Annotated in this window: 41 protein-coding genes and 1 pseudogene; 27 read left to right on the plus strand and 15 right to left on the minus strand. The window is 51.6% G+C overall.

The window, feature by feature from the left end; all coding sequences use genetic code 11:
- Together DUE52_RS33190 and DUE52_RS33165 are read left to right on the plus strand one after the other, a co-directional pair.
- Positions 1-115: pseudogene (locus tag DUE52_RS33190) on the plus strand (IS701 family transposase); the annotation flags it as partial.
- Between the two features lie 140 nt (positions 116-255).
- Positions 256-720, plus strand: coding sequence for a CPBP family glutamic-type intramembrane protease (locus tag DUE52_RS33165; RefSeq protein ID WP_165841069.1), 465 nt, complete (start codon positions 256-258; stop codon positions 718-720).
- Positions 721-728: 8 nt separating this feature from the next.
- On the opposite strand, the gene DUE52_RS32990 is transcribed toward DUE52_RS33165, so the two are convergent.
- Positions 729-860: a hypothetical protein gene (locus DUE52_RS32990; protein ID WP_262511017.1), complete on the minus strand. Its 132-nt coding sequence runs from the start codon at positions 858-860 to the stop codon at positions 729-731.
- A 320-nt stretch (positions 861-1180) separates the two neighbouring features.
- On the opposite strand from DUE52_RS32990, the gene DUE52_RS30890 reads away from it, so the two are divergent.
- The 6 genes from DUE52_RS30890 to DUE52_RS30905 all read left to right on the plus strand — a co-directional run bounded on the left by DUE52_RS30890 (position 1181) and on the right by DUE52_RS30905 (position 6706).
- Positions 1181-1363: a hypothetical protein gene (locus DUE52_RS30890; RefSeq protein ID WP_114410006.1), complete on the plus strand. Its 183-nt coding sequence runs from the start codon at positions 1181-1183 to the stop codon at positions 1361-1363.
- Between the two features lie 55 nt (positions 1364-1418).
- Positions 1419-2735, plus strand: a complete 1317-nt coding sequence (locus DUE52_RS32265) for a hypothetical protein (RefSeq protein ID WP_133299991.1) — start codon at positions 1419-1421, stop codon at positions 2733-2735.
- A 10-nt stretch (positions 2736-2745) separates the two neighbouring features.
- Positions 2746-3198 (plus strand): DUF2846 domain-containing protein, encoded by a 453-nt coding sequence (locus DUE52_RS30895; RefSeq protein ID WP_133299992.1) that lies wholly within the window; start codon positions 2746-2748, stop codon positions 3196-3198.
- Positions 3199-3379: 181 nt separating this feature from the next.
- Entirely contained in the window at positions 3380-4171 is a 792-nt protein-coding gene (locus DUE52_RS30900; RefSeq protein WP_229312364.1) for an HlyD family secretion protein, read from the plus strand.
- Positions 4123-4524, plus strand: coding sequence for a beta-barrel domain-containing protein (locus tag DUE52_RS32910; protein ID WP_229312365.1), 402 nt, complete (start codon positions 4123-4125; stop codon positions 4522-4524). Before DUE52_RS30900 ends, DUE52_RS32910 begins: the two co-directional genes overlap by 49 nt.
- A 25-nt stretch (positions 4525-4549) precedes the next feature.
- Positions 4550-6706, plus strand: a complete 2157-nt coding sequence (locus DUE52_RS30905) for a peptidase domain-containing ABC transporter (RefSeq protein WP_114410008.1) — start codon at positions 4550-4552, stop codon at positions 6704-6706.
- A 5-nt stretch (positions 6707-6711) separates the two neighbouring features.
- Here the strand turns inward: DUE52_RS30905 and DUE52_RS30910 are convergent, their stop codons facing one another.
- Complete coding sequence (locus DUE52_RS30910) at positions 6712-7761, minus strand: sialidase family protein (protein WP_229312366.1); 1050 nt, start codon at positions 7759-7761, stop codon at positions 6712-6714.
- Between the two features lie 288 nt (positions 7762-8049).
- Between DUE52_RS30910 and DUE52_RS30915 the strand changes: the two genes are divergently transcribed.
- Positions 8050-10521, plus strand: coding sequence for a carboxypeptidase regulatory-like domain-containing protein (locus DUE52_RS30915; protein ID WP_114410009.1), 2472 nt, complete (start codon positions 8050-8052; stop codon positions 10519-10521).
- A 101-nt stretch (positions 10522-10622) separates the two neighbouring features.
- Here the strand turns inward: DUE52_RS30915 and DUE52_RS30920 are convergent, their stop codons facing one another.
- Positions 10623-17486 (minus strand): putative Ig domain-containing protein, encoded by a 6864-nt coding sequence (locus tag DUE52_RS30920; RefSeq protein ID WP_114410010.1) that lies wholly within the window; start codon positions 17484-17486, stop codon positions 10623-10625.
- Positions 17487-17802: 316 nt separating this feature from the next.
- Here DUE52_RS30920 and ispE point away from each other — a divergent pair, with 316 nt between their 5' ends.
- Complete coding sequence (gene ispE, locus DUE52_RS30925; RefSeq protein ID WP_114410011.1) at positions 17803-18609, plus strand: 4-(cytidine 5'-diphospho)-2-C-methyl-D-erythritol kinase; 807 nt, start codon at positions 17803-17805, stop codon at positions 18607-18609.
- Positions 18610-18697: 88 nt separating this feature from the next.
- Here the strand turns inward: ispE and DUE52_RS30930 are convergent, their stop codons facing one another.
- Complete coding sequence (locus tag DUE52_RS30930; RefSeq protein WP_165841070.1) at positions 18698-24706, minus strand: putative Ig domain-containing protein; 6009 nt, start codon at positions 24704-24706, stop codon at positions 18698-18700.
- 438 nt (positions 24707-25144) lie between these two features.
- Here DUE52_RS30930 and DUE52_RS30935 point away from each other — a divergent pair, with 438 nt between their 5' ends.
- The 3 genes from DUE52_RS30935 to DUE52_RS30945 all read left to right on the plus strand — a co-directional run bounded on the left by DUE52_RS30935 (position 25145) and on the right by DUE52_RS30945 (position 27497).
- Positions 25145-25750 (plus strand): cytochrome c oxidase subunit 3, encoded by a 606-nt coding sequence (locus DUE52_RS30935; protein WP_229312367.1) that lies wholly within the window; start codon positions 25145-25147, stop codon positions 25748-25750.
- Between the two features lie 15 nt (positions 25751-25765).
- Entirely contained in the window at positions 25766-26584 is an 819-nt protein-coding gene (locus DUE52_RS30940; RefSeq protein ID WP_114410013.1) for a helix-turn-helix domain-containing protein, read from the plus strand.
- Between the two features lie 67 nt (positions 26585-26651).
- On the plus strand, positions 26652-27497 hold the full coding sequence (locus DUE52_RS30945; RefSeq protein WP_229312368.1) for an NAD(P)H-binding protein: 846 nt from the start codon (positions 26652-26654) through the stop codon (positions 27495-27497).
- A gap of 320 nt (positions 27498-27817) precedes the next feature.
- Here DUE52_RS30945 and DUE52_RS30950 read toward each other — a convergent pair whose 3' ends face one another.
- The 7 genes from DUE52_RS30950 to DUE52_RS30980 all read right to left on the minus strand — a co-directional run bounded on the left by DUE52_RS30950 (position 27818) and on the right by DUE52_RS30980 (position 34194).
- Complete coding sequence (locus DUE52_RS30950; RefSeq protein ID WP_114410014.1) at positions 27818-28405, minus strand: YceI family protein; 588 nt, start codon at positions 28403-28405, stop codon at positions 27818-27820.
- A gap of 29 nt (positions 28406-28434) precedes the next feature.
- On the minus strand, positions 28435-29124 hold the full coding sequence (locus DUE52_RS30955) for a hypothetical protein (protein WP_114410015.1): 690 nt from the start codon (positions 29122-29124) through the stop codon (positions 28435-28437).
- A 3-nt stretch (positions 29125-29127) separates the two neighbouring features.
- The gene (locus DUE52_RS30960; RefSeq protein WP_114410016.1) at positions 29128-29601 is read right to left on the minus strand and encodes a QcrA and Rieske domain-containing protein; all 474 of its coding nucleotides are present in this window, start codon (positions 29599-29601) and stop codon (positions 29128-29130) included.
- Positions 29602-29678: 77 nt separating this feature from the next.
- Complete coding sequence (locus DUE52_RS30965; protein ID WP_114410017.1) at positions 29679-31226, minus strand: porin family protein; 1548 nt, start codon at positions 31224-31226, stop codon at positions 29679-29681.
- A complete protein-coding gene (locus tag DUE52_RS30970; RefSeq protein WP_114410018.1) occupies positions 31198-31767 on the minus strand; it encodes an RNA polymerase sigma factor in 570 nt (189 codons plus the stop codon). The genes DUE52_RS30965 and DUE52_RS30970 overlap by 29 nt, the downstream gene beginning before the upstream one ends.
- Positions 31768-31934: 167 nt before the next feature.
- Positions 31935-32792: a hypothetical protein gene (locus DUE52_RS30975; protein ID WP_114410019.1), complete on the minus strand. Its 858-nt coding sequence runs from the start codon at positions 32790-32792 to the stop codon at positions 31935-31937.
- A 154-nt stretch (positions 32793-32946) separates the two neighbouring features.
- Positions 32947-34194: a bifunctional 3,4-dihydroxy-2-butanone-4-phosphate synthase/GTP cyclohydrolase II gene (locus DUE52_RS30980; RefSeq protein ID WP_114410020.1), complete on the minus strand. Its 1248-nt coding sequence runs from the start codon at positions 34192-34194 to the stop codon at positions 32947-32949.
- A gap of 254 nt (positions 34195-34448) precedes the next feature.
- Between DUE52_RS30980 and DUE52_RS30985 the strand changes: the two genes are divergently transcribed.
- The 3 genes from DUE52_RS30985 (at position 34449) to DUE52_RS30995 (ending at position 37900) form a co-directional block, all read left to right on the plus strand.
- Entirely contained in the window at positions 34449-36392 is a 1944-nt protein-coding gene (locus DUE52_RS30985) for a T9SS type B sorting domain-containing protein (protein WP_114410021.1), read from the plus strand.
- Positions 36393-36529: 137 nt separating this feature from the next.
- Entirely contained in the window at positions 36530-36865 is a 336-nt protein-coding gene (locus tag DUE52_RS30990) for a YbaB/EbfC family nucleoid-associated protein (RefSeq protein WP_114410022.1), read from the plus strand.
- A gap of 3 nt (positions 36866-36868) precedes the next feature.
- On the plus strand, positions 36869-37900 hold the full coding sequence (locus tag DUE52_RS30995; RefSeq protein ID WP_114410023.1) for a glycosyltransferase family 2 protein: 1032 nt from the start codon (positions 36869-36871) through the stop codon (positions 37898-37900).
- A 63-nt stretch (positions 37901-37963) separates the two neighbouring features.
- On the opposite strand, the gene DUE52_RS31000 is transcribed toward DUE52_RS30995, so the two are convergent.
- Positions 37964-38185 (minus strand): PspC domain-containing protein, encoded by a 222-nt coding sequence (locus DUE52_RS31000; RefSeq protein WP_114410024.1) that lies wholly within the window; start codon positions 38183-38185, stop codon positions 37964-37966.
- A 422-nt stretch (positions 38186-38607) separates the two neighbouring features.
- Here DUE52_RS31000 and DUE52_RS31005 point away from each other — a divergent pair, with 422 nt between their 5' ends.
- On the plus strand, positions 38608-38814 hold the full coding sequence (locus DUE52_RS31005; protein ID WP_114410025.1) for a cold-shock protein: 207 nt from the start codon (positions 38608-38610) through the stop codon (positions 38812-38814).
- Positions 38815-38973: 159 nt separating this feature from the next.
- On the opposite strand, the gene DUE52_RS31010 is transcribed toward DUE52_RS31005, so the two are convergent.
- On the minus strand, positions 38974-39435 hold the full coding sequence (locus DUE52_RS31010) for a 3-oxoacyl-ACP synthase (RefSeq protein WP_114410026.1): 462 nt from the start codon (positions 39433-39435) through the stop codon (positions 38974-38976).
- A 13-nt stretch (positions 39436-39448) separates the two neighbouring features.
- A complete protein-coding gene (gene lysS, locus DUE52_RS31015; RefSeq protein ID WP_114410027.1) occupies positions 39449-41179 on the minus strand; it encodes a lysine--tRNA ligase in 1731 nt (576 codons plus the stop codon).
- 193 nt (positions 41180-41372) lie between these two features.
- Between lysS and DUE52_RS31020 the strand changes: the two genes are divergently transcribed.
- Entirely contained in the window at positions 41373-42224 is an 852-nt protein-coding gene (locus DUE52_RS31020; protein ID WP_114410028.1) for an SPFH domain-containing protein, read from the plus strand.
- A 100-nt stretch (positions 42225-42324) separates the two neighbouring features.
- The gene (locus DUE52_RS31025) at positions 42325-42516 is read left to right on the plus strand and encodes a type II toxin-antitoxin system antitoxin (RefSeq protein WP_114410029.1); all 192 of its coding nucleotides are present in this window, start codon (positions 42325-42327) and stop codon (positions 42514-42516) included.
- On the opposite strand, the gene DUE52_RS31030 is transcribed toward DUE52_RS31025, so the two are convergent.
- Entirely contained in the window at positions 42513-43331 is an 819-nt protein-coding gene (locus DUE52_RS31030; RefSeq protein WP_114410030.1) for a type III pantothenate kinase, read from the minus strand. The genes DUE52_RS31025 and DUE52_RS31030 overlap by 4 nt on opposite strands.
- A gap of 141 nt (positions 43332-43472) precedes the next feature.
- Between DUE52_RS31030 and DUE52_RS31035 the strand changes: the two genes are divergently transcribed.
- The 8 genes from DUE52_RS31035 (at position 43473) to DUE52_RS31070 (ending at position 50341) form a co-directional block, all read left to right on the plus strand.
- Positions 43473-44690, plus strand: coding sequence for a serine hydrolase domain-containing protein (locus DUE52_RS31035; RefSeq protein ID WP_229312369.1), 1218 nt, complete (start codon positions 43473-43475; stop codon positions 44688-44690).
- A gap of 130 nt (positions 44691-44820) precedes the next feature.
- Positions 44821-45297, plus strand: a complete 477-nt coding sequence (locus DUE52_RS31040) for a Panacea domain-containing protein (protein WP_114410032.1) — start codon at positions 44821-44823, stop codon at positions 45295-45297.
- The gene (locus DUE52_RS31045) at positions 45284-45646 is read left to right on the plus strand and encodes a hypothetical protein (RefSeq protein ID WP_114410033.1); all 363 of its coding nucleotides are present in this window, start codon (positions 45284-45286) and stop codon (positions 45644-45646) included. Before DUE52_RS31040 ends, DUE52_RS31045 begins: the two co-directional genes overlap by 14 nt.
- A 569-nt stretch (positions 45647-46215) precedes the next feature.
- Positions 46216-47184 carry a DUF4886 domain-containing protein gene (locus tag DUE52_RS31050; protein WP_114410034.1) on the plus strand — a complete coding sequence of 323 codons (969 nt, stop codon included), beginning with the start codon at positions 46216-46218 and terminating at the stop codon, positions 47182-47184.
- 198 nt (positions 47185-47382) lie between these two features.
- The gene (locus DUE52_RS31055; protein WP_114410035.1) at positions 47383-47601 is read left to right on the plus strand and encodes a hypothetical protein; all 219 of its coding nucleotides are present in this window, start codon (positions 47383-47385) and stop codon (positions 47599-47601) included.
- Positions 47582-48427, plus strand: a complete 846-nt coding sequence (locus tag DUE52_RS31060) for a prohibitin family protein (protein WP_114410036.1) — start codon at positions 47582-47584, stop codon at positions 48425-48427. Before DUE52_RS31055 ends, DUE52_RS31060 begins: the two co-directional genes overlap by 20 nt.
- A 156-nt stretch (positions 48428-48583) precedes the next feature.
- Positions 48584-49252, plus strand: a complete 669-nt coding sequence (locus DUE52_RS31065; protein WP_114410037.1) for a YdcF family protein — start codon at positions 48584-48586, stop codon at positions 49250-49252.
- Between the two features lie 330 nt (positions 49253-49582).
- Positions 49583-50341 (plus strand): carbonic anhydrase, encoded by a 759-nt coding sequence (locus DUE52_RS31070; RefSeq protein WP_114410038.1) that lies wholly within the window; start codon positions 49583-49585, stop codon positions 50339-50341.
- The last annotated feature ends 178 nt before the right edge of the window (positions 50342-50519 follow it).

The raw sequence follows: 50519 nt of genomic DNA on the forward strand, positions 1-50519 counted from the left end.
ACAAGTGAAAGCCAAACAAGTCGGCCAAACGATCTATCAGTTGCGAACTAGTTTATTTGCTGACTATCTCCGACACGAGTTAGCCTACCCCAGAGTTCGAGCAATTTCACTCTAAGCGAAAGTCCTACTTTATTATCCATCATTTTTATTTTAATCATTGATAAGGAAATTCTTCCCTGGATCGGTGAGCCTTCGATTTATGCTACGCATTATAAGATTGATGACCTTCTTGAAGAGATAGGGCTATTTTATGGCGTGTTTCTGGTTACGATTCTGATTCCAATTTTTGAAGAATTAGCTTTCAGGCTATTTTTGAAACCTTCGGGTTTTACAATCGCTATTTCAGTAGCTTTATTACTTTTTTTCTTTACAGGCGACGTTTACTACATTGATAGTTTTTCTTACTACCTCAGAATCCTGGTTTGCCTAATTGTTTTTTTTGTAATACGTCGCTTTGACAAGAAAGTTTTAGAAGTTTATTCATCTGTAAGCCCTTCAAGCTGGATAATTGTTTCCTCTGCTATTTTCAGCCTGGCTCACATTACCAATTTTGATCCGATCCATTACTCGGTATGGTATCTATATCCCATTTACGTCCTACCCCAATTTTTCATGGGCTTGATTGCCAGCACCATTCGAATTAACAACGGATTCATCTGGTCCGTTTTGCTCCATATGTTGATTAACGGTTTCGGAGCCTGGCCTAAACTGATTACCTAGGATTAATCCTACAACCCCACCGTCCCCGTCATCACCTTCCCATCCAACTCCCAGACGCAGATGGCGGTTTTGCCCGCAACGGCCACACTGGGCATCTGGCCCTTTCCGACCGAAACCGCAGGCTTGGTCCCGGATTTCACCCAAACCGTACCGGCATCGTCCTAGGCCAGGAGGCATCCTCGGCCAGCTACTAACGAAGATCTATCAAATTATGCAAGTATAGTCGGCTACCTATTTGCATAACACAATCAATAAGACGTCAAACCTACAAGACTTACTATGGTTGTATGAAATATTACTGTTTTATTATTATTGTATATACAAAAAATATTGGAATTTGTTTGGGTTTATTGTTTTTTTTTTTAGCAGTTTTGGAACGCAAATAATTGTTTTTTATCCGGATAATGTTACTATTTATTTGTAAAAGTTAAATTATTGTTCCATTTAAAATTACATTACTATGAAGTTCGAATTAGACGAATACGGCGTCCAAGAGATGAGCCATATGGACATGAAAAAGACCGATGGTGGAGCCTGGTGGAAAATAGTTTTAGGATTTGTTTTATTTGCTACAGCCCCAGTGACTTTTGGAGTAGGAGCCGTAGCAGGAGCTGCACTTGCTGTTTCAGATAATTGGGATTAACATCATTCAGGATAGATACCATTAGGTATCTATCCTGTTCTTAAATTATTGTAAAATGAATAATATATTTTCTTATAATACATTACTTTTTGCTTTGTTTTTTGTGAGTAATTCTTTGAATGCTCTAGGGAATAATAATTCTTTCCAAATAGTTTCTACTTTAGATACTGTAAGTATTGAAAAAAATAAATATAAAGAGAATAAGATTGGATTTTATAGTTTTACGATGATAGATTATTCAGATAATTTATTTACGATGAGACAATTTAACCAAGGTTATTTATCGTTATATCGGCTTTCGTCTCAGCTTTCTTACAAACACACATCTAAAAAATACCAATTTCTTATTTTACCTATTCAAGCTATTTTTTCTCTATACTTTACGCCTTTGACTCATGAAGAAGGTCATAGATCTGTATTAACTAATCTTACTATTGGATCTGTATCAGCCCCATTATTTAAAAAAAATGTTGCAAAAGTAACAGGTGTAACAGACGAAACCCTAAAAAAACTACGTGATAATCAACTCCCTTATTATATCCGACTCCATACTGCTGGTATCGAGTCTGACTATATGCTTTGTCAAAAAGAAGAAGAACTTGTTTTTTTTAATCAAGAAAAGCTTAGAAATGTTGCTGGAGATTATTATATGAGGAAAGTCGGGATTGTGTTATATTATACTTTTAGTGCATTTTCTCGAAAAAACTCGATTGAGAAAGAAGAAATAAATGAATTAGATCGTGATATTGTAGGAGATGACGTGCGCGGAGCAGTTCGACATTTATATAGACCTAATATGCCATTTTATCGTTATACAAGTAATAAAGACTTAACTAGTCAAGAACGAAAGTTTATTCATAAAGCAGGATATTTATCACTATTAAATTTATTAAGCCCTTTAATGATTAGCAAAACTCGAATAAAATTAAATAATAACTTAAATGCTGGTTTTGGTCTAGGCTACATTATGGCTCCGTTCGGTGGCATGATAGAGGAAAATTTATGGTTGAACTATGCTCAAAAATATAATATGCACGCTTTCATTAGGCAGTTTGAAAATAAAGAAAAATATTTTTGGGCAGGAGGCATTGCTTTACATAATTATTCATTGAGTAAAAAAATATCACTGACGAGTATTGTCCAAGTGTGGTCTCAACCGGAGAATTTAGATTTTTATGCTCTAAAAGGACTCTTCGGGCATTCGGGAGCACTTTTACTGTCATATCGAATATTCGGAAAAGAAAATTCTCCGCTTGCGTGGTGGTCCTTTGATATTTCAGGGCGAGTCAAAACAAAAGGATTTGTGCCTGAAGATCCAAGCCTTGAAAAGTCACATAATTTGTCTTTTGGTCTATCTTTTTGTCCTCGTTAAAATCTTATATATGAAAAATTTTAATTGTATTTTATTTGTTACATGCTTCTTATTCATATTTTCATTTCCTGTCTTTAGTCTTTCAAAAATACAAAACAATACTTTAAGTACATTTCAAAGATCAGATACTAGTACTAGTAAATATGCATTAATATATTTATACAGACCTTTCGAGTTTTGGGGATTGACAATTGGGTTTTCGGTAAAAAAGAACGGTACTAAAATCTTTAAAATTAGAAACAATTCTGTTCATATTATTAAAGTTTTTCAGTCAGGAGTTACTACTATATCCGCCCAGACATTTGAAAAAAAATCAAAAGTGAACTTGAAAATAGAACTTGGGAAAGCCTATTACCTGAAATGTACAATACGCCCAGGATTTCTTATAGGTCATCCCAAATTGAGAATTGTTAGTGCGGAAAAAGGTAAAATTGAATGTTATGAAATTGAAAATGATCAATGATTCAAGTGTCTAAATATATAACAGAAATAATATTTATGTAGTTTTATTATTCGCCTTGAGAACGATTTATATAAACCTGCTGTATTTGTGTTTGTTGTACATAGTGCGCATAATCTTACTGGATTTATTATAGAAAATCAGTTTACTAATTGTTATGCCAAGTATGAGTAACTGGGGGCAAATGGAAAATACATCTGTCGAAGTTTACCTCCCCCGCGTCACCGTTCGCAGCCAACTTCTATACTCCTCCGTCTTGCTGGCCATCACAGCGGCCATTGTCGCCCTGCCGTTCATTTATGTCGATGTGTCGGTTCAGGCATCCGGTTTAATCCGGCCCGTTGCGGAGCGGAGTGAGGTTAAAACGACAGCCAGCGGAACGGTGGCGGTTTTGTGGGTACAGGATAATCAGGTGGTGCGGGCCGGTCAGCCGTTGCTGCGGTTGCAAACCGATATTGCGGACACGAAACTTCGGTTACTGACCACGCAGGAAACCCAGAAACGGGCGTATATCCACGATTTGGAACAATTGACCCGACTGACGTATAACCACTTGTTTTCGGCAACCGGATTAACTTCCCCGCTCTATCGCCAGCAATATGAGCAGTTCCGCTATCTGGCGCAGGAAAACCTGCAAACCCAGCAAAAACGCCAGCGCGAGTTGGAGGTGAACCGGCAGTTGTATGCCGACAAAGTCATTGCCCGGCTGGAGTTTGAAGACAAAGAATTTGCTTACAAAACCGTCGTGGCCCAATACAAGACGCTGGTGGAACGTCAGCGGAGTGAGTGGCAAACGGCTTTGTCCGAACACCGGTTGCAATTGACCGATTTGATAGCTCAGGAGCGTCAACTCAAACAGGAGCAGGCCTTTTCCACGATCAAAGCGGTACCATCAGCCAGCTTTCAGGTCGTTACGTCGGCAGTTTTGTGCAGGCCGGAGAGGTGGTCGGTACGATATCGCCCGATTCGACGCTAATTGTCGAATGTTATGCCACACCCAAAGATATTGGCCTGTTGCGGGTTGGACAGAAAGCCCGCTTTCAGATTGCGGCATTCAACTACAACCAATGGGGTTTGCTGGAAGGCCAGATACTGGACGTTGCCAATGATTTTGTCCTTGTCGAAAACCAGCCGGTTTTTAAAGTCCGCTGCCAGCTCAGCCAATCGTTTCTAACCCTGAAAAATGGGTACCGTGGAAACCTCAAAAAAGGAATGACGGTTCACGCCCGGTTTATCGTTACCCGCCGGTCGCTGTTCGATTTACTCTACGACAAGGCCGACGACTGGCTGAATCCGGTGAATCAGTCCGTCGTCAGTAGCATCCGTTAGGCGTGTGTCGCCTTCCCACCACACCATGAACAGCCGAATCAAAGTTAAACAACGCGACATTACCGACTGCGGAGCGGGTTGTCTGGCATCCGTAGCCGCGCACCACCGGTTATTGTTGCCGGTGGCCCGCATCCGGCAAATGGCGTCTACCGACCAAAAAGGAACCAACGTCCTGGGTTTGATCGAAGCTGCAAAAAAGCTGGGTTTTCAGGCGAAGGGAGTGAAGGGACCATTTGAAAGCCTCTCTAAAATTCCTAAACCGGCCATTGCGCACGTGGTGTTGAAGGGCGTTTTGCAGCATTACGTGGTGATTTATGACGTAAGGCCAAAATACGTTGTGGTCATGGATCCGGGCGACGGTCTCATTCATAAAAAGACACACGACGAGTTTAAGCAGGAATGGACGGGTGTTCTGGTTCTGTTGCTGCCGGATGAAACCTTTGAAACCGGTAATTCCAAAGCCTCGGTTTTACAACGTTTCGGTCAGTTGCTCCGTCCGCACCGGGCGGTTTTGGCGCAGGCTTTGTTTGGTGCGGTTGTGTATACCTTGCTGGGTTTGACCACTTCGATTTATGTGCAGAAACTGGTCGACAATGTTTTGCCGGAAGCCAACCAGAATCTGCTGAATCTTCTCAGTGTGGTGATGATCGTGCTATTGCTGTTGCAACTCTTCATCGGTACCGTCAAGAGTTTTTTCAATTTCAAAACCGGTCAACGCATGGATGCGGCCCTCATTCTGGGCTACTACAAACACCTGCTCAAACTACCCCAATCCTTTTTCGATAGCATGCGCGTTGGCGAGATTGTCTCGCGGGTCAACGATGCGGTTAAAATCCGGACGTTTATCAATGATACGGCTCTCAGTCTGATTGTCAATGGACTGATTATCTTTTTCTCGTTCGGACTGATGTTTACCTACTATTGGAAACTGGCATTGGTGTTGTTGATGGTGATTCCGATGTATGCCTTGCTGTATTGGATTACGAACCGCATTAATCGGAAAAATCAGCGTCGCCTAATGGAAGATGCCGCCGAGCTGGAATCGCAATTGGTGGAATCCCTCAATGCCATGTCAACGATCAAGCGGTTTGGATTGGAGGAATATGCCGGAGCTAAAACCGAAACCCGGTTTGTGAAACTCTTGCAAACCATTTTCCAGTCGGGCAGTAGCGCGATTTACGTTGGAAGCATTTCCGAACTGATTTCCCGGTTATTTACCATTATTTTGCTGTGGGTAGGTGGTTGGTTTGTTCTTCATAATGAGATTACGCCCGGTGAACTCTTGTCGTTTTATGCCTTGATTGGCTATTTTACCGGCCCGGCAGCTAGTTTGGTCGGTGCAAACCGAACCATTCAGGATGCCTTGATTGCGGCCGACCGATTGTTCGAAATCATGGATCTTGAACGCGAAACGTCCGATAATACCATTAGTCTAAAGCCCGATATGATCGGCGAAATTTCCTTCCGGAACGTGTCCTTCCGCTACGGTTCCCGTGTAACGGTTTTTGACGATTTGTCGCTGACTATTCAGGCCGGAAAAATTACGGCCATTGTAGGCGAAAGCGGATCCGGTAAATCGACCTTATTATCGCTGCTGCAGGGACTTTATCCACTGCAAAAAGGAAGTATTTACATTGGCAATTTCGATATCAAACACATCAATCCCGTCAGTTTGCGGCAGGTAGTTAGCGTTGTACCCCAGAAGATCGATCTGTTTGCCGGAAACATCATTGACAACATTGCATTAGGGGAGTCGGTACCGGATATGAAACATGTTTTGGCCATTTGTCAGCAGTTGGGTATCGCTGATTTCATTGAAAAACTACCGAACGGCTTCCATACCTACTTGGGTGAAAACGGAGCGATGTTGTCAGGCGGTCAGAAACAACGCATTGCCATCGCTCGTGCCTTGTATCGAAATCCCGAAATTTTGATTTTTGATGAAGCAACGTCGGCCCTTGATTCGGTTTCGGAGCAGTATGTCCAGCAAACCATTCATGGCCTTCGTGACGCTGGAAAAACCATTCTGATCATCGCGCATCGGCTGAGTACCGTTCGTCAGGCCGATCAGATTCTGGTCCTCGAAAATGGCAAATTGGTCGAAGAAGGGACGCATCATGAATTGGTAAACAAAGGGGAAATCTACAGCCATTTCTGGCAACAGCAAACCGAATACCATTAACAATCCTACAACCCCAACGTCCCCGTCATCACCTTTCCATCCAACTCCCAGACGCAGACGGCGGTTTTGCCCGCGACGGCCACACTGGGCATATGGCCCTTTCCGACCGAAACCGCCGGCTTGGTCCCGGATTTCACCCAAACCGTCCCGGCATCGTCCCAGGCCAGCAGAGGCCCCGTTGGTCCGGCGGTGAGCGTTATGTTGCGGCCGGTGGCAATGGCTTGCTCCGGTTCGCCGGGCTGGCAGGTGTACAGCGTGTTTTCGCGTCGCCAGGCGGTGAAGGGTTGGCCCGCAGCCGAAACCGCCACCGCACCGCCGTCCATCGGGCAGGCTTTTAAGGGCCAGGTGCCGGTTCCCAGTTTTTGAGCCGGGGCATACGTTTTTCCGCCGTCGGTCGAGTGGGCCAGGTATAAATTCCGGGAGCCGTCGAGCCAGTTGCGGAACTGGACGTACACATTATTGTTTTTAGCCGCCATCGAAACCCGGCAGCATTCGCAAACCGTGCCGTCGGGGGAGCGATAAATCACCTGATTGGTCGACCAGGTTCGGCCCCCGTCGCGGGAGGTGGTTCCTACAATCTTATTCTTCTTATCGTCCCGAAGGTCGAGCCAGGCGGCATGAAAGACTCCGCGCGACGCTCCGGCAACGGCCTGAAAACCCTCTTTGGCAATCTGAGGCACATCATTCATGCGCACGGCGGATGACCACCGGCCTGTTGCCCGATCGAGGGAATAGGCAAAAAGATCGCCCGCCCGGTTGACGGCACTGATGACGACGTACTGGGCCGTAACGGCGATTTGGGGACCTCGCTTGGCACCTGCTACCAGGTTTGGCAAAACCGCTACCACTGTGGGTGTACCAAATGACGCAGTTTTGGAGGATGTGGTCGCGTAATAGATCGCCGAATCCTGGCCAAAAGTCAGATGCAGCTTGCCATTGGGTTCGGCCACCACCACCGGCAAATGGCCGGGTGCGAGTGGATGACCGGAATCGGCGACCGGGCCAGTCAGGAGAATGGCAAACCCGTACAGCATCAAATAGAAAAAGGAGGGCATGGAATATAAAAATAAAGGATCAGGATTGAGGTAGCGAATTTAGCTAATAATGGGTAGGAAGCGTTTGCTTTTCCGGGCGAACCGAAAATTGGTATCAACTCCGCCGGTTTTTGGCTGGCATGATTTATGTACCATCAGATTTGTTACCAATCCGTGGATTTTATTGGTCTAATCGTGTTGATGGAGCAAATCCGTAGTTTATTTTTAGTTGCTTTGTCAAACAATAAAATACGGTCTGTCAAAAAAAGGACCGCTTTGGCATAGTAAATGGTTTTGGCACGATCAAGTATGGGCACTTGTATTTTGAAACGTTGGCATAAATTCTGGTTCACCTGCGGATTGTTTTTCTATGCGGTGACTGTCGGCTATGCGCAATCCGATACGCTGTTGCAGCAGGCAAACCGGCAGTATACCCTGAAAGCCTACGGGCGGGCCATTGAGATTTACACCCAATTATTGGCCGATTTGCCGGACAAGTTGACGGCTGAACAACGCACGACAGCCCAGGCTAATCTGGCACATTCCTATCAACTGGCGGGTGATCTGAAAAAAGCCGAACGTGCTTACCAGGAGTTGACCACCGCTACCGAATTGACCGGAAACCACATTGAAAGTTATCTTCACTATGCTCAAACGCTGGCGGCCAATGGAAAATACAGCGAATCACAGAAGCAGTATGATCGATACAACAAACTGAAAGAAAAAGCCGTCCAGGCAGAATCGTCGCCGTTTTTAGACCCGGCGACGGGTGTAATCGGCAAAAAAACACCGACCCGCTACCGGCTGGAAGTCCTCGCGCTCAACACCTCGAACGCTGAATTCAGTCCGATGTATTACCGGGACGGGCTGGTGTTCGTGTCTGGAAAAAAGGCAAGTGCCGCCATCGAAACGGCCGGAAAAGGCGGGGGAGGCAGTTACCTCGACCTCTTTTATGTCCAGGACCGGCAGCAGTTGAAGGCTACGCAATTGATCAAAGCCGATGGCACGGTGTCGAAACCGGTGTCGATAAAGACTCGCAAGGCCCAACGGTCCGGCGGCAATTCGCGCAGCCGCGCTTCGGCCAACGACTCCCGCACGATTGGCGGGTACGATGGCGGCATCAATATTTCGGAGGGATTGCGGTTTTCGAAAACCATTCAGCCTTTTAGCCGGTCGCTCAACAGCCGCTACCACGAAGGCCCGGTGACGTTTTTCAACGACGGCTATCAGGTCGTTTTTACCCGGAATAACTACGACGGTCGGCGGGTACGCCAAAGCACGGAAGGTGTGACGAACCTAAAACTGTATACCGCCGTTCAGCAAAACGGTACCTGGATCAATATTCAGGAATTGCCGTTCAACAGCGACGATTACTCGGTCGGACATCCGGCCCTGAGCAAAGACGACCGCTTGCTGTTCTTTGCTTCCGATATGCCGGGGGGCGTCGGTGGTACGGATTTGTACGTTGCCCGGAATGAAAACGGAAAGTGGTCGAAACCGGTCAATCTCGGGAAGGAAATCAATACGAAAGGCAACGATTTATTCCCGTTTATCGACGAAAGGGGCAATCTGTATTTTGCCTCCGACGGGCGGAAAGGGCTGGGCGGTCTCGATATTTACTACGCCCCGCTTGTCAATGGGGCGCCCGTGGGGCCGGTCGAACACCTCGATGCGCCGATCAATTCCGATCAGGATGATTTTGGGATGATTACCGACGGCAACCGCAAAGGCGGTTATTTCAGCACCAACCGGCAAAAAGGCAACGACGATATTTTCCGGTTTGTTCGGGAAAGTTCGCTCTATGGATGCCGGAACCTGACGCTCCGGTTTTATGACGAGGTAACGAAACAGCCCATCGACAGTGTGCTGATCGACATAAAAGCCCGGGGCGAAGGGCGCAAAGACCGAACGGTGGTGACCAAAAAGGATGGTTTGGTGCAATTGTGTCTGGAGTCTAACAACGATTTTATTTTTCGGGCTTCCAAAGATAGTTACGTGACCAGCACGGTTGGTTTCTCAACCAATTCACTCACCGACGATTCGCCTTCCCGGCTGGAAATTGCGCTGAATCAACCTCCGAAAATTATTGACACCGTACAGTATATACCGCTTCCGGCGAATGATGGCTGGGATATTGTCGATTCGCAAAAGGCCAAAGTGCGGGGTACGGTCATGAGCGAAAAAGACCGGAAGCCGATCGAAGGTGTTACGGTCAATTTGAAAAACGACTGCGACGGCGCCATCCGGCAAATCGTCACCGGCGCCGATGGCCGGTATGAATTTGAACTGACCGAAGGCTGCGACTATACCCTCAGTGCCTCGAAGGAGCGGTATGGCACGAATACCAACCGGATTAAAAAACTGACACCCAGGGCGACAACCAAAGTGCTGTCGGCAGATCTGAACATGCTTCGCGTGGGCGACATTGTTCAGTTGGACAACATTTATTATGACCTCGACAAATGGACGATCCGGTCGGATGCGTCCAGGGAACTGGATAAGCTGGTGGCTACCATGCAGAAATATCCCCTGCTCACGGTCGAACTCCGATCCCACACCGACAGCCGGGGCGATGCGGTTTACAACCGGTATCTGTCGGCGCAGCGGGCCAATTCGGTGGTCAGTTACCTGGCGTCGAAAGGGATTAGCCGCAAACGAATGGTCGCAGCCGGTTATGGCGAATCGGTCCTGCTCAACAATTGCACCAATGAAGTGAATTGTACGGAAGCCGAACACCAGCGAAACCGCCGGACCGAGTTCAAAGTGTTGTCGATCAAGTGAAAGCGGCATCCAGCCGTCCGGACTGGTTTTTAGTAAAAAAGCGAACACAAAAAAAGCCGCAGATCAATCGTCTGCGGCTTTTCCATGCTCAAAACTATTTTTTACTGCGTAATCAGCAGTCGTTTGATGAGTTGCTGCTCGCCGGATTTCAACTGGACGAAGTGAAGACCGGTTCCGCCCTGGCTCAAATCAACCGTTTGGTGCTGCACCTTGCCATTGCCGACGACGGCCTGTTGCCACGTAACCCGGCCCAGGACATCCACCACCTGTAGTTGGGCGGTTTTTTGGGCCGCCAGCCGGAAGCTGATGACCACCCTGCCGCTGCTGGGGTTCGGGCTGACCGACAGATCCGCGGTGAATTCCGCCGTGGGAACCCCCTCACGGCCCCCATTCGGGCAGTTCAGGATTTTGGGTGACCATTTCAGGGTGAAATTGCCCCCCGGCACCCGGCCACTGATCGAGTGTTCTTGCCCATCCTTGAGCGAAGCCGGCACCGTAAAGCTGTAGCCGTGGATTCCGTTGCCCTTGTTGGCATTTTTCAAATCCTGCCGGAAAATATTGGCATCGACCGCGCCTACTACCGTATTCCCATCCAGGAATTCAAGCGCAATCGGGGTGTTGGGTCGGTTTCGATCCCAAACCCAGCCCTGAATGCTGGTGCAATTGACCACATCGAGGTACCCTTCGTAACTGCCCGGTCCGCTGCCGTCACTGGTGGGCGGGGGAGTCGTGCCTCCGCCGGTGCCGACCGTCAGGGTGAGGGTGGTGGAAACCGGCGAATTCTGGCTGTCTTTGGCTGAATAGGTGAGCGTGAAGGTTCCACTCACGGTCGATGTTCCGGAGATAACCCGGGTTCCGGCATCGAAGTTGACGCCGTTGGGCAGTCCCGTCAGGGTGTAAGTCAACGGATCGTTTTCGGCATCGGTAAAGGCGGGCAATGCACTGGCCGTGAAGGCGACGCTAATGGTGGCCGACAGGGGTGAGATGCTCGCGGGAGCCACCGGAGCCGCATTGGTTGGTGTTCCTCCTCCGCCTACGATCAGCGTGAGCGTCGTAGAAACCGGTGCATGCTGGCTGTCTTTGGCTGAGTAGGTCAGCGTGAAGGTACCGCTCGCCGTGGGTGTTCCGGAAATCACGCGGGTATTGACATCGAAATTGACGCCATCGGGCAATCCCGTCAGGGTATACGTCAACGGATCGTTTTCTGCATCGGTAAAGACTGGCAATGCACTGGCCGTGAAGGGGACATTGATGGTAGCCGATAGGCCCGAAACGGACGGCGCAACCGGCGCGGCATTCGTCGGGGTTCCGGAACCAACGCATCGGATGGTTTTAGGAGCCCATTTGAGAGTAAATTCTGACCCCTGCACCCGCGCCCAGATCGTGTGGTTCTGGCCGTCTTTGATCTCTTCCGGTATGGGGAAGTCGTACCAGTGTACCCCGTTTCCTTTGCCGGCGTCTTTCAGGTGTTGTTTAAAGACATCGGCCGCAATCGACCCGATGAGCCGACCCGTTGCAATCGAAGCACCATCGAAGAACTCGACGGTGACCACCCGGTTGACACTGGTGCGGTCGTAGGCCCAGCCTGAAAGCGTATTGCAATTGACTTCCTGTGTCAGGTATCCGTCGAAATTACCCGCCGGTGCCGGTGGGGGCGTGGTGCCGCCAGCCGCAACGGTCAGCGTAATCGTCATGTCTTCCGTGACTTTTCCGTCGTTGGCTGCATACGTCAGTGAGAACGTACCCTGCTGGGTGGGCGTTCCGGAAATGACGCGGGTGCCGGTGTTGAAACCGAGTCCCGATGGCAACCCGGTGAGGGTATAGCTCAACGGATCGGTATCGGTAAAAGCCGGTAAGGTGGACGAATAGGCGACGTTGACCGTGGCCGACAGGGGCGAAACCGCCGGTGCGGCCGGAGGAACGTTGGCCGGTGGGCCAGCATTCGTGATGACGAAGGTCAGCAGAGCCGAGGCTGTTTTTCCTTTGGGGTCCGTCACGATCAGGCTGGTCGTGAACGTCCCGAGCGTTGTGGGCGAACCACTCAGCGTACGGCTTGCCGCCGAGTAGGTCAGACCCGGAACCGAACCGTTGAGGGCATAGGTCAAAGCCCCTGCTTCGGGATCGGTAAACTCGGGAATGGTATACGTTGTCGCTACGCCGATTTCGCGGTTTTGAATCGCCAGAGTAGGGCCGGTTGGCGGCTGATTGGCCGGGTCGTTCGGGAGCGGACTTCCGTCTCCGGGGCAGTTGAGCGTTTTCGGAGAACCCATCAATTCGTACGACGTTCCCTGAACCCGCATGCTAATGCTGTGGTTCTGCCCGTTTTTCAGCGTTGCCGGAATAATGAAAGAATAACCGTGTTGTCCGTTTCCTTTTCCTGCACTGACCAGGTCAGGCCGGGCCAGCGAAGCGGTAATGGTCGCAATGAGGTTGTCATCTTCCCGGATTTCAATATTCACCGGTGTGTTGGGTTGATTGGCATCCCAAACCCACCCAAAAATATCACCGTCGCAGTTGATCACATCCAGAAACCCTTCGTACGCACCAGTTGGCGGAGGTGTCGACGGATTGGAAACCGTCAGCGTCAGCGTGGTTGGAACCGGCGAATGCTGGCTGTCTTTGGCTGAATAGGTGAGCGTAAAGGTGCCGCTCGCCGTTGGAGTTCCGGAGATAACCCGGGTTCCGGCATCGAAGTTGACGCCGTTGGGCAGTCCCGTCAGGGTATACGTCAGCGGATCATTTTCGGCATCGGTAAAGACCGGCAGCGCACTGGCCGTGAAGGCGGCATTGATGGTGGCCGACAGGGGCGCGATGCTCGCGGGGGCTACCGGGGCCGCGTTGACGGGTGGCGTTCCGGTTCCGACGCAATTGATCGTTTTCGGCGACCAGTTCAGAATGTAGGTTGATCCCTGTACCCGGCCCCAGATGGTGTGCGTCTGGTTGTCTTTCACACTTTCGGGAACGGTGAAAACGTAACCGTGGGCGCCATTGCCTTTGTTGGCATTTTTCAGATCCTGCCGGAAAATGTCGGCCGAAATGGAACCGATGGACACTGCGGTTGCGGCATTGGCACCATCCAGAAACTCAACCGTGATCGGTGTATTGGGTTTGTCCCGATCCCAGACCCATCCCGAAAACGTCGAACAGTTGACGCCATCCAGATAGCCTTCAAAGTTTCCGGTCACCACGCCACCCGCCGAAACCACCAGCGAAATCGCCAGATCGGATTTCGACTGGCTGTCACTGGCCGAATAGGTCAGGGCAAACGTTCCCTGCTGCGTCGGTGTTCCGCTAATCACCCGGGTCGACGGGTTGAACGTGAGGTTGTTAGGCAGACCGGTCAGGGTATAAGTCAGCGGTTCGCTATCCGTGAAAACCGGCAGGGTATACGTATAGGGTACGTTGATGGTAGCCGTCAGGGTTGATACTGAGGGTTTTACCGGGGGCGGATTCACGGGTGTTCCGCCAGGTGCTACGACCAGGGTAATGGAAAGATCGGTTTTATTCTGGCTGTCGGCGGCTGAGTACGTAACCGTAAAGGTTCCCTGCTGGGTGGGAGTTCCGGAGATCACGCGGGTTCCGCCGTCGAAATTCAGCCCGGAGGGCAAGCCGGTCATGGTGTAGGTAAGCGGTTCGCTATCCGTGAAAGCCGGAAGCTGGCCAGAGTTGTACGCGACACCAACCGTGGCCGCTAAGGATGAAACCGATGGTTTTACCGGGGGCGGATTCACGGGTGTTCCCGTTCCTTCGCAGGTCAGGGTTTTGGGCGACCACATCAGCACGTACGTCGATCCCTGCACCCGACCCCAGATGGTTTGTTGCTGGTTGGTTTTGATGCTGTTCGGTACCGTAAAACTGTATCCATGCGCTCCATTTCCCTTTCCGGCATTCAGCAAATCCTGGCGGAAGTTACTGGCCACCGTGGTGCCGAATGAGGTGGCCGATTCGATCGACGGATTGGCGCCGGTTGCGGCCAGAAACTCGACGGTATACGGCGCATTTGGGCTATCATAATTGAATACCCAGCCCGAAATGGAACTGCAATTGACCACATCCAGATACCCTTCAAAGTTTCCGGTAACCGTTGGGGGCGGGTTGCCGGTGCCGGCTGTATTGACTGTCAGCGTAACCGTCGTACTAACTGCGCTGCTCTTGCCATCCGTTGCGCTGTAGGTCAGGTTGTAGGAGGTCGCCTGGGTCGGCGTGCCGCTGATGACGCGGGTACTGGCATTGAAGTTCAACGTACCGGGCAGTCCGGTCAGGGTGTAGGTCAGGGCATCGCCATCCGTATCGTTGAACGGCGGGAGCTGGCTCGACGTGTAGCTCGTGTTAACGGTGGCCGTCAAGCCACCTACCGATGGGGCTGTTGGTGGCGAATTCGCCGGTGGCGTTGACGTTCCGGTGGTTGTGCCCGTTGCAGTGTTGCTATTGGCCGATACGTTGCCGGTCGGGTCGATGGCCCGAACGAAGAAATAATATTCCGTACCCGCCGTCAGCCCCGTTGCGTTGTAACTGGTGCCGGAATTGACGTCGCCAATTTTAACGTTGTTTCGATACACTTCGTAACTGGCTACGCTGGCATTATCCGTCGATGCGTTCCAGGTTAACCGCATGGAATTCTGCGTAATGTTGCTGAGTGCCAGAGACGTCGGGGCCGTTGGCGGTTGCTTATCGGCGGCATCGGAGACGACATTGAACGATTTCTCCACCGGACGGGCCGGTTTAAAACCACCCCCACCGTGTTGTGCGGCCCGAATGGTTACTTTGCCCAGGCGGCCCGTCAGAAACACTTTGCCTTCCGCAATCACTGCGGGGCCGGCAATGACGTAGAACACAATGGGTTTTCCCGACGAAGCAGAGGCTGCCGGCGTAAAGGCCGCCGAATTAGGAGCCCGGTCGGCAATGTCGTTGAGTGTAATGGTTTGCGAAGTTCCGGCACAATCGGGGTAGATATACCGAATCGTCTCCGTTTTCAGGCCACCCGCATCCGTCACTTCCAGTTTCACGCCATACCAGAAGGTCAGGGTTCCGTCGCAGCCAATCGGCGGCAGGGAAGCCGAGGAGGTCTGGCTGGTGGTTATAAAGTCGTCGTGCTGGTGATCGTTGTGAAAGAGTGAAACCGTCCATTTGTAGCTCAACTGATTGGCGGGGGTTTCATCGGTGATCACCGCCGACAGGTTGATGTTCCGGATTTCATCCAGGTTCATTTGGGTCAGCCCATCGATACTGGTGCTGACAATAACCGGTGCCGAATTATTGGCACTACTGACGGTGATCGCTTTCGTGGTCTGATGGCTTTTTCCGTCAGGGTCCGTAACCGTCAGCTTGACGGTATAAACTGTCGAGGTCGACGTGGTGGTGAAGGTATGTTCGGGGTTGGCGGACGTACTGCTCGTATTGTCGCCAAAATCCCAGGCATAGGTCAGTGCTTTTCCTTCCGGATCATAGGAGGTGTTCCCGGTAAATTTAACCGTCAGTGGGCTCGACCCATTGCTTTTATCCGACAGAATGATGGCCACCGGCGGGCTGCCACCGGCCGCTCCGTTGTAAATGACCCGGCGCACGCGCTCTCCTCCATCCTCCGGATAGCGCAGGTAATACATGTTTTTGTCAATCGGGTTGAAAGCAATGCAGGTAATGTACTGGTACGAGCTACCGCCATCCAGCAGTTTGGTCAGCGTTGCCGGTTGCGGCTGATTGTCGCTGTCGAAAGCCATTTTGGAAATCCATCCCCCGTTAAAATCGGCAAAATAATACGAGTTCTGGTATTCGGCCGGGTAGTTTCCGCCACCGGGATGCCAACTGCCGCCAATGGCGCAATAACCCGGCAAAAGCCCCGCTGGTGTTGTATTGACATTGGTCAGGGTTCCGTTACGGTTCACCTGCCCCGGCCCCGAACGCCAGGAGATCACGGGTTTGCTAAAGGTAACACCTGCCGGTTTGTACTCAGTTTTGTTATAGGCACGAGTCGAAGGGTTTTGTCCTTCTTCAAAAGGCCAGCCGTAGTTGGCTCCTTTTTTCACCACATTGATTTCTTCCCAGTCCGTAAAGCCAACGTCACCCACATACAACGCGCCCGGATTACCGGCGTTGATGTCGCCACTTCCCGTATTAGGGCGAACCGAAGACCGGAACGGCTGGCGAAGACCGGAAGCAAAAATCCGGCTTTTGATCGAACGCGGAGCGCTGGGATTATAGTCGGGATTGCCCGGCATACCGTCGCCATTTTCCGGGTTGATGCGAAGGATTTTACCTGATAATGAATAATCGACCTGAGAACGATAGCTGCCGATGTTTTCCGCAGCCGTGATAAATCCGTTTTGGATGGATTGACTGTAGTATGATTCGGAATACGAGCCCTGGTCGAAGGCTGGCGCGGCTCCGTCACCCGTTGGAATCAGCAGCGAGCCGTCTTCACCCATCGTAATACCGCCCCCGGCATGAGAACTGGAAGTCAGTGGAATACAGTCGCCTGGAACGCCTTTACTCGGATTATTGGGGTCGGGTTCGCCGATCAGTACCTTGCGGCTATTGGCTTTGACCGACTTAAACCCGTCATCTTTGTTGGCTTCGTAGCGCGTAACCCGGGCGTACGTCCCCTGCCATTTGACGGAAGCATATTTGATGACATAGAACAAATAAAACCGGCCATTGGTCAGAAAGTTGTTGTCCAGCGTCATACCCAGCAACCCGTAATCATCATATCGTCCTATTTCAGACGATATATCCAGCAATTGCGTTTTCTGCTTCGTCTGAGGGTCTACCCGGGTAATCCGGCCATCGATTCCCCACACGTACATGGCCCCGTTTTTGTCGAACGTAAAGCCAACAGCACCAGACAGGTCACCGGCGTACACTTCTTCTGAAAAGCCGGATTTATACTGGCTGTATCCGTTTGATCCAAAAACGGTAACCAGTATAAGGACCAGAAGTAAGTTTTTGAGTTTAGTACAGAGGTTTGTCATACGTTAAAATTTACTTAAGTGTTTTCATTCAGCGCAGATCGTGCTTCACAATTGGGGTAAAATGAGATGGGAAAGATCCATTCAGGGCGATAAAAAGGAGTTAGCAGCGCTAAGTACTGTATATTTAGGCTCTGAAATTTTGAATTTCAGACGGAAAACTGGTTGGAAATATAAGAAAAATCCAAATAAGTCCAATGTTAGTAGAAATCTAATTTACTAAGTGGTAAACTTAATGTTTTGATATTCAGCGTATCGGTAACATAAGTGTAATTCAATTGCTTTGATTAAATTATTAAAAGGTCATACTTCTTTTTGAATGATAGGCTTCCCTAATGCTAAAATTAACATCGGTTTGCAGATCACGGAGAAACGCCCGGACGGTTTTCATAATCTCGAATCATGCTTCTACCCGGTTCCGCTGAACGACCTGCTGGAGATCATTCCGGCTTCGAAAACGTCGTTTGAAATCAGTGGAACCGACATTCCGGGCGACCCCGCTACCAACCTTTGCCTGCGGGCCTACGAAAGTCTGAAGGTCGATTTTGAATTGCCGCCCGTTCAGATGTATCTGCACAAACTCATCCCGATCGGAGCAGGTCTGGGCGGAGGTTCGGCCGATGCCGCCTTTACGCTGCGCCTGCTCAATGAGCAATTCAACCTGGCCTTGTCAATCGAGCAATTAGAAACGTATGCACGCCAGTTAGGCAGTGATTGTGCCTTTTTTATTCAGAATCGGCCCTTGTATTGCTTCGAAAAGGGGGATCGCTTTCAGGATATTGACGTATCACTCCGTGGCTACACCATCGTACTGGTGTATCCCAATCTGGCCATTTCAACGGCTGAAGCCTACGCCAACGTCCGACCCCAAAAACCCGTTACATCGCTGCGTACGTTGTTGCAAAATCCGGTTGGAACCTGGCGAAATGCCATCAGGAATGATTTTGAAACCAGCCTTTTCCCGGTCTATCCGATTCTGAATACAGTGAAACAAGAACTATACCAAGCGGGGGCTGTCTATGCCAGTATGAGTGGTTCGGGCTCCACTATTTACGGTATTTTCGAGCAAGCGGTATCATTACCGGATTTTTTTCATTCATATCAGGTCTGGCAGAAAACCGTATGAGCGGTCATTGAAAACAAAAACGATGCGAATGTAAAAAACCCGCCAGTTCTCACGGGCGGGTTCTTCACTTTAGCAGTAAGTCGATTCTTTAGCGGCTAATCAGCAAGCGTCTGGTAACAATCTGCTTGGCAGTCTGCAACTGAATTAAGTACAAATTGGCTCCATCCGAACTCAGATCGACGGTTTCGCGCTCCACTTTGCCCGTGCCAATGGTGGGTTTTTGCCAGATCGAACGACCCATCATGTCCACCACCTGTAAATCCGCCCAGCGATCGGCTTCCACCAAATACCGGATTTCGACTTTTCCCCGGCTGGGGTTTGGACTGACCGTCAGTTCCATGCTTAACTCGACGCGCTCGTCAATCCCCTGCCGGCTGCCATTGGGGCAATTCAGAATTTTGGGTGACCATTTCAGGGTGAAATTGCCCCCCGGCACCCGGCCACTGATCGAGTGGTTCTGCCCATCCTTGAGCGAAGCCGGCACCGTAAAGCTGTAGCCGTGGATTCCGTTGCCCTTGTTGGCATTTTTCAAATCCTGCCGGAAAATATTGGCATCGACCGCGCCTACTACCGTATTCCCATCCAGGAATTCAAGCGCAATCGGGGTGTTGGGTCGGTTTCGATCCCAAACCCAACCCTGAATGCTGGTGCAATTGACCACATCGAGGTATCCTTCATAATTGCCTGGTCCGCTGCCGCCACTGGTGGGCGGGGGAGTCGTGCCTCCGCCGGTACCGACCGTCAGGGTGAGGGTGGTGGAAACCGGCGAATTCTGGCTGTCTTTGGCTGAATAGGTGAGCGTGAAGGTGCCACTCACGGTCGATGTTCCGGAGATAACCCGGGTTCCGGCATCGAAGTTGACGCCGTTGGGCAGTCCCGTCAGGGTGTAAGTCAACGGATCGTTTTCGGCATCGGTAAAGGCGGGCAATGCACTGGCCGTGAAGGCGACGCTAATGGTGGCCGACAGGGGTGAGATGCTCGCGGGAGCCACCGGAGCCGCATTCGCTGGCGGTGTTCCGCTTCCCGCACAATTGATGATTTTCGGCGAATCTTTCAGGGTAAACTCGGATCCGACCACCCGCGCCCAGATGGTCTGGTTCTGACCATTTTTGATGCTTTCCGGCATGGGAAAATCAAACCAGTGTATCCCGTTTCCTTTGCCGGCATCCAGCAAGTGCTGTTTGAAAACGTCGGCAGCAATGGAACCCAGCGACGTACCGCCGACAATCGAAGCACCGACGAAAAACTCGACCGTGACCACCGCATTGCCTTTGGCCCGCTCCCAGGCCCAACCCGAAATCGTGCTGCAACTGACCTCCTTCGCCAGATAGCCATCGAAATTACCCGCCGGTGCCGGTGGGGGGGCGGTGCCGCCAGCCGCAACGGTCAGCGTAATTGTCATGTTTTCGGTTACGTTTCCGTCGTTGGCTGCATACGTCAGCGAGAAGGTTCCCTGCTGGGTGGGCGTTCCGGAAATGACGCGGGTGCCGGTGTTGAAACCCAGTCCTGATGGCAATCCGGTGAGGGTATAGCTCAGCGGATCGGTATCGGTAAAAGCCGGTAAGGTGGACGAATAGGCGACGTTAACCGTGGCCGACAGGGGCGAAACCGCCGGGGCTGCCGGAGGAATGTTGACTGGTGGCGTGCCTCCTCCCGGGTTGACGGTCAGCGTCAGCGTGGTCGGAACCGGGGCATGCTGGCTGTCCTTCGCCGAATACGTCAGCGTGAAAGCCCCCTGCTGCGTCGGCGTTCCGGAAATCACGCGCGTCATGGCATCGAACGACAGGTTGCCGGGTAAGCCCGTCAGCGTGTAGGTCAGCGCATCGTTCTCGGCATCGGTGAAAACCGGCAGCGCACTGGCCGTGAATCCCACGTTGACCGTAGCCGACAGGGGCGAAACCGCCGGGGCTACCGGGGCCGCATTGGCGGGTGGGGTTCCCGTTCCCACACACGTAATGGTTTTGGGAGCCCATTTGAGAATGAACTCCGAACCGACGACCCGCGCCCAGATTGTGTGCGTCTGGTTGTCCTTGAGCCGTTCCGGCACCACAAAGCTGTAGCCGTGAGCGCCATTGCCTTTGTTGGCATTTTTCAGATCCTGGCGGTAAATATTGGCCACGGTCTGGTCGATCACCGTTGAAGCGGGCACGGTGGCCCCGTCCAAAAACTCGATGGTGATGGGGGTGTTGGGTTTATCGCGGTCCCAGATCCAGCCCGAGAACGTCGAGCAATTGACGACATCGAGATAGCCTTCAAAGCTTCCGGTGACTACCGGGGGCGGATTGCCGGTTCCGGCGGCTACGGCCAGGCTGATGGTCGTGCTTTCGGTGACTTTTCCATCGTTGGCTGCGTAGGTGAGAGGGAAGGTTCCCTGCTGGGTGGGCGTACCGGAGATGACGCGGGTGCTGGCGTTGAAGCCGAGTCCCGACGGCAATCCGGTGAGGGTATAGCTCAGCGGATCGGTATCGGTGAAGGCGGGCAGGGTCGTCGAATAGGCAGCATTGACGGTTGCCGAGAGGGGCGAAACGGTTGGCGCAGCCGGTGGCACGTTGGTCGGCGGGTTGTTGGTTTCGCTGATGATGAGCGAAAAGACAAGGCTGGTTTTAGCCCCCGGCTGATCGGTGGCGGTATAGGTGAGGCTAAACGTTCCGGTCGTGGCCGGTGTCCCATTGACGACCCTTGTCGAGGGATTGAAGGTCAGGTTTTGGGGCAGTCCCAGGAGTTCGTAGGTCAGGGGTGTGCTTTCGGGGTCGGTGAACGCGGCCAGTGCTGCGGAGGTAAAGGGCGTGTTTACAAAAGCCGACAAAGACGAAACGGAGGGCGGGATGGGTGGCAGGTTGGCGGGTGGGATTCCGCTACCGGCACAGTTGATGGTTTTGGGAGCCCACTTGAGGGTAAACCCGGAATTCTGCACCCGCGCCCAAATGGTGTGGTTCGTGCTGGTTTTAACGCTTTCCGGGATCGGGAAGTTGTACCAGTGTTCGCCGTTTCCTTTCCCCGCATCTTTCAAATGCTGCTGAAAGACGTTAGCCACGACAGACCCCAGCGGAGTACCGTCGGCAATGGAAGCTCCATCGAAAAATTCGACCGTAACGGGGGCGTTGGGGTTGGTACGGTCCCAGGCCCAGCCCGAAAGCGTGCTGCAATTGACTTCCTGCGTCAGATACCCATCCAGGTTCGCCGTCGGTATGGTGGCTGTTCCATTGACCGTCAGTGTTACCAGGGTCGTTACCGCCGGGTGCTGGTTGTCCGTAGCGGAATACGTGAGCGAATAAGTGCCCGTAGCGGTTGGGGTGCCTGTAATGGTTCGGTTGGCAGCATTGAAATTCAACGTGCCGGGCAAACCCGCCAGCGAGTAAGTCAGCACATCGCCTTCCGGATCGGTAAAAGCCGTGAGCGCATTGGATGTGTAAAGGACATTCACCGTGGCCGCATTGAGCGAAAGCGTGCCGGGAATCACCGGAGGCTGGTTGCCGGACGGAGCGGCCGAGGTGGTTACATTGGCCGTGTTGCTGTTGCCTGAACTGTTTGAAGCCGCATCCCGCGCTACCACATAAAAGGCGTAAGCGGTGCTGGGACTCAGTCCCGCAACGGCAAAGGTTGTACCCGAGACCAGGTTGGTATTGATTTTTGTCCCACCCTGGTAGACATCATAGCCGGTTACGCCCACATTATCCGACGACGCGTTCCAGTTCAGTTGCAGTGACGTGGCCGTAATGTTGGAAGCGGCCAGACCGGAGGGGGCCGAAGGATTCTGCGTATCCGGCGTTGAGGGGGCATTGTTGGTTACCATAAAAGAGCGCTCGACCGGCTGCGCGTATTTGTACTGACCGTTTCCGTGTTGGGTGGCCCGGATCGTTACCCGGCCAATCCCGCCCGTTAACCGAACCTGGCCATTTTCGATGACGGCGGGGCCATCGGCCACATACAGGGAAATCGGTAAACCGGACGTGGCCGAAACCGGGGGCCTGAATGTCGGGGCGGTGGGAGCTTTGTCGCCAATCGGATCAAAGGTGATGGATTGTTGCTGACCCGAACAGTTCAGGTAAACGTATTTGGTGTATGTTGTTGTCAGACCGCCCCCATCGGTAACGTCCAGAACCAGGCCGTACCAGTAGCTGGCTTCACCATCACAGTCGCCTTCCGTCAGCGTTACCGTCCCGGTTGGGCCGTTGAAGATAGACACCGAATGCCGGTGGTCATTGTGGTAGAGATACACGTTCCACTGGTATTTCAACTGATCCGCCGGTGTCTGGCTGTCCGTCGCCGTCGCATTCAGGTTGATTGTTTGCGGCAGCGAAATAGAGTTGTAGCCGTCGACACTGGTGGTTTGAATGGTCGGGGGCGTGTTGTTGAGCGAAATAACCGTCTGCGTGGTGTTGCTTTTTCCCTGCGCATCCGTCACTTTCAGCGAAACATTGTAGGACTTTTGGCCGCCGAAGGTGAAGGTTTTGGCCGGCGGGTTTTTGGTCAGGTTTTTGGAACTGCCATCGCCAAAATTCCATTCATAACTCAGATCGGTTCCTTCCGGGTCATACGAATCATTGGCGGAGAAATTTACGACCAATGGACTGTTGCCAAACGTTTTATCCTGGGTGATGACGGCCGTTGGCGGTTGGTTGGTGGTGAAGGCAAACTGACGAACCAGCGATTTTTCGCCCAGCGTAACGTAGTAAATGTTCCGGTCGTAGGGGTTGAATGCCATCCCCACAATCCGTTCCGAAAAGGGCGTGACAGTCATTTTCGTGGCCATTTTAAAGAGACTCCCCGCTTCCGGATTTTCGTCGTGGCCAAATTTGGCACCCGCAATCCAGCCGGTTCCGTAGTCGGCAAAGTAATACGTGTCCTGAAATTCTTTCGGGTAATTTCCTCCGCCTTCGTGCCAGACTCCTCCGATGATGCAGTTTCCTTCGAGTGGCCGTTTGTCGGCGCTAACGACGGTGTTGCCCTGAATGATTTCCGTGTTCTTATTCTCCCGGTATTGAATCCGGGGCTTGATGGGGTTGGCCGGTTTGAAAACTTCCGTTTTCCAATAACCGATCCGACCCTGAGCGTGGCCTTCGTAGTAGGGCCAGCCGAAATTCTGGCCTGGTGCCGACACCACATTCAACTCTTCCCAGGACGAAAAGCCCACGTCACCGACGTAGAGAACACCCGGATTTCCGCTGGATGGATCAGGATTGCCCGTATTGGGCCGTACCGACATTTTAAAGGCTTGCCGGAAACCGAGCGCATACACCCGGTTCTGGGCCAGTTTCAGGTCCGAACCGGCGCCTTTGTAGAAGGGGTTTGAAGGGTAACCTTCTCCGTTTTCCGGATTGATTCGCAGGATTTTACCGCAAAGTGAAAACAGGGCTTGCGAGCGATACGCTCCGATGTTTTCCGTAATTCGATCCGGGCTATAGGTGTTACAGCCGCCGTATCCGTCCGACGGAATGGTTTTAATGATTTTTCGGTCGATGGCCTGTAGGTACCAGGTCGTATTGTTACAGCCGATGTCGACCTCCACAAAGCTGGCGGCATCGCCCGTGCCCAGCAGAATACTGCCATCGGTTCCGGTGGTTAGCCCACCGCCGGCGTGTGAAGCGGTAACCACCGGAATCCCGTCCTCCAGGGTTTCGCCAATCAGGATTTTCCGGCTGGCCGGATCGACCTTGTACTCATTGTTGGGATTGACCGTATACCGAACCAGCCGACCAATGGTCGCGACATTATCGGTTGACTGGTTGGCTTGATAACCCGGCTTGCCGACATTATCATACCAGTATATATCGACGGTATAGTAAACGAAAAACCGGCCATTCGTCAAAAAGTCGCGGTCCAGCGTAAATCCCAGCAGGCCGTGGTCGCCATATCCGGCCACTTCTTCCTGAATATCCAGAATAACCGTGGCCTTGGTCTCGCCCCTTTTGATCCGGTAAACCAGTCCATACCGGCACGCAACATACAGGTTGCCGGCTTTATCGAAGACCAAATTGGTGGCGGCTTTGAAACTGACAGCGGGATTCGGAGCGGGGGTAACGGAGTTAATGTAATCCTTGTCTTCCATGTTTATTCCCACTTGCCCATACCCGATCAGCGACAGGAATACAGACAATATCAGAGCAGCACAGGTACGTGAAGTAAAGGAGTTGAGCATAGAAAGATGAGTTAATAAATACCAATAGGCACCTCAGCCAGAAAGCAGGACAAATAGAAGAATCTTAATATTTTGGAAAGATAGCTAACAAAAATTGGGCCGCAAAACTTGAAGTTACTTTAACTTAGTATCCGGTTATCCATAATCACCTCAATATAATCATGTTTTAAGCTGAAATTGACTGCGTTAATGGATTTTATAAAGATAAAATATGGTTTTTTCGTGAGCTGTCAAGCGATTTAATGGCAGTGCAGTAACATGCTTTAAATTGGGTAGTAAAGGACTTTATCCATCCCGAATCGTGTTGTATTTTTACGAACTGCCAAACTCGCCAAACCATTTTTGGCCGGTTTGCGTTTGGCAAACAAACCTTAAAAACCGTGGTGGTGTCGCCCGATGGAAACCCGTCGCCAGAATAACTTTATGACGCGTCGCCGGGAGCCCAAGCGCTTCATGCTGTGGCTGTGCATTGCCGCCAGTGTTTTCAGTTTTACCGTCCTGCTGCTGGCTTACATCGCCCGCAAAGTCAGTTCCGACTGGCGTGATGTTCCCCTGCCAACGGTTTTTCTGGCCAGCACGGGCGTTATTCTGGCCAGTAGTCTGACGTTGCACATTGCCAACGGTGCTTTTCGACACGAGCGGTTTACGCAATACCGGCTGTATCTGGGTACGACGCTTTTTCTGGGCACCCTGTTCGTGGTGCTGCAGGTGCTGGGCTGGCGGGAATTGATGCTGAAGGGCGTTTATCTGCAAACTACCCCATCCGGCAGCTTCCTGTTTGTGTTGTCCGGGCTGCATCTGCTGCACATTGTGGTGGGCTTAATTTTTCTGTCCATTGCGTTTGCCGAAGCGATGCGCCGAATCCCGTATGTCGAAGCCTTTGTCTACAGTGTTAATCCACCCAACCTGCTAAAAATCAGGTTGTTTACGCTGTTCTGGCATTTTGTGGATGTGCTGTGGCTGTGCCTTTTCCTGTTTTTACTCTATCACCACGGTGTATAAATCTGAAACCGGTACATGAAGTTCGAACGAATCCAGCCGCCAGCCTGCCTCAAAGACTATGTCCGGTACTTCTGGATTCTGGAAAGCAGCGATACCGATCGGGCTCCGAAAACCTTCCTGCCGCTGGCCGACGGCTGTCCGGGTCTGCTGTTTCAGGAACCCGACCGGGGCACTTTTTACGGCCCGATGCAGCAGAAGTTACCCGGTATTTTTGTCTACGGCCAAACCGTCAATACCATCGAGCTGTATTCGGTGGGCAACGTGCGGATGATCGGCGTCTATTTCCGTCCCGATGCGCTGAACTCCATTTTCGGGCTCAATGCCAGCGAGTATACCGATACCTGCCTGGATCTGAATGCGTGGGCCGAAGAGCAGGGCGTTTCTTTGCTGGAACAACTGGTCGCCATCCGTTCGGCGGTGGGTAAAATCGAGCGGTTGTCGGCCTATCTGGTTGACCAGATCAAACGGAATACGGCTCGTCCGGATGCCTTGATTCCGTATGCCGTGGCCCGGATCATCCAGTCGAAAGGAACGGTTTCGCTGAAAGAACTGCAAAAAACCGCCCACCTCTCGGAGCGGAGTTTCGAACGAAAGTTCAACCAGCGCGTGGGGATTTCGCCAAAAGTTTTTTCCCGGATATGCCGGTTTCAGGCTTCCCTGAGTCAATTTCGGGCCGATGACTTCAACCGGCTTTCTGACATCGCCTTCGATAATTTATATGCCGACCAATCGCATTTCATCCGGTCCTTCAAGGAATTTTCCGGTTTTGCTCCTAATCAGTTCCAAAAGCGGTCGCTCGAATTAGTCGAAAACTTCCCCCAGTTGATTCACTAGCCCGCTGTCGGTTTTGTTCTATTTTTTGCTGGCCAGCCGCCCTAGCTTTGTCGAAAAAAAGACCAAAATGATGAGCAAAGACATTGAAAATCCAGCTCAGAAAACGCTGGTATTGGGTGGTACAGGCAAGACCGGCAGCCGGGTTGTCCAACGATTAACGGAACGCGGCTGGCCGGTTCGCATCGGGTCGCGCTCGGCGACCCCCGCCTTCGACTGGCTGGATGAAGCCACCTGGGGGCCGGTTCTTCAGGGCGTCGGTGCGGTTTACATCACATTTCAGCCCGATCTGGCTGTTCCGGGGGCGGTTGCCAGCATTCAATCGTTTGTCAAAACGGCCGTGGAAACCGGCGTTCGGAAACTCGTGTTGCTGTCGGGGCGCGGTGAACCGGAAGCCGAAGCCTGTGAGCAGATCGTGATGAACGCCGGGGTTGACTGGACGATTCTGCGGGCTAGCTGGTTCAACCAGAATTTCAGCGAAAGCTACCTGCTGGAGCCGATTCTGGCGGGTTATGTCACCCTCCCGGTTGGTAACGTAGCAGAACCGTTCATTGATGTGGACGACATTGCGGAAGTGGCCGTTGCCGCTCTGACGGAAAATGGGCATACCGGCCAACTCTACGAACTGACCGGCCCCCGGTTGCTGACGTTTAAAGAAGCAGTTGGAGAAATTGCCCGGACAACGGGCCGATCCATTCAGTATGCGCCTGTTTCGATGAGCGCGTATGCGGCCATGCTCCAAGAATACGGTATTCCGGAAGCGTTTGTGGCGCTGCTGACCTATTTATTCACCGAAGTGCTGGACGGCCGGAATGCCAGTCTGGCCGATGGCGTCGAGCGGGCGCTGGGTCGGAATCCTACCGATTTTGCGGAATACGTCCGAAAGACCGCAATCACCGGTGTCTGGAATCAATAAAGTCGTCATGAACTTAAAGCTTCATAGAATTCCAGGCCCTATGACTGATTTCCAGGAACGGGGCCATTTATCCCGTAGGGATTGTACAGCGAAGCGTCGGTAGCAGATTAGGTTATTCCATGATTCATGTGCCGTCAGGTACACAATAATTTGCAGCTTGGTCGAGTACCTGATGGCACGCGCGGGTGATTCATGATTTGGGTTGTACCGACGCTGCGCTGTTGAACCCCTGATGGGGTTAAAAAGCACCCTGACAGGGTCTTTCGACCGCTGTCAGGGTGCTTTTTAAGTAGAAAAAATCTTTCAACGGAACCGCAGCATTACGAATCCGTATTTTTAAAAACCATCAACAGTTTCAATTTGACCTTTTCATCGACCGGAACCATCATCAGAGACGGTTTTTCCACTTTGTAGTCGGACAAATTGATGTCGAATTCTCCTTTGATGGTCACCTGCGCGTTGTCGTCCTGCCGGGTTCCCTGAATAACGACCGGTTTGGTGACACCGTGGAAGGTCAGATTGCCTTTAACGGTCAGATTCGCCCCCTGATGCTGTACATCATTGCTGGTGAAGGTCACTTTGGGGTATTTCAACGCTTCCATTTTTTCCAGCGCGTGGGAGTCGCGGTTGGTGTTATCGCTGTCGAAGCTGGACACTTTGGTGGCAGCCGCTACGCTCTCGATCTTGTTGGCGTCGTCGATCACCATCACGCAGGCCACATCGCGGCTGACGCCTTCAAAACTGTGCATGGGGTGCGACATGGCGTAGGTAATCGTCGATTTGGCCCGGTCGGCCATCAACTTCCGTTTGGCCGGTGCAGGCGAATGATCCGGTTGGTGAAACGCCACCAGTCCGGCGCTGACGAGCAATATCCAACCCGTCAGCTTTTGGTATGAAAAAGCAGTCATCGTAGTAATCCGGCGTGAAATGAGTGAACTTACTTGAGTTTGATGGCGATGATAGCGGCCGCATACGCTCCAAACGTGGTGTAGGCGGCTGCCCGGTGGTAGGGCTTCAAGTCGGCATTGCTGCTTACTTTACGAGCCAGGATGTTGGTGGCCACCATGCCCGTCAGGTGAACAACGGCCAGGGCGCGGTGCAGCTTGATCGAACTGAATCCGCGTTTCCGGCTGGCGGTGGGCAAACCCGGTGGCGAGGTGAGCGACAGCAAAGCTGTGGTGCCATACGAAAAGTTGATGACCGTAGCCATTGTTTCGTGCTGCTCCTTGATCCGGGAATAATCCAGTCCTTTGGCGTTGTAGAGTTTCGAACCCAGAATGCCCTGGGCCACAAAACCGGCCAGCGTGACAAATCCCAGAACCTGATGGCTTACCAGAAACGCCCGGCGGATTTTTAACTCCTTTTCACGGCCCTGGGGCGACAGCGGGGCAATGTTGGTGAGCCGAAGCAGTCCCTTCGGCCCCCAAAACGCCCGTTGCGTGAAAACCATCTTTTTAGGTAACAACTCCTGCGCATCCGATGTACTGTCGCCCAATTCCGCCAGCAGGTCGTTGGCGTCGGTCGGTTTAATGCTGGTATCAGCCGGCGTTTTTACGCGCGTCGAGTCCTGAGCCCAAAGTGGCCAATAGAGAATGGTAAGCAGGCAAACAATCAACAGATGCTTCATAGATCAGGCTTCAAATACGCGCAGACTGGTACCGGTTAGGGTTGTACTATACTTTTTCAGGCTGGCCTGGTTGGCTACAGCCGGAACGGTAACTTTACCCGTAGTGTCGAACACTGAACCGTGGTTGGGGCAATAAAAATTATCAACGGTGGGACGGTATGTAACCAGATTTCCCTCGTGTGTACAAATTTTTGAGAGGGCAATGTAGTCACCCGTCTTGATCTGGGCAATCAGAACATCGTCTTTATACACAAACTTCTTGGTGGCATCCTTCAAATCCGCATACGTACTGCTGTTGAGGTCAATCGTAAAATCGACTTTACCGGTGGGGGTGGGCGTTGGATCCGGATCGTCAGAACCTTTTGAACAGGAAGTCAGTGTTCCCATGCAGTAAAACGCCATCAATGCCGCACTGCTCAATCCCAGGCTCCGAAGGAACTCACTTCGTTTGATCGGTTCTTGTTGGTTGGTCTCCATAAATTAATGAGTAGGTTGTTAATTAATGTACATACAGTATTTACGACTAACGATTTGGCAACCGCAAAAAGTGTTGATCAAAGCCGGTAGCGCAACGAGAAAAATACGCCGGTACTCGTCAACCGGATTTTACCGTAGCCCAGTTTGGACAGCGGGCTTTTCAGGAAAGGTTCAACCTGCCAGGAAAACCGGCGCAGCGGGCCGTCGGAACGGAAGTTGCGTTCGTAGCCAATCGATACGTTGAGATGGCTAAATCGGTGAAAACCGGTGCTGCCCGACCATTCTTTGTATCTTGCCTGGGTGGGTGTGACCCCGGCGGGGTATTGGTATTGGTAATATTCTTTTTGCATGATGTACGAAGAAACCCCCGAACTGATAAACCACCGTCGCCGGTCGTTCAGCATCACATCGAACCGCAGATTGACCGGAATGTCGAGAACCGTACACACTGCCCCGACACTTTCGTACTTTGGTCCATACCAGTGAGCCGGTTTAGCGTAGTCCGACGCCGGGGCCGTGTATTTTTTGACGGATCGCAGCACACCACTTTGAATCGTCAATCGCCGTAAAAAACGGTATTCGGCCAATACACCTATTTCAAAGTCTCCGGCGGCCTGACGGCTTTTTCCCACAAAATTCAGATCCGGGGCCGCAATGAACCGAACCGCTAGCGCGGGATACCCAATGACCGGAATCGCCGGGGCAACGACCCGGGGCCCAACCGGTGGGCGAACGGGTTCCAGATCCAGTTCCGGCAGTGACGGCAAAACCGGTTTTGCTGGCGGCCGGGCTGTGATGTAAGTCAAATTTCCCATCCAGTCGAGTGGCTCGCTTTCCAAAACCGGTGCCTCGGTTTCCCTTGGCTGTGCCAAAAGCGGTTCTCCGGGAACGACTGCCGAATAAGCCGGATCCTGGAAGTTGGGAACCGGTTGAGTCCGGCGGTTTTTTACGATCGGCGGAACGGCGGCATAGTCAGCGATTTTGGATAATCGGGTTCGGGTCAGCTTGCTTTTAGTTTCAGAAACTGCCGAAACCGTCTGATCAGCGTTCGTTGGGTTACCCGAAACCGTTGCTTCAGATCGTTTCCGTAGCGCGCGTGCCGTTTTCTCCGGCCGGTTTTTCAGAACAGAACGGTTTTCGTTCGTGGGTTTCAGGGATGGCGTTGTCATCGCCTTGCTACCGGACACTTCCGAAACGGATGGCCGCCCTGTAGAACCCGCGCCAGTTTCCGGCGTCGATTCCGCCCGGGCCGAAGCGATTTTTTCAGCCGGTTTTTCAGATAGCGTTTTATTACCAGCCGTTGCCGGATTCTCCTTTTCCGTTATAATAGCAGAGGATCGTCCGGTTCCTGGTGTCGAAACCGGCTCCGTCCGGATTCCTGTTTTTGACGCAGGCGGCCGCACTTCGTCCGGCGGCACCACCAGCGAAACCGTGGTCAGCAACAGCAATAACAGTGGCAGGCCCCAATAAATAAACCGGTAGAGAAACCGCGACCGATCGTCTTCGTCGAGACGTTGGCGCAGGCTGTTCCAGTCGTCAGCATTGTAAGGCGGTTCAAACTCCTCGGCTGACGACCGGAAGAGCTTATCCAGTTCGTCATCGGGAAGTTCTTGCAAACTCGCCATGGCATCTACGTTTTAATAATTGTTTCAATTGTTCACGGGCGCGCGCCAGATTTGATTTGGACGTCCCAATCGAGATAGTCAACTGACTGGCAATCTCCTCGTGGGTATAGCCATCAATGGCGTATAAATTAAAAACCATTCGGTAGGCCGGCGTCAGCAACTGGACGACTTCCATCAATTCCTCATAGCTCAGTTGGTCGAGTGCACTGGCCTCAACGTCTGGTAATTGGCCCGCCTGATCGATGTCTTCGTGGTACCGGTGTTTCAGATTCAGCCGGTAATAATCAAGAGCGGTATTGATCATGATCCGGCGCAACCACATCTTGAAAGGTACTTCGGCGCGGTATTGGTCCGAGCGGGTAAACACTTTCATAAAGCCATCGTTCAAAATCTCCACAGCCTCGTCCCGGCTATACGAATATCGCACACAAATTCCCATCGCATACCCATAGAACTGCCGGTAAAGCTGCTCCTGGCTTCTGCGATTGCCTTGCTGGCATTCCTTCAAGAGTCCGGCGATATCTGGGGAGGGAACGGTCATACGTCGGTTTTCAATCGTCAATACGTTGATCAGCGCAAATGGGTTGCGTCAATCGGGCAAAATAGTGGCGGTCTTCAGTGAGCAGTTCTCATTTCACATAGATTGGTAGAACAGAGCAAGATACAAAAAAAGCGAGAACTGACTCACCGAAGACCGCAACCGACCGATCAGGGCACCGGGGCAACCGGAGTGTCTTTATTGATGATGGGCCACACGCCGGGTTGTGGAAAACTGATGCCTTTGTTCAAACCGCGTTTTCCATTGTCCTGCTGAAAATAGTATAACGGCCAGCCTTTGAACGTCAACTGCTGGCGTCCGAAAACCGTAATGCTGCCAAATAGCGTTTTGTCGATTGTAGAAGGCACTTCTTTCAGCGTTTCTTCATACAAAGGCCAGACGGCGTTGTTGCTGAAGTCGGACTTGGTGAAGTTGTTCTTCATATTTTTGTCGTTTCTAAAACCGTACAACGTTCGACCCATCCCGTCAGTAAAATAAATCGTTTTTCCGGTACCTTCTTTGTAATCAGACGTATAGGATTTGCCATTGTGGCCCACCAACTGAGCGCTGGCGATCATGATGGAGTAGGTCGGTTTGGCAACAAACCAGGCATTGCTCACGTTTTCGCCTTTCACATCGCCCGATTTCGCGTCATCCTTAAAGTAATAGAGCGGCCAGCCTTTGTAGGTGGTCTGTTTCGCGCCATCGGCCCGGGTAAGGGTGCCGAAATCGGTGGCAGTCAGGCCGGCAGCCAGTTTGGGGGTTGCGCGGTAAAACACCGGCCAGTTGGTCAAACAGCCGCCGGTGCAGGTCGACGCCCCGGTGCTGTCGTAGTCATTGGAAAAGAAATAGAGCGTTCGGCCGGTTTCGTCGGTCATCACGTTGCCCAGCGAGGTGCTGGTCAGGTTGATGGCGGGTTCCGGGGGCGTTGGCGTGGCCTCCTCCGAATCGTTGTCACAGGACTGGGTTAGCGAACCGACAATAAGCAACAGGGCGACCACAGGGGTCGCAATCCATCTTGATTTCATAGCAAATAGATAGAAAGATTAGAATTGGAAAAGGTACCTGTCGAATCGATTCGCTGGCAGTACGGCTGCGGCTGGGAAAGGGTTGCGTGTCCGATAAAAAAGGACAAAAAAAAGCCCGCCATGACTGACGGGCTACACTAAACGATGGGGATTGTTAACCGACCTGATCGGTAAAATGACTGAGTTCGTGACCCATTTTGTCCCGTTTTGTTCGTAAATACACTTCGTTGTGCGGGTTGGGGCGAATATCGATGGGGACGGTTTCGACAATTTCGAGACCATAGCCCATCAGTCCCGCCCGTTTTTTGGGATTATTGGAAATCAGGCGGAGCTTGGTGATGCCCAGATCCCGCAGGATCTGCGCGCCGACGCCGTAGTCCCGGGCGTCCATTGGCAGGCCGAGTTCGAGGTTGGCTTCGACGGTATCGCGGCCCATTTCCTGTAATTTATACGCCTTCAGTTTGTTCATCAGCCCAATGCCGCGTCCTTCCTGAAACATATAAAGCACCAGACCTTTGCCTTCCTGTTCCACCATTTTCATGGCGGCATGAAGCTGTTCTCCGCAATCGCAGCGGCACGAGCCAAAAATGTCGCCCGTCACACAGGAGGAGTGGACGCGCACCAGCACGGGTTCGTTTTTCTCCCAGGTTCCTTTGATCAGGGCCAGGTGCGTGTCGTCGGTGTTGAGTTGTTTGTAGGCAATCAGTTCGAAATCGCCGTAGGCGGTGGGCATGTTCACCCCAATTTCGCGTTTGATCAGGCTTTCCTGCTGCAGCCGGTATTCGATCAAATCCTGAATACTGACCAGCCTCATGCCGAATTTGTCGGCCATCGTCCGCAGTTCAGGAAGCCGCGCCATCGTGCCGTCTTCGTTCAGCACCTCGATCAGCACGCCAGCCGGTTGCAAACCCGCGAGTTGGGCGAAATCAATGGCGGCTTCGGTATGACCCGCCCGGCGGATGACGCCCCCATCGACGGCCCGCAGCGGAAAAATGTGCCCCGGACGGCCCAGATCTTCCGGTTTGGTTTCCGGATCCACCAGCGCACGGATGGTTTTGGCGCGGTCGCTGGCCGAGATGCCCGTGGTGCAGCCATTGCCCAGCAAATCGACGGATACCGTAAACGGCGTCGTATGAACGGAGGTGTTGTTGCCCACCATCATTTCCAGCCCCAGTTCCTGGCAACGTGCTTCGGTGAGGGGAGCACACATCAGGCCCCGGCCTTCTTTAACCATAAAATTGACCATTTCGGGCGTGATTTTCTCCGCAGCGCAGATCATATCGCCCTCATTTTCCCGGTCTTCATCATCCACGACGATAATGATTTTTCCATCGCGAATATCCTGAATCGCGTCTTCAATCCGATCCAGCAGACTCCCGGGATTGGTATTATTATTGCTCATCATAAAGTGAAATGACTTAAGAAAATAGAAGTGAGACAAGAGATTATAGACAAGGAGTAAGAACCCATTTAAGGGTTTTAGTCTCTTGTCTCACTTCTTTATTCTCACGTCTTTATGAACATTGTTCCACAAAGATACGTTCGATACGCTAAATTTGTGTTTTGCGCGTTTTTATCTGGAATAGCACCTGTAGTTACGAAAAAAACTTTACCCTTGTGAGAGCAGTCAGGAAATGGTCAGCCGGTTTGGTAGGAATGGTCCGGCATCGGGCCCGGTTTTTCCTGCTGGGAGCCTGTTTTGTTCTGAGTCTACACACGTTTGCTCAAACAATCGACTGGTGTGTAACGCCCCCGACCAATGCGGGAAAAGGCAGTTTTAACGTATCGGCGAAAAAAGGGTGCGCTCCCATGACCGTGACGGTAAGTAACACCACCGGAATTCCGGATAACATTTTTCTCTACGTATACGACTACAAAGGTGGCGATCCGGTTGCCACCAAATCGGGCGTTGCCGCCACGACTTACACCTTTACGAAACCGGGTATATACAAAATATTGCAGTTGGGCAGTGTCGGAACCGGCTCCGTGGCCTGTCAGGAAATCGAGGTTCTGGATGCCACACCGCCCAATTTTCGGGCCTTTACCTGTTCCGACCGCCGGGTGCTGGTCGATATCGTCAACGATGCCGTGGCCAGCCAATACGACGAATTCATCATTGACTGGGGGGATGGAAGTCCTCGGCAAACCGTTCAGAAAACCGCCATTTCGGGACTGATTCACACCTATTCGTCGCAGGCAACCCGGACGATCAACGTGCAGGGTAATTACCGGGACATTGCCTGCGGGGGCATGACCCAACAGTCGGTGACACCCGGCGGCACCATCATGCAGCCTACCGTATCCAGTCTGAAAACCACCGGGACCACGGTTGTCCTGCAAATTCAGGTGGCGGCCAATCAGGTGGTTGTCGTCCAGAAAAAAAACGCATCGGGTACGTTCGAGAACACCACCACCACCCGAACCGGCAGTGGTTCGGTCAGCATTACCGACGTAACCAGCCATCCGACCTGTTTCAAAGTGGTATCGCAGGATGGCTGCGGCAACACTGTGGCGTCGGACGAAGTGTGCAGCATTGGGCTGGAGGTGGAAGCGAAAGATCAGCAGAATGCCGTGGTGTGGACGGTTCCCGGAAGCCCGGCCAATTTTCAGAAATATACCGTTTCCAAAAACGATGACGTCTTCCGCACCTTCACCAGCGTCGGCACGAGTTCCGTCACGGATTCGGAAGGGCTGAATTGCAACGAAGAGTACTGTTATCAGGTAACGGCGCTGGTGGGTACGACCGAAATCATCTCCGACCGGAAATGCGTAACGGTTCGTTCGTCGGCCATACCACCGGCTTTTTCAACGGTGCAGGTGTCGGTCAATGGCGATAACCGGGCCGATTTGCGGGGGTTGCCGCCCGTTCCAACTTCGCAGAGTCCGAGTTATAAAATGATCGTTTTCCGCCGGGATAATCCGGGCGGTTCGTTTGTGCAAACCGGCGAGGAAGTCGACCGGAACATTCACCAGGATGGCGGAGTGCGGCCCCAGCAGCAGTCGTACTGCTACCAGTTGGTGTATCAGAATGCCTGCGGGGTGTCGTCGGAACCGTCCAAAATGGTCTGCACGATTTTCCTGACTTCCCATTCCGCTTCCACCATCGACTGGACGTCCGATTCGCCGTTTGCGGACGAAGAAATCGACCGTTATATAATTGAAAAAATCGACGACAGCGGGGTGGTTTGGGAAGAAGTTTCCGTTGGTCTGCAAACATCCTATCGTCCTGCCAACGAGCCAGATAGCCAGCGTTTCCGGTTTCGGGTCAAGGCGGTTTCCAAATCCGGTTCCATCAGCTATTCCAATTTCTACACCTTCGTTCAGGCTTCCCGGGTGTTTGTTCCCGATGCGTTCAGCCCCAACGACGATGGCGTCAATGATTTGCTGGAAGTAAAAGGCAGTACCTATCTGGTGTCAATTCAATTAACGGTTTATAACCGCTGGGGGGAGGTCGTGTTTCGTTCCGAAAGTCGCGAAGGATGGGATGGGAAGATCAGTGGCCAGGCTGCTCCGGCCGGCACCTATGCCTATCGGGTCAGTGCAACCGATCAAAACGGTTTGAAAACAGAAAAGACCGGTCAGGTGTTACTGATTCGGTAGACTCCAGAGGAAAGACAAACGACAAAAGAATGCAGAAAGCGGGGTGGGCTGTTCATTCCTTGCTACCTTTGTTTAGACAATCCGATTGCGTTGTTGCTTTTCTCTTGTCTAGTATCTCACTTCTTTTTTCGTAAGTTATGTTCAATATGATGGATATGTTCGGCAAGGTAAAGGAGTTTCAGGCCCGCATGAAAGAAGCGCAGGCCAGCCTGAACACCATTACCGAATCGGGAGAATCGGGGGCCGGGATGGTTCGCGTGACCGTCAACGGGCTGAAACAAATTGTGCGGCTGAACATCGACCAGGATTTGATCCGTCCCGACGACCGGGAGATGTTGCAGGATCTGGTTGTGGCGGCCACCAACAAGGCTCTCGAAAACGTGGAACCGAAAATCAAGGCGCATCTTCAGAAAGCGACCGAGGGGTTGTTGCCCAATATTCCCGGTTTCGACCTGGGCAACCTGATGTCGTAAGGAATGGACGAGGTTGCCATCGTGATTCTGAATTACAACGGAAAATCCTTTCTTGAGCAGTTTTTGCCTTCCGTTCTGACGCACTCGGAAGATTGCCCGGTTTACGTTGCCGATAACCATTCTACCGACGATTCGCTGGCGTTGCTGGAGGGGAAATTTCCGTCCGTCCACCTGATCCGTCTGGCGGCCAATTTCGGGTATGCGGGTGGATACAACGTGGCGTTGACGCAGATCGACGCCACCTACCTTCTTTTGCTCAATTCCGACGTAGAAGTCAGTTCGGGCTGGCTGGCACCACTCGTGCAACGGATGAAAGCCAACCCCCGGATTGCGGCCTGTCAGCCCAAAATCCGGGCCTTCAAAAAACCGCATTTGTTTGAATACGCGGGTGGTGCCGGGGGCTACATCGATTACCTGGGGTATCCGTTTTGCCGGGGTCGCGTATTCGATACGGTCGAAGAAGACCGGCAGCAGTATGACGATGCGCGTGAAATTTTCTGGGCAACGGGCGCGTGTCTGCTCGTTCGGTCGGATGTTTTCTTTCGGTTGGGAGGGTTTGATCCCCGTTTTTTTGCCCACATGGAAGAGATCGACTGGTGCTGGCGGGCTAAAAATGCCGGTTACCAGATTTGGTATTGCCCCGAATCCACGGTGTATCACGTCGGGGGCGGAACCCTTCACAAATCCAATCCGCGCAAGACGTTTCTGAATTATCGCAATAGCCTGGCAATGCTTTACAAGAATTTGCCGACGGGTCACGTCTTTCTCAACATTCTGATCCGTCTGATTTTAGACGGTATATCCGGGGTGAGGCTTTTGCTGGCTGGGAACTGGAGGGATACACTGGCGATTTTGCAGGCTCACTTCACCTTTTACAGTTGGCTGCCCTACCTGCGGAAGCAACGGAATGCGCTGGCCGATCTGCGCAACAACCGGATTACCCACCCGCAGATTTATCCGCACAGCATCATCTGGCAGTATTTTGTAAAAGGCCGGAAAACCTTTCGGGAACTGTTGGGAGGGAAAGAATACTAACGAATAAGGCAGGTAAGGCTGGGGGTATCGCTTCTCTTTCTTCCAACCTCTTTTTTCTGCGTATTATAACTCCCAGATGGTCGGGTGATTATGCCGCCGGAGGTGTTTGCTCATTTCCATCCAGAAGGCCATAATCAGATACAGCACAACGGGCGATCCCAGCGTGAGACACGAGGTGTAGATAAAATAGAGACGAATGCTACTGGCCGAAATGTTCATCATCTCGCCTAGTTTGGTGCACACGCCAAATGCCTGACTTTCGACGAAATACCTGAGTTTATTCATAGTAGTAACGCTCCTGATAATCAGTTCTTAGCCATAAAGAGAAAAGGACGTCTGTCAAACCCGCTTCACAGCTTGCTTCGTTTACCAAAGATACACGGAACCAACTGGATCAACAATTGCAGTAACGAATTGTTTGTGCGACTTATTTAGCGGTAATCCTATTTCGTACAATTATCTCTTTAAATAAGGCAATTAAAATCGAAAAAAATTGTTTAAAAATTCGTAACAAATTTTGTTACTTTGTGTTTACTAAGGCGTTGTCTTATAAAAGTTAAGATTTTTTTGCTATTCAACAAAGTCAATGCATAGACGGTGTGTTCCATCCGTATCGCCCATTTCGTGTGTTAACCTGGAACCTGTTTGAAGACTTTTGTTAAGAATACTCCAGTCAGTAATGTTTTATTTTTAATTTTTTAAGTTTTATGCAAACAGGTGTTGTCAAATTTTTCAACGAGAGCAAAGGCTACGGGTTCATCGTCGAAGATGATACGAACCGTGACATTTTCGTACACATTACTGGCCTGAATGGTACCACCATTCGGGAAACAGACCGGGTCTCTTTCGAGGTAATCGAAGGGAAAAAAGGCCTTAATGCTGTGAAGGTTAAAAAAATTGAAGGAGCCTATTGAGAAACCACTCCTTCACAAACATAAAAACCCCGATCGTATGACCGGGGTTTTTGTTGTTTTAAGAGAGATGTGAGAGGTTAGACAAGAGAGAAAAGACAAGATGATGGGTAATGATTTTAGTCTCTATTCTCTTGTCTAACCTCTCACATCTCTTCTGTCTCATCCCACCGAAATAATCCGAATCGGCTTGTCGTTGAAAACCACTTCATCACCGGCTTTTGCGTGATTCAGTCGGACGCCGATGGGCGAAGCCGCCGAAACCGCAAAATAATCGGTTCGGTCCACGGTCATTTTTCCGGCGCTGATGGCAATGAAATAATTCCCCTGACTCGTCAGCACCAGACTGCCCGGCTGAACGATGGAATGGATTTTGCCCGCGTCGATACGGGCCAGTTCCTGCTCCAGCTTCCGGGCTTCGGCCAGTTGCTGGGCGTGGCGGTCGCGCTCGATCTGCGCCATCGCCCGACCGGTTTCATATTTATCGCCTGCACTGCTTTTTGACTCTTCGTTGGCGGCCGATTGTGCGGCTTCCATCGCGGTTTTGGCCGTTTCGATGCGCTGCTCTACGTACTGGCGGCAGTGGTCAAAAAGCGTTTGCTTGAGGGTGGCGGAATCGATCATCGGCGGTTTTGAATCATTGGCCCGTCCAGCTTTTCACCTGATCCAGCGTCGGCATTGTCACATCGAGCTTCAATTTTTTCCGCATCCCGCCCAGATCGTTGAAAATCTTGTTGGCATTGGCACCATTCAACTGGCTGACGTGCTGAAAACCCATCTTCTGCAAGGCCGGAATCCAGCCCGCCGGAATGCCCAGCTCTTCGTAGTCGGCATCGGTCGAAAGCTCCACTTTCTTCTCGGGACGCATTTGCGGGAAAAACAGCACATCCTGAATCGACGGCTGGTTGGTCATGATCATCGCCAGGCGGTCGATGCCCAAACCGACGCCCGCCGTGGGTGGCATGCCGTATTCGAGCGCGCGCAGAAAATCCTCGTCCATCGCCATGGCTTCCTCATCACCGCGTTTCGCCAGCTCGAGTTGTTCCTCAAACCGGGCGCGCTGGTCGAGTGGATCGTTCAGCTCCGAATAAGCATTGGCAATTTCTTTTCCGTTGCAAATGGCCTCAAACCGCTCCACCAGCCCCGGTTTGCTCCGGTGTTTCTTGGTCAACGGCGACATTTCGACCGGGTAATCCGTGATGAACGTCGGCTGAATCAGATTGCCTTCCACGGCCTCGCCGAACAGTTCGTCGATGAGCTTCGATTTGCCCATCGTGCTGTCGGTTTTGATGCCCCGGCCTTCGGCCACCTGCCGCAGTTCGTCTTCGCCCATCGCCGACACATCGACGCCGGTGTATTCCTGAATGGCTTCGAACATGGTGAACCGCTTCCAGGGGCGCTGGAAATTGATGAGTTTGTCGCCCACCGGCAATTCGGTTTTTCCGTGGAGATCCAGCGCAATCTTCTCGACCATCTCTTCGATCAGATCCATCATCCAGTTGTAGTCTTTATAGGCGACATACAACTCGACCTGCGTGAACTCCGGGTTGTGAAACCGGCTCATGCCTTCGTTGCGGAAATCTTTCGCAAACTCGAATACACCGTCGTACCCACCCACGATCAACCGCTTCAGATACAGCTCGTTGGCAATCCGCAAATACAGCGTCATGTCGAGCGTATTGTGGTGCGTTCGGAAAGGTCGGGCCGCTGCGCCCCCGTGAATGGGCTGCAGAATCGGGGTTTCCACTTCCAGATAGCCGTGGTTGCTCAGAAACGTCCGGATCGAATTGACCAATTTGGTCCGCTGCACAAACGTGTGCCGCACTTCCGGGTTCACGATCATGTCGACGTACCGCTGCCGGTAGCGTTGCTCCGGGTCCGAGAAGGCGTCATACGTCTGCTTATTGCCCTGTTCATCAATAACTTCCTTGACTACCGGCAAAGGCCGCAGCGATTTGGTCAGCAGTTTGAACGCTGTCACGTGGATGGAGATTTCACCGGTTTGGGTCGTAAACACGTACCCTTGCACGCCGATGATGTCGCCGATGTCCAGCAATTTCTTGAAAACCGTATTGTAGAGCGTTTTGTCGTCGTCGGGGCAGAGGTCGTCGCGCCGGAAATACAACTGAATCCGGCCGGTGGCATCCTGCAACTCCGCGAAGGAAGCCGAACCCATGATGCGGAAACCCATCAATCGGCCGGCAATGGAAATGCTTTTATAGTCGGTTTTGTTGCGTTCGTAGTTTTTATGAATGTCGGCCGCCGTGACGTTGACTTCGAATAATTCGGCAGGATACGGGTCAATGCCCATCCGCATCAGTTCCTCGCGCTTGTTGCGCCGGTTTATCTCCTGTTCGCTCAGTATCATCTTGAAATAAAAAAGATTTGCAAATATAGGAGATTGGAACACGGATTCAGCGGATTGAGCCGATTCGAACGGATTACTTTATCCGGGTTCAGAATGCATTCCCCGTAAAAATTCACCGCACATCCGAAAATCCTTGGCTGGAAATCAAAATAATTGCTATTATTGTGATATCAAAATAATATCACAAACTGCCATGAATGAAAAGAACCTTACTTCCCTTTCCGGCTATGTCCTGTTGCTCATAGCCCTTATTCTGCTGGGCGTCTCGGCCTACGGATTTTTTTTACGTGCGTTCTGGCTCGGTGGTCTTTCCTTCTTTGTTTCCATGATTCTCATGAGCGGACTCGCCGTGATCAATCCGAAAGAAGCCGTCGTTACCACGTTTTTTGGTGATTACACCGGAACGATGAAACAGACCGGTCTTCGGTGGGTCAATCCGCTGTATAGCAAGAAAAAAATCAGCCTGCGCGCCCGCAACCTGAATGGCCAAACGCTGAAAGTGAACGACAAAATGGGAAATCCCATCGAAATTGCTGCCGTTGTCGTCTGGCAGGTGGCCGACAGTGCCAAGGCTCTGTTTGAAGTGGATGATTACACGCTGTTTGTGCAGATTCAGTCGGAAGCGGCTGTGCGGCACCTCGCGAGCACCTGTGCCTACGACAGCATGGAAGACGAGGACGCGCCAGTTACGCTCCGCGACAGCACCGGCCAGATCAACATCCTGCTGGAACGGGAACTGAACGAACGGCTGGAACGGGCCGGTGTCGATGTGCTCGAAGCCCGGATTAGTCACCTGGCCTATGCGCCCGAAATTGCCGGAGCGATGTTGCAACGCCAGCAGGCTACGGCGGTCGTATCGGCCCGGAAGCAGATTGTGGAAGGAGCCGTCGGCATGGTTGAAATGGCCCTGGCGCGACTGGCCGAAAAAGGGGTTGTACACCTGGACGAAGAACGGAAAGCCGCCATGGTCAGCAACTTACTGGTTGTCCTGTGCGGAGAAAAATCCGTCAGCCCAGTCGTCAACGCCGGAACCTTGTACAATTAAAAATTAAGAGTTAAAAGTTAAAAATAGGTTTCGGACTGCCAGCGGTCCGGCGGTGCCTGTTCAACTTTTAACTTTTAATTTTTAACTCTTAATTGAAAGAATGGCTGCGGAGAAAAAAGCATTTGTGTTACGGATCAATCCCGAAACGCTGAAGGAACTCGAGCGCTGGGCGCAGGAAGAGTTCCGTAGTGTGAACGGGCAGATCGAGTATATCCTCAATGAAGCATTGAAGAAACGAAAAAAAGGTTCGAATTCCGACCCCAATCCCGACGCCGATCCGGAGGTGGGTTAAACCCGCAAACCCACTTCCCGAATACCGTCCAGGGTCAAATTCGGAACAATAGCCGCAAAATCAGCTTCTAAAGTTGGGATAGCGGTGGCCATGCCACCCGTGGCAATGGCGATGCAGTCGCCATTCAGTTCGGCCCGGATGCGGTTGAGGAGCGACCGGACCAATCCTTCATAGCCAAGTACTACACCCGCCTGAATGGCATGGGCGGTGCTGGTGCCCAGCGCCGATTCAGGCATCACCAGCGGCACTTCGGGCAACTGTGCCGTGGTGGAAAACAGCGAACGCACGGCGGTTTTTAGCCCCGGTGCAATGGCGACGCCAAGCATTTGACCAGCCGCCGAAACCGTCGTGAAGGTTAGCGCCGTACCGAAATCGACGACGACGCAATTCTCCTTGTAACGAATATGAGCCGCCAGCGCATTGGCTACCAGATCGGTTCCGATGGCGTAGGGGCGCAGAATCTGGAGTGGCAAGGCGTGGTAGATCGCCGGGCCAACCACAACCGGTTCCAGACCAAAAAGCCGGGCGAGTGTGGTTTTCAGCGTTGGGGTAAGTTCCGGCACCACGCTGCTAACGACAATCGACTGAATTGCACTGAGCGGAATATTGGCTTCCAGAAACCACAAACGCAGCAGTCGTTCATACCGGTCGCGCTCAGCCGGAACGGCATCCGTATCGCCAAATGGTCGGTCACTGAGGTGAAAAGCCATGGGTTCTTCGAGCAACGAACGCGTCCGCCAGACGTGTCGCCATTGCTGCTGATCGTATAAACCAAAGACGGTATCGGAATTGCCTGCGTCGACGGCGAGGAACATAGAGGGTATGGTATTTCAGTAGAATTTGCAAAGATAGCACGAAACCCCGTTCTGAAAATGAAGTGTTCGCGCAATGCTGTTATTTTTGACACCAGATTTGCTCAACAATCGATTTTACTACGAACCGGAATGACACATGGGATGAAAGGCTTCTGTTGGTTAGGGCTGCTGGGTTTGCTGGTAACGGGCTGTCGGAAAGGCGATCAGGACGTTACACCGGACAAACCCCTGACCTGGTTTGAAACGTTTGCAAAAGCCCTCGATGACTCACTGAAAACCAAACAGATTGGCTACGGTTTTGTGATTCTGGAAAAAGGCGAGGTGCGGGCGTCGGGCCGTGGCGGTTTGAAATCCCGAACCACGGAATCGGAAGGGGAGAAGGCTTTTACGCTGGATACCAAAACGCACATCGCCAGCATGAGCAAAACCATCACGACGATGGCGTTTCTGCACCTGGCTGCGGAGAAAGGCCTGAAAACCACCGATAAAATTGCCCCTTATCTGCCACCGTCCTGGCCGAAAGGCGAGAATATCGATCAGATTACGTTCCGGGATTTGATGACGCACCGCAGCGGTATCATTGGGTTGGGCAACAATTGCGTCAATGGGGCTTTTTCCGAAAACATCTGGTTCGGGTTAAAACAACTCGTGCAGCAGGGTGTCAAAACCGCCAACCGGGGGGATTATTGTTACCAGAATGCCAATTTTGGTTTGTTTCGGGTTCTGATTCCCGGCATTTTAGGCTATTCGTTTACCGGTGAGGACAGCATCGACGATCAGCAAACGCAGCAGCGGTATATCGACTACGTCCAGAAAAATGTGTTTGAAAAAGTCGGTCTCACCAACATCCTGGCCAACCACCCGACCGGTGATCCAACCTATACGTATGCCTACCTCAAAACGGGCATAACGGGCTGGAATCCGGGAAATTTTACCAATACCGTCGGGGCGTATGGCTGGTATATGACACCCACCGAAGCTGGAAAATTGTTTGCCACGGTTCTGTCGACTGCCGACCAGAGCGTGCTGACAACCGCCTGGAAAGACACGCTGCTGACGTACCGGATGGGAGCTTATGCCGGTACGATTCCGGACGGAGCCATCCGCTACCATGACGGATGGTGGTATCTGAAACTGGCTCAATACCAGGGTGTCCGCACGGTCTGGATGACGTTTCCCAACCAGGTAACGGCGGTTTTGTTTGTCAACGCGTTACACCATTCGCGCGGGAATTTTCCGAGCGACGATGGCACCGATATTGTTACGTATCTGAGTCGTGCGTATACGCAGACCCGGCAGATGAAAGGTGGGCGGAAGTCGGCTGAAAAAGTAGTTCTGGAACACAACGAACCACATTGATTCCCCCAAAAAAGGGTGGAAATTAACCCGGTTCGTTGTATCTTTACTTGTTGATTTTCAGGAGATGAGGATCGCTTTGCCGACTGAATGAACGGCACCCGGTTACCAGGTAAACAATAAATACGAATCTATGTACCCGGCATTGCTAATTGCCAGACAGTTTATAAACAAGGGCGTTGCCGAAGGCCGTCCCCTGACGCCGATGAAGCTGCAGAAGCTCATTTACATGGCGCACGGGCTGCACTTAGCCCGGCACGAAAAACCGCTGATTGCCGAAAAAGTACAGGCGTGGTCGTATGGCCCCGTGATTCCCGACGTCTATACCCGCTTCAAACGGTTTGGGAATAACCCGATTACAACCCCGATCCCCAGCAGCGACTGGGACGAAGAACTGGATCCGCAGGCGCAGGATTCCATCAATTTTGCCTGGGACATTGCCAAAGATTACAACGCCATTCAGCTTTCCAACTGGACCCATGTCGAAGGATCACCCTGGTATCTGTCGGTTAGCCGGAGCGGGGATGGTACACTGGAGCAGGAGCCCATCGATAACGACTTGATTAAAGACTATTTCACCGAAATTATCAGACGCGATGTCGGAGAATGAAGGCAGCGAAAAGGCGAAAGAGAACTTCCGGAAACTGATCGAATCGTCGTCGACCAACCCGCTCAACAGCGGACTTTCCCAAAACGAGTTCGAGCAATATGACAAGGAAGAACGCCGGACGCGTCTGGTAGGGCTGGCGCAGGACATTCAGGAACGGAAGAAATTCGCCCAATGGATCTTCTGGATGGTGGTTTTCTGGTTGGTCGTGATTTTGGGAATTATCATTGCCGAAGGGCTTCATTATCTGGACATTCCGCAGGCTGTCACCATCGCCTTGATCGGTTCTACAACGGTTAACGTAACCGCCTTTTTTGTGATTGTAACCAAGTATTTATTCCCCGGAAAATAAGGGTTGAAGTCTGTAAAAGGCTTGTGACGCAGCTTTCAGGCCCGGAAGGCTGGAAGCCATTGCCTTTTAGTAAATAAATAGTATAAAATGACTATAATTTTATACTATTTACAAGTGATTTCAGTGTAAGTATGCCTTTCTCCTGGCCCGATCACGGGCTTTCATTGCACCTGGTGTCAAAATACCTCTCCGCTAAACCTTTCCTCACGATGAAAACGGTGTTTACCCAAAGGACACTAGGCTACCTGAGCCTCCTTTTACTGCTGGTTTTTCCCTGGTCCTGTTCCGATCATCAAATTGATCCCAATGCTTCGGTAACGGTTACTTGCAGATGTCAACTGATTGATAACAGCGGCCCTACCCCATTTTATGACGAAAGAACACTGGAATGCCCGGGCGGTCGCTATACCTGCAAATGCGGAGGAATCAGCCTGAGAGGCTCCATCGAAGAGTTTCACTGCAACGATTGAGCCTTGCGGTACTTTTCGAAGCGAAACCGAACGTAAAGTGTTTGTGAGGAGAGTAAAGCGAACCGGACTTTTTGCTTTTGGTTATTTAATCCGCCAGCTATGCTTGTCAATACCGCCGTATTCCGGGTTCGTGCCTTCGTATTCTTTCTGCTGCTTTTCGTCAGTCGGGTCGCCGTTTCCCAAACCGGCGCTCCGGAGTCTTCCGACGCAAAAAAGAATGGAAAACCGCTCCATCTGTTCATCATCGGGAACAGTTTTTCGGGCAATGCGGCCAAATATCTGCGGGAACTGAGCGAAGAAGGCGGTCATGCATTGACCCTGGGGCGGGCCGAATTAGGCGGTTGTTCGCTGCAACGGCATTGGGAAATTGTGGAAGCCGCCGAGGCCAATCCGGACGATCCGAAAGGAAAAGCCTACAACGGCAAGTCGTTGAAAATGCTGCTGGCGGAGGGCGTCTGGGATGTGGTGACGCTACAACAATATTCCATGCTGTCGGGCGATGCAGATACCTACCAGCCGTACGCGAAGAAGCTGGCCGACTACATCAGAAAGCTGCAGCCTTCGGCCAAAATCGTGTTTCATCAAACGTGGGCCTATCGCTCCGATGCCGACGGTTTTGGGCAGGTTGCCGCCGGAAAAATGGCCCAGAGCGAAAAGGAAATGTGGGAGAAATCACGGGCGGCTTACCGCACCATCGCCCGCGAAGTGGGCGCGTCCGTCATTCCCGTTGGCGATGCCTTCTGGCGGATCAGTTCAGACCCCAACTGGGCGTACCGGAAAGATACCGGTTATGATTTTGCCAAACCGCAGGCGCCCAATTTGCCGAATCAGGACCATTCTTTGCATGTGGGATATAGCTGGAAAGACAACAAACTGGGTTTTGATTCACACCACGCCAGTGCCGCCGGTTGTTATTTGGGGTCGCTGGTCTGGTACGGTTTTCTGTTCAATGAATCACCCGTCGACCTGAAATTCGTTCCCGAAACGGTTCCCGCCGACTTTGCCGCTCAGTTGAGAAAAACCGCCTGGTCGACGGTGAAAAAGAGTGGCAAAGGTGTTAAAAATTAGAAATTACTCCTCTCATAGATTCAGTAACCATCAGGATTTGAACGCGATAGGTCAGAATGTCAACCTGAAAAAGAACCGCTTGTAATTCAAAAACCGTATCCTGCATAACAATCCTCGCGGTCATCAGAACGATCGGTACATTACAGCCCAATCGGCCGTAGAAGTCCGAACCGTGTTCAACTCAAAACCTGATGTGCAATGGATATTCGATCAATTACCCGCTATTTGCTGGTGCTGGTTGCTACGTTCTTTATTCTGAACGGGACGTTTGCGTTACTGAATCAGGCCAATTCTTTCCTGAATTTCGCCGGTTTTGTACTGATCGCATCCTGGGTTCTGCTGGTGGTTGGCACAAAAGGTTTTACAAAACTCCCTCTTAAAAAACGAAAACACCACAATGGAAACACTCCCTCGTAAACGTCTGGTTACCATCGGTATAACCGTTGTCGTACTCCTGCTCCTTTTCTCATTTATTGGCCGGTTCTATACCCGCATCGATGCCGGACACGTGGGGCTAAAGATTAACATGTCGGGATCGGATCGGGGCGTGAGCGACATTACGGAAGTGACCGGTTTTGTGTGGTATATTCCCTGGCTGACTAAAATTGAAGAATTTCCAACCTTCACCCAGACCGTCGATTACCAGTCCTTTACCGTGAATACAAACGACGGTGCTTCCTTTACGGTGGACCCAACGCTGACGTATCACCCCAATCCGGCGGAGGTTCCGCAGATTTACCGGCAATACCGCCGGCCGTTGCCGCAGCTCGAGCAAACCATCATCCGAAACATGGTATTCGATGCTTACCGGCTGACTACCAACGAATTTAAATCCGATAGTCTGGTGGGACAACGGGCGCGTTTCGAAGCGAAAGTGGAAGCCGAGTTGCGTAAATCGCTCAAAGAAGACGGTTTTATTTACGAACGCTTGACTTCAGCCGTCACCCCACCGCCTTCTCTTCAGGCTGCGATCGATGCCAAAAATACCGCCGTTCAAACGGCCATGGCCCTTCGGAACAAGATTGAGTCGGAAAAAGCCCAGGCCGAAATTGCGATTACCCGCGCAACCGGAGCCGCCCGCGCCCGGCTGATTAATGCGCAGGCCGAATCCGAAGCCAACACCCTGAAACAGCGTACCTTGACGCCCATGCTGATTCAGCAGCAGTGGATTGAGAAATGGGACGGCAAACTGCCTACCACCTCGACGGGATCGGCCAGTTTGATGCTGGGCATCAAGCCCTGAAACGAAGTTTGGTATTCTGCTTTGAAATTGCTGCGTTACCCTAAAGGGCAGGGCCGACGCTTCGGGGCTGGGGGGCAAAAGCGGACTTAGTCGATTCTAATTCAAAAACGTAACCAACCCTTCCCTAAAGAGACTTGGACACGATAAATCCTTTTTATGAATCAAATTCCTGCTTCCATTCATCATCTGGCTAAAAAATTATGGGACTACCACCGGCTCAACCAGCCCCTTCAGCCTGCCGACGCCATTTTTGTCCTTTGTAGTTACGATAAACGAGTTGCAGAACGGGGCGCGCAGCTCTGGCTGGACGGCTGGGCTCCGCTCCTGATCTTTTCCGGTGGCCTGGGCGTGATTACCCGAAACCTGTGGACCGAACCCGAAGCGGATCAGTTTGCCGAAATTGCCCGGAACATGGGCGTTCCGGACGAGGCCATGCTTATTGAAAACCAATCCACCAATACCGGGGAAAATGTCCTGTTTACCCAACAACGGCTTGCGGAGCGCAACCTCGACCCAACTCGTTTTCTGCTGGTTCAAAAACCGTACATGGAGCGCCGGAGCTACGCTACGTTTCGGAAGGTTTGGCCCCAAAAACAGGTGCGCGTTACTTCTCCGCAGGCTTCCTACGAGGAATACCTGGAAACGTACTCGAATCCCGAGCTGTCGCCGGAGCAGGTGATTCACATCATGGTGGGGGATTTACAACGGATCAGGGAATATCCCCGGAAGGGGTTTCAGGTTCCGCAGGAAATTCCACAAGACGTTTGGGATGCCTATGAAGCCCTGGTTGCCGCCGGGTATGACCAGCATCTGATCAAGGCGTAACGGTTTTTGGGATTGCTCTTTCTTAGCTGCCCCACCTCGCCAAAGCACAAAAAAAGGCCCCTGATTCAATGTGACCTCCTCCCGGCAAACTGAGCCAATCTATCAACTTGACACACTTTGCTGAACACTTTCAGGTGCTGCGGTCATTTGCCGACGTGGGCGTTTTTTCAATAGGGTTAATTATTATCAGTTTTTTACCCGGTGTACATAGACGGTAAAAAATCAATTGGCTCATTTTGCGAACGTAGTCACTACTTCAGGCGTATAGGCATAATAATTGTTGCATTTTCTCTTAAGTGAACTTCCTAATCTTTTAACCCTTAAGAGCTTATGAATCAGTTTTCCATTATCAAGGTATTTATTATTATGCTGGCGATCGCCGTAGGTTCATGTTCTAAAACCGAAGACATCGTAAAGCCCGATGTTATCCATTGGAATTATGAACACCCTGATTGGCAAACACAGGGGTTTTCGGAATGTGCAGGCCCGATTCAATCGCCGGTAGATATTCAAACGAATAGCACCATTAAAGTCGATCTGCCGAATCTGGATTTTAACTACAGCGCTTTTCCAATTAAAATAATAGACAATGGTCATACGCTTCAAGTCAATAATAACGGTACCAATCGAGTTGTTTACAATAAGAAAACGTATGATTTTAAGCAGTTTCATTTTCATTACCACAGCGAACATTTGCTTGATGGCGTAGCCAGTGATATGGAACTACATCTGGTGCATCAGGACCCCTCCTCAGGGGCGCTACTGGTAGTTGGTTATTTTCTTAAAAAAGGAGTTGCTAATTCGCTCTTTGAATCCGTGTTGAGTAATTGGCCAAAACAAAAAGAAACCGAGGTTAGTACAACTACCTCCATTGACCTGAATAGCCTACTGCCTTCCGATAACCGCTACTACACGTACATGGGGTCGCTGACCACTCCGCCCTGTTCTCAAGGAGTAATGTTTTTTATTGTGAAAACACCGATTGAGGTTTCAAGTGCACAGATTGATCAGTTTAAAGCACATTATGATCATAATGCCCGGCCTGTCCAACCGCTGAATTCAAGGCTGTTATACGAAGATATTTTGTAAAAAGTGGAATTACTCTGAAACCAGACCGAGATAATGGAGGGGTAAATCCAATCGGATCAAGAGCAAAAGTTGTGGAGCATCTTGGTTTAAGCATATAACTGCGTTAATCGATAAAGGAAAAACTCGACGTTTCTTACCCCTCTGAACTGAGTCCGGAAGGCTTTGATCTTGGCATTGA

The organism is Larkinella punicea (assembly GCF_003334855.1).
Classification (GTDB): domain Bacteria; phylum Bacteroidota; class Bacteroidia; order Cytophagales; family Spirosomataceae; genus Larkinella; species Larkinella punicea.

Excerpts from the sequence above, each read along its gene's own strand:
- DUE52_RS30890 (WP_114410006.1), top strand. The coding sequence starts at position 1,181 with ATGAAGTTCGAATTAGACGAATACGGCGTCCAAGAGATGAGCCATATG.
- DUE52_RS32265 (WP_133299991.1), top strand. The coding sequence starts at position 1,419 with ATGAATAATATATTTTCTTATAATACATTACTTTTTGCTTTGTTTTTT.
- DUE52_RS30895 (WP_133299992.1), top strand. The coding sequence starts at position 2,746 with ATGAAAAATTTTAATTGTATTTTATTTGTTACATGCTTCTTATTCATA.
- DUE52_RS30900 (WP_229312364.1), top strand. The coding sequence starts at position 3,380 with ATGGAAAATACATCTGTCGAAGTTTACCTCCCCCGCGTCACCGTTCGC.
- DUE52_RS30905 (WP_114410008.1), top strand. The coding sequence starts at position 4,550 with ATGAACAGCCGAATCAAAGTTAAACAACGCGACATTACCGACTGCGGA.
- DUE52_RS30910 (WP_229312366.1), bottom strand. The coding sequence starts at position 7,761 with ATGCCCTCCTTTTTCTATTTGATGCTGTACGGGTTTGCCATTCTCCTG.
- DUE52_RS30915 (WP_114410009.1), top strand. The coding sequence starts at position 8,050 with ATGGGCACTTGTATTTTGAAACGTTGGCATAAATTCTGGTTCACCTGC.
- DUE52_RS30920 (WP_114410010.1), bottom strand. The coding sequence starts at position 17,486 with ATGACAAACCTCTGTACTAAACTCAAAAACTTACTTCTGGTCCTTATA.
- ispE (WP_114410011.1), top strand. The coding sequence starts at position 17,803 with ATGATAGGCTTCCCTAATGCTAAAATTAACATCGGTTTGCAGATCACG.
- DUE52_RS30935 (WP_229312367.1), top strand. The coding sequence starts at position 25,145 with ATGGAAACCCGTCGCCAGAATAACTTTATGACGCGTCGCCGGGAGCCC.
- DUE52_RS30940 (WP_114410013.1), top strand. The coding sequence starts at position 25,766 with ATGAAGTTCGAACGAATCCAGCCGCCAGCCTGCCTCAAAGACTATGTC.
- DUE52_RS30945 (WP_229312368.1), top strand. The coding sequence starts at position 26,652 with ATGATGAGCAAAGACATTGAAAATCCAGCTCAGAAAACGCTGGTATTG.
- DUE52_RS30950 (WP_114410014.1), bottom strand. The coding sequence starts at position 28,405 with ATGACTGCTTTTTCATACCAAAAGCTGACGGGTTGGATATTGCTCGTC.
- DUE52_RS30955 (WP_114410015.1), bottom strand. The coding sequence starts at position 29,124 with ATGAAGCATCTGTTGATTGTTTGCCTGCTTACCATTCTCTATTGGCCA.
- DUE52_RS30960 (WP_114410016.1), bottom strand. The coding sequence starts at position 29,601 with ATGGAGACCAACCAACAAGAACCGATCAAACGAAGTGAGTTCCTTCGG.
- DUE52_RS30965 (WP_114410017.1), bottom strand. The coding sequence starts at position 31,226 with ATGGCGAGTTTGCAAGAACTTCCCGATGACGAACTGGATAAGCTCTTC.
- DUE52_RS30970 (WP_114410018.1), bottom strand. The coding sequence starts at position 31,767 with ATGACCGTTCCCTCCCCAGATATCGCCGGACTCTTGAAGGAATGCCAG.
- DUE52_RS30975 (WP_114410019.1), bottom strand. The coding sequence starts at position 32,792 with ATGAAATCAAGATGGATTGCGACCCCTGTGGTCGCCCTGTTGCTTATT.
- DUE52_RS30980 (WP_114410020.1), bottom strand. The coding sequence starts at position 34,194 with ATGAGCAATAATAATACCAATCCCGGGAGTCTGCTGGATCGGATTGAA.
- DUE52_RS30985 (WP_114410021.1), top strand. The coding sequence starts at position 34,449 with ATGGTCCGGCATCGGGCCCGGTTTTTCCTGCTGGGAGCCTGTTTTGTT.
- DUE52_RS30990 (WP_114410022.1), top strand. The coding sequence starts at position 36,530 with ATGTTCAATATGATGGATATGTTCGGCAAGGTAAAGGAGTTTCAGGCC.
- DUE52_RS30995 (WP_114410023.1), top strand. The coding sequence starts at position 36,869 with ATGGACGAGGTTGCCATCGTGATTCTGAATTACAACGGAAAATCCTTT.
- DUE52_RS31000 (WP_114410024.1), bottom strand. The coding sequence starts at position 38,185 with ATGAATAAACTCAGGTATTTCGTCGAAAGTCAGGCATTTGGCGTGTGC.
- DUE52_RS31005 (WP_114410025.1), top strand. The coding sequence starts at position 38,608 with ATGCAAACAGGTGTTGTCAAATTTTTCAACGAGAGCAAAGGCTACGGG.
- DUE52_RS31010 (WP_114410026.1), bottom strand. The coding sequence starts at position 39,435 with ATGATCGATTCCGCCACCCTCAAGCAAACGCTTTTTGACCACTGCCGC.
- lysS (WP_114410027.1), bottom strand. The coding sequence starts at position 41,179 with ATGATACTGAGCGAACAGGAGATAAACCGGCGCAACAAGCGCGAGGAA.
- DUE52_RS31020 (WP_114410028.1), top strand. The coding sequence starts at position 41,373 with ATGAATGAAAAGAACCTTACTTCCCTTTCCGGCTATGTCCTGTTGCTC.
- DUE52_RS31025 (WP_114410029.1), top strand. The coding sequence starts at position 42,325 with ATGGCTGCGGAGAAAAAAGCATTTGTGTTACGGATCAATCCCGAAACG.
- DUE52_RS31030 (WP_114410030.1), bottom strand. The coding sequence starts at position 43,331 with ATGTTCCTCGCCGTCGACGCAGGCAATTCCGATACCGTCTTTGGTTTA.
- DUE52_RS31035 (WP_229312369.1), top strand. The coding sequence starts at position 43,473 with ATGAAAGGCTTCTGTTGGTTAGGGCTGCTGGGTTTGCTGGTAACGGGC.
- DUE52_RS31040 (WP_114410032.1), top strand. The coding sequence starts at position 44,821 with ATGTACCCGGCATTGCTAATTGCCAGACAGTTTATAAACAAGGGCGTT.
- DUE52_RS31045 (WP_114410033.1), top strand. The coding sequence starts at position 45,284 with ATGTCGGAGAATGAAGGCAGCGAAAAGGCGAAAGAGAACTTCCGGAAA.
- DUE52_RS31050 (WP_114410034.1), top strand. The coding sequence starts at position 46,216 with ATGCTTGTCAATACCGCCGTATTCCGGGTTCGTGCCTTCGTATTCTTT.
- DUE52_RS31055 (WP_114410035.1), top strand. The coding sequence starts at position 47,383 with ATGGATATTCGATCAATTACCCGCTATTTGCTGGTGCTGGTTGCTACG.
- DUE52_RS31060 (WP_114410036.1), top strand. The coding sequence starts at position 47,582 with ATGGAAACACTCCCTCGTAAACGTCTGGTTACCATCGGTATAACCGTT.
- DUE52_RS31065 (WP_114410037.1), top strand. The coding sequence starts at position 48,584 with ATGAATCAAATTCCTGCTTCCATTCATCATCTGGCTAAAAAATTATGG.
- DUE52_RS31070 (WP_114410038.1), top strand. The coding sequence starts at position 49,583 with ATGAATCAGTTTTCCATTATCAAGGTATTTATTATTATGCTGGCGATC.